General features: G+C 66.5%; 54 protein-coding genes (2 of these 54 running past the window's edge). 28 read left to right on the forward strand and 26 right to left on the reverse strand.

Annotated elements, in window-relative coordinates; translation table 11 throughout:
• Positions 1-134, reverse strand: partial view of an ATP-binding protein gene (locus C477_RS18030; protein WP_008895971.1) — the 5' end (the start) only. The gene continues 346 nt to the left of window position 1, outside the view; 134 of the gene's 480 nt are visible here — the first part of the coding sequence; the start codon lies at positions 132-134; the stop codon falls past the left edge of the window.
• A 90-nt stretch (positions 135-224) separates the two neighbouring features.
• Positions 225-2,333 (reverse strand): hypothetical protein, encoded by a 2,109-nt coding sequence (locus tag C477_RS18035; protein ID WP_008895972.1) that lies wholly within the window; start codon positions 2,331-2,333, stop codon positions 225-227.
• A gap of 233 nt (positions 2,334-2,566) precedes the next feature.
• Here C477_RS18035 and C477_RS18040 point away from each other — a divergent pair, with 233 nt between their 5' ends.
• On the forward strand, positions 2,567-2,911 hold the full coding sequence (locus tag C477_RS18040; RefSeq protein WP_008895973.1) for a cupin domain-containing protein: 345 nt from the start codon (positions 2,567-2,569) through the stop codon (positions 2,909-2,911).
• 49 nt (positions 2,912-2,960) lie between these two features.
• On the opposite strand, the gene C477_RS18045 is transcribed toward C477_RS18040, so the two are convergent.
• The 3 genes from C477_RS18045 to C477_RS18055 all read right to left on the reverse strand — a co-directional run bounded on the left by C477_RS18045 (position 2,961) and on the right by C477_RS18055 (position 5,470).
• Positions 2,961-3,266, reverse strand: coding sequence for a hypothetical protein (locus C477_RS18045; RefSeq protein WP_049914663.1), 306 nt, complete (start codon positions 3,264-3,266; stop codon positions 2,961-2,963).
• 74 nt (positions 3,267-3,340) lie between these two features.
• Positions 3,341-4,378, reverse strand: coding sequence for a hypothetical protein (locus C477_RS18050; RefSeq protein WP_008895975.1), 1,038 nt, complete (start codon positions 4,376-4,378; stop codon positions 3,341-3,343).
• Positions 4,379-4,441: 63 nt separating this feature from the next.
• Entirely contained in the window at positions 4,442-5,470 is a 1,029-nt protein-coding gene (locus C477_RS18055; protein WP_008895976.1) for a hypothetical protein, read from the reverse strand.
• 125 nt (positions 5,471-5,595) lie between these two features.
• Between C477_RS18055 and C477_RS18060 the strand changes: the two genes are divergently transcribed.
• On the forward strand, positions 5,596-6,648 hold the full coding sequence (locus C477_RS18060; protein WP_008895977.1) for a hypothetical protein: 1,053 nt from the start codon (positions 5,596-5,598) through the stop codon (positions 6,646-6,648).
• Here C477_RS18060 and C477_RS18065 read toward each other — a convergent pair whose 3' ends face one another.
• Positions 6,649-7,698, reverse strand: coding sequence for a hypothetical protein (locus C477_RS18065; RefSeq protein ID WP_008895978.1), 1,050 nt, complete (start codon positions 7,696-7,698; stop codon positions 6,649-6,651).
• 251 nt (positions 7,699-7,949) lie between these two features.
• Here C477_RS18065 and C477_RS18070 point away from each other — a divergent pair, with 251 nt between their 5' ends.
• Positions 7,950-8,459: an FxLYD domain-containing protein gene (locus C477_RS18070; protein ID WP_049914664.1), complete on the forward strand. Its 510-nt coding sequence runs from the start codon at positions 7,950-7,952 to the stop codon at positions 8,457-8,459.
• 36 nt (positions 8,460-8,495) lie between these two features.
• On the opposite strand, the gene C477_RS18075 is transcribed toward C477_RS18070, so the two are convergent.
• The 3 genes from C477_RS18075 to C477_RS18085 all read right to left on the reverse strand — a co-directional run bounded on the left by C477_RS18075 (position 8,496) and on the right by C477_RS18085 (position 10,922).
• On the reverse strand, positions 8,496-8,855 hold the full coding sequence (locus tag C477_RS18075; RefSeq protein WP_008895980.1) for a hypothetical protein: 360 nt from the start codon (positions 8,853-8,855) through the stop codon (positions 8,496-8,498).
• A gap of 126 nt (positions 8,856-8,981) precedes the next feature.
• Positions 8,982-9,821: a PspA/IM30 family protein gene (locus C477_RS18080; RefSeq protein ID WP_008895981.1), complete on the reverse strand. Its 840-nt coding sequence runs from the start codon at positions 9,819-9,821 to the stop codon at positions 8,982-8,984.
• Between the two features lie 156 nt (positions 9,822-9,977).
• Positions 9,978-10,922: a winged helix-turn-helix domain-containing protein gene (locus C477_RS18085; RefSeq protein ID WP_008895982.1), complete on the reverse strand. Its 945-nt coding sequence runs from the start codon at positions 10,920-10,922 to the stop codon at positions 9,978-9,980.
• Positions 10,923-11,049: 127 nt separating this feature from the next.
• On the opposite strand from C477_RS18085, the gene C477_RS18090 reads away from it, so the two are divergent.
• The 3 genes from C477_RS18090 (at position 11,050) to C477_RS18100 (ending at position 14,458) form a co-directional block, all read left to right on the forward strand.
• Positions 11,050-12,693 (forward strand): M23 family metallopeptidase, encoded by a 1,644-nt coding sequence (locus C477_RS18090; protein WP_008895983.1) that lies wholly within the window; start codon positions 11,050-11,052, stop codon positions 12,691-12,693.
• A 177-nt stretch (positions 12,694-12,870) separates the two neighbouring features.
• Entirely contained in the window at positions 12,871-13,761 is an 891-nt protein-coding gene (locus tag C477_RS18095) for an alpha/beta fold hydrolase (protein ID WP_008895984.1), read from the forward strand.
• Between the two features lie 91 nt (positions 13,762-13,852).
• Positions 13,853-14,458: an alpha/beta hydrolase gene (locus C477_RS18100; RefSeq protein ID WP_008895985.1), complete on the forward strand. Its 606-nt coding sequence runs from the start codon at positions 13,853-13,855 to the stop codon at positions 14,456-14,458.
• Positions 14,459-14,533: 75 nt separating this feature from the next.
• Here C477_RS18100 and C477_RS18105 read toward each other — a convergent pair whose 3' ends face one another.
• Positions 14,534-14,926 (reverse strand): hypothetical protein, encoded by a 393-nt coding sequence (locus tag C477_RS18105; RefSeq protein ID WP_008895986.1) that lies wholly within the window; start codon positions 14,924-14,926, stop codon positions 14,534-14,536.
• Between the two features lie 163 nt (positions 14,927-15,089).
• On the opposite strand from C477_RS18105, the gene C477_RS18110 reads away from it, so the two are divergent.
• Both C477_RS18110 and C477_RS18115 read left to right on the forward strand, forming a co-directional pair.
• The gene (locus C477_RS18110; RefSeq protein WP_008895987.1) at positions 15,090-15,848 is read left to right on the forward strand and encodes an SDR family NAD(P)-dependent oxidoreductase; all 759 of its coding nucleotides are present in this window, start codon (positions 15,090-15,092) and stop codon (positions 15,846-15,848) included.
• A 148-nt stretch (positions 15,849-15,996) separates the two neighbouring features.
• A complete protein-coding gene (locus tag C477_RS18115; RefSeq protein WP_049914665.1) occupies positions 15,997-16,896 on the forward strand; it encodes an FRG domain-containing protein in 900 nt (299 codons plus the stop codon).
• 35 nt (positions 16,897-16,931) lie between these two features.
• On the opposite strand, the gene C477_RS18120 is transcribed toward C477_RS18115, so the two are convergent.
• Both C477_RS18120 and C477_RS18125 read right to left on the reverse strand, forming a co-directional pair.
• Positions 16,932-18,788 (reverse strand): ATP-binding protein, encoded by a 1,857-nt coding sequence (locus C477_RS18120; protein ID WP_008895989.1) that lies wholly within the window; start codon positions 18,786-18,788, stop codon positions 16,932-16,934.
• Between the two features lie 182 nt (positions 18,789-18,970).
• Positions 18,971-19,600: a DUF7344 domain-containing protein gene (locus C477_RS18125; protein ID WP_008895990.1), complete on the reverse strand. Its 630-nt coding sequence runs from the start codon at positions 19,598-19,600 to the stop codon at positions 18,971-18,973.
• Positions 19,601-19,917: 317 nt separating this feature from the next.
• On the opposite strand from C477_RS18125, the gene C477_RS18130 reads away from it, so the two are divergent.
• Complete coding sequence (locus tag C477_RS18130; RefSeq protein ID WP_008895991.1) at positions 19,918-20,259, forward strand: DUF7113 family protein; 342 nt, start codon at positions 19,918-19,920, stop codon at positions 20,257-20,259.
• Between the two features lie 7 nt (positions 20,260-20,266).
• Here C477_RS18130 and C477_RS18135 read toward each other — a convergent pair whose 3' ends face one another.
• The 3 genes from C477_RS18135 to C477_RS18145 all read right to left on the reverse strand — a co-directional run bounded on the left by C477_RS18135 (position 20,267) and on the right by C477_RS18145 (position 24,758).
• A complete protein-coding gene (locus tag C477_RS18135; RefSeq protein WP_008895992.1) occupies positions 20,267-21,118 on the reverse strand; it encodes a cohesin domain-containing protein in 852 nt (283 codons plus the stop codon).
• Between the two features lie 81 nt (positions 21,119-21,199).
• Positions 21,200-23,386 (reverse strand): bifunctional metallophosphatase/5'-nucleotidase, encoded by a 2,187-nt coding sequence (locus tag C477_RS18140; RefSeq protein ID WP_008895993.1) that lies wholly within the window; start codon positions 23,384-23,386, stop codon positions 21,200-21,202.
• A gap of 94 nt (positions 23,387-23,480) precedes the next feature.
• Positions 23,481-24,758, reverse strand: a complete 1,278-nt coding sequence (locus tag C477_RS18145) for a DNA double-strand break repair nuclease NurA (protein WP_008895994.1) — start codon at positions 24,756-24,758, stop codon at positions 23,481-23,483.
• Positions 24,759-24,894: 136 nt separating this feature from the next.
• Here C477_RS18145 and C477_RS18150 point away from each other — a divergent pair, with 136 nt between their 5' ends.
• The 3 genes from C477_RS18150 (at position 24,895) to C477_RS18160 (ending at position 26,098) form a co-directional block, all read left to right on the forward strand.
• Positions 24,895-25,146 (forward strand): hypothetical protein, encoded by a 252-nt coding sequence (locus tag C477_RS18150; protein WP_008895995.1) that lies wholly within the window; start codon positions 24,895-24,897, stop codon positions 25,144-25,146.
• A 224-nt stretch (positions 25,147-25,370) separates the two neighbouring features.
• Positions 25,371-25,595, forward strand: a complete 225-nt coding sequence (locus tag C477_RS18155; protein WP_008895996.1) for a hypothetical protein — start codon at positions 25,371-25,373, stop codon at positions 25,593-25,595.
• A gap of 149 nt (positions 25,596-25,744) precedes the next feature.
• Entirely contained in the window at positions 25,745-26,098 is a 354-nt protein-coding gene (locus tag C477_RS18160) for a DUF7344 domain-containing protein (protein WP_008895997.1), read from the forward strand.
• A 42-nt stretch (positions 26,099-26,140) separates the two neighbouring features.
• On the opposite strand, the gene C477_RS18165 is transcribed toward C477_RS18160, so the two are convergent.
• A complete protein-coding gene (locus tag C477_RS18165) occupies positions 26,141-26,557 on the reverse strand; it encodes a thiol-disulfide oxidoreductase DCC family protein (protein ID WP_008895998.1) in 417 nt (138 codons plus the stop codon).
• Between the two features lie 76 nt (positions 26,558-26,633).
• Positions 26,634-28,199 carry an HTTM domain-containing protein gene (locus C477_RS18170; RefSeq protein ID WP_008895999.1) on the reverse strand — a complete coding sequence of 522 codons (1,566 nt, stop codon included), beginning with the start codon at positions 28,197-28,199 and terminating at the stop codon, positions 26,634-26,636.
• Positions 28,200-28,414: 215 nt separating this feature from the next.
• Between C477_RS18170 and gpmI the strand changes: the two genes are divergently transcribed.
• Positions 28,415-29,938, forward strand: a complete 1,524-nt coding sequence (gene gpmI / locus C477_RS18175) for a 2,3-bisphosphoglycerate-independent phosphoglycerate mutase (RefSeq protein ID WP_008896000.1) — start codon at positions 28,415-28,417, stop codon at positions 29,936-29,938.
• Between the two features lie 21 nt (positions 29,939-29,959).
• Here gpmI and C477_RS18180 read toward each other — a convergent pair whose 3' ends face one another.
• A complete protein-coding gene (locus tag C477_RS18180; protein WP_008896001.1) occupies positions 29,960-31,483 on the reverse strand; it encodes an NAD(P)H-dependent oxidoreductase in 1,524 nt (507 codons plus the stop codon).
• Between the two features lie 189 nt (positions 31,484-31,672).
• Here C477_RS18180 and C477_RS18185 point away from each other — a divergent pair, with 189 nt between their 5' ends.
• The 6 genes from C477_RS18185 to C477_RS18210 all read left to right on the forward strand — a co-directional run bounded on the left by C477_RS18185 (position 31,673) and on the right by C477_RS18210 (position 40,823).
• Complete coding sequence (locus tag C477_RS18185) at positions 31,673-32,083, forward strand: hypothetical protein (RefSeq protein WP_008896002.1); 411 nt, start codon at positions 31,673-31,675, stop codon at positions 32,081-32,083.
• A 319-nt stretch (positions 32,084-32,402) separates the two neighbouring features.
• Complete coding sequence (locus tag C477_RS18190) at positions 32,403-35,045, forward strand: alkaline phosphatase PhoX (protein ID WP_049914657.1); 2,643 nt, start codon at positions 32,403-32,405, stop codon at positions 35,043-35,045.
• 299 nt (positions 35,046-35,344) lie between these two features.
• Positions 35,345-37,966 carry an alkaline phosphatase PhoX gene (locus C477_RS18195; protein ID WP_049914658.1) on the forward strand — a complete coding sequence of 874 codons (2,622 nt, stop codon included), beginning with the start codon at positions 35,345-35,347 and terminating at the stop codon, positions 37,964-37,966.
• A 120-nt stretch (positions 37,967-38,086) separates the two neighbouring features.
• Positions 38,087-38,866, forward strand: a complete 780-nt coding sequence (locus tag C477_RS18200) for a hypothetical protein (protein WP_239641903.1) — start codon at positions 38,087-38,089, stop codon at positions 38,864-38,866.
• A 102-nt stretch (positions 38,867-38,968) separates the two neighbouring features.
• The gene (locus tag C477_RS18205; protein ID WP_008896006.1) at positions 38,969-40,255 is read left to right on the forward strand and encodes an O-acetylhomoserine aminocarboxypropyltransferase/cysteine synthase family protein; all 1,287 of its coding nucleotides are present in this window, start codon (positions 38,969-38,971) and stop codon (positions 40,253-40,255) included.
• Between the two features lie 178 nt (positions 40,256-40,433).
• Positions 40,434-40,823, forward strand: coding sequence for a DUF7522 family protein (locus tag C477_RS18210; RefSeq protein ID WP_008896007.1), 390 nt, complete (start codon positions 40,434-40,436; stop codon positions 40,821-40,823).
• Here the strand turns inward: C477_RS18210 and C477_RS18215 are convergent.
• The gene (locus C477_RS18215) at positions 40,801-40,995 is read right to left on the reverse strand and encodes a hypothetical protein (protein ID WP_049914659.1); all 195 of its coding nucleotides are present in this window, start codon (positions 40,993-40,995) and stop codon (positions 40,801-40,803) included. The genes C477_RS18210 and C477_RS18215 overlap by 23 nt on opposite strands.
• A 194-nt stretch (positions 40,996-41,189) precedes the next feature.
• Between C477_RS18215 and C477_RS18220 the strand changes: the two genes are divergently transcribed.
• Positions 41,190-41,726 carry a DUF5813 family protein gene (locus tag C477_RS18220; RefSeq protein WP_008896008.1) on the forward strand — a complete coding sequence of 179 codons (537 nt, stop codon included), beginning with the start codon at positions 41,190-41,192 and terminating at the stop codon, positions 41,724-41,726.
• Between the two features lie 248 nt (positions 41,727-41,974).
• On the opposite strand, the gene C477_RS18225 is transcribed toward C477_RS18220, so the two are convergent.
• From C477_RS18225 to C477_RS18235, 3 genes are all read right to left on the reverse strand, one after another.
• Complete coding sequence (locus tag C477_RS18225; RefSeq protein ID WP_008896009.1) at positions 41,975-42,205, reverse strand: Lrp/AsnC family transcriptional regulator; 231 nt, start codon at positions 42,203-42,205, stop codon at positions 41,975-41,977.
• On the reverse strand, positions 42,205-42,951 hold the full coding sequence (locus C477_RS18230) for a potassium channel family protein (protein ID WP_008896010.1): 747 nt from the start codon (positions 42,949-42,951) through the stop codon (positions 42,205-42,207). Before C477_RS18230 ends, C477_RS18225 begins: the two co-directional genes overlap by 1 nt.
• Before the next feature lie 210 nt (positions 42,952-43,161).
• Positions 43,162-43,392, reverse strand: coding sequence for an Lrp/AsnC family transcriptional regulator (locus C477_RS18235; RefSeq protein ID WP_008896011.1), 231 nt, complete (start codon positions 43,390-43,392; stop codon positions 43,162-43,164).
• Positions 43,393-43,619: 227 nt separating this feature from the next.
• Here C477_RS18235 and C477_RS18240 point away from each other — a divergent pair, with 227 nt between their 5' ends.
• Positions 43,620-45,491, forward strand: a complete 1,872-nt coding sequence (locus tag C477_RS18240; RefSeq protein ID WP_049914666.1) for an SLC13 family permease — start codon at positions 43,620-43,622, stop codon at positions 45,489-45,491.
• A 49-nt stretch (positions 45,492-45,540) separates the two neighbouring features.
• On the opposite strand, the gene tmk is transcribed toward C477_RS18240, so the two are convergent.
• Entirely contained in the window at positions 45,541-46,158 is a 618-nt protein-coding gene (gene tmk / locus C477_RS18245; protein ID WP_008896013.1) for a dTMP kinase, read from the reverse strand.
• 99 nt (positions 46,159-46,257) lie between these two features.
• Here tmk and C477_RS18250 point away from each other — a divergent pair, with 99 nt between their 5' ends.
• The 3 genes from C477_RS18250 to cofC all read left to right on the forward strand — a co-directional run bounded on the left by C477_RS18250 (position 46,258) and on the right by cofC (position 49,439).
• On the forward strand, positions 46,258-47,178 hold the full coding sequence (locus C477_RS18250; RefSeq protein ID WP_008896014.1) for a complex I NDUFA9 subunit family protein: 921 nt from the start codon (positions 46,258-46,260) through the stop codon (positions 47,176-47,178).
• Positions 47,179-47,431: 253 nt separating this feature from the next.
• Positions 47,432-48,610, forward strand: coding sequence for a tubulin/FtsZ family protein (locus tag C477_RS18255; protein ID WP_008896015.1), 1,179 nt, complete (start codon positions 47,432-47,434; stop codon positions 48,608-48,610).
• Between the two features lie 154 nt (positions 48,611-48,764).
• Positions 48,765-49,439 carry a 2-phospho-L-lactate guanylyltransferase gene (gene cofC, locus C477_RS18260; RefSeq protein WP_008896016.1) on the forward strand — a complete coding sequence of 225 codons (675 nt, stop codon included), beginning with the start codon at positions 48,765-48,767 and terminating at the stop codon, positions 49,437-49,439.
• Positions 49,440-49,507: 68 nt separating this feature from the next.
• Here the strand turns inward: cofC and C477_RS24220 are convergent, their stop codons facing one another.
• Positions 49,508-49,666, reverse strand: a complete 159-nt coding sequence (locus tag C477_RS24220) for a hypothetical protein (RefSeq protein ID WP_008896017.1) — start codon at positions 49,664-49,666, stop codon at positions 49,508-49,510.
• Positions 49,667-49,823: 157 nt separating this feature from the next.
• Here C477_RS24220 and cofG point away from each other — a divergent pair, with 157 nt between their 5' ends.
• Positions 49,824-51,002, forward strand: coding sequence for a 7,8-didemethyl-8-hydroxy-5-deazariboflavin synthase subunit CofG (gene cofG, locus C477_RS18265; protein ID WP_008896018.1), 1,179 nt, complete (start codon positions 49,824-49,826; stop codon positions 51,000-51,002).
• A 163-nt stretch (positions 51,003-51,165) separates the two neighbouring features.
• The gene (locus C477_RS18270) at positions 51,166-52,245 is read left to right on the forward strand and encodes a hypothetical protein (protein ID WP_008896019.1); all 1,080 of its coding nucleotides are present in this window, start codon (positions 51,166-51,168) and stop codon (positions 52,243-52,245) included.
• A gap of 39 nt (positions 52,246-52,284) precedes the next feature.
• Here C477_RS18270 and C477_RS18275 read toward each other — a convergent pair whose 3' ends face one another.
• Entirely contained in the window at positions 52,285-53,043 is a 759-nt protein-coding gene (locus C477_RS18275) for an SDR family NAD(P)-dependent oxidoreductase (RefSeq protein WP_008896020.1), read from the reverse strand.
• A gap of 63 nt (positions 53,044-53,106) precedes the next feature.
• Positions 53,107-54,486 (reverse strand): 7,8-didemethyl-8-hydroxy-5-deazariboflavin synthase subunit CofH, encoded by a 1,380-nt coding sequence (gene cofH, locus C477_RS18280; RefSeq protein WP_049914667.1) that lies wholly within the window; start codon positions 54,484-54,486, stop codon positions 53,107-53,109.
• Between the two features lie 270 nt (positions 54,487-54,756).
• Here cofH and C477_RS18285 point away from each other — a divergent pair, with 270 nt between their 5' ends.
• Both C477_RS18285 and C477_RS18290 read left to right on the forward strand, forming a co-directional pair.
• A complete protein-coding gene (locus C477_RS18285; RefSeq protein ID WP_008896022.1) occupies positions 54,757-55,047 on the forward strand; it encodes a hypothetical protein in 291 nt (96 codons plus the stop codon).
• A gap of 205 nt (positions 55,048-55,252) precedes the next feature.
• Positions 55,253-56,138, forward strand: partial view of a phosphoribosylaminoimidazolesuccinocarboxamide synthase gene (locus C477_RS18290; RefSeq protein WP_008896023.1) — the 5' portion only. It continues 134 nt past the right edge of the window; only the first 886 of its 1,020 coding nucleotides appear in the window; it begins with the start codon at positions 55,253-55,255; the stop codon falls past the right edge of the window.

The raw sequence follows: 56,138 nt of genomic DNA on the forward strand, positions 1-56,138 counted from the left end.
GTGCGACTCGAGAAGTCGTCGGAGTGGTGGAGTCGAACGGCGACGGGTTCGTCGCGGGCCTCGAGTCGCTGCCGAAGGGCCTCGGCGATAGTGGTCTTGCCCGCTCCCGGCGGCCCGCAAACGACGAGGATCACCTCTCGATCACGGTCGGCGGTACGGGCCGCTCACCTAACAGTCGTCGGATTCGTATCCGCGACCGTCGGCAGCGACGGGGACGTCCGGGGTTAGAGCGTCTCGGCGGTCCGAGCCTGTTCGGTCCGTCGCTCGGCCTGCTCGAGTCTGTTTCGCGCCGCCTTCGAGAGCGGTTCCGGAAGCTCGTCGCTCGCTTCCGAGAGTCGCGTCTCGACCCGCTGGAGGCGCTCGGCGACGGTCTCGAGCCGCCTGTCGGCGGTCTCTCGCTCGCCGGCCCGGGCCTCGTCGGCGGCCCTTCGCGCGGCGTCGACGACTGCCTCGAGGGCGCGCTCGAGGCCGGTAACGGCGTTCTCCGAACCGCGATCGTCGTCGCCGGTAGCGGTGTCGTCATCGTCGTTCGCGTCGGAATCGCCGTCGCGATGCGTCGAGACCCCCTCTCGCGTTTCCTCGGCGATATCCGCCACGAACGTCGAGAGGGACGCCGTGCCGGTCTCGGGGCGTTCGATGCGGATCGCCGACGCCGCGCCGGGGGACGGGTTGATTCGGTAGGCGCCGATAGCGTCGTCGCCGTCTCGAACCTCGGTCGTGTAGGCGCCGCCGGTGTGAACGTAGACCGCGTCGCCGCCGTCCACCGCCGACTCGTACAGCCGCCCGGCGAAGTCGTCCTCGACGGCCACTGCGGAGAGGTCCGCCTCTCCCGTTCCGTCCCCGACCTCGAGTTTCGTCGCCCGATTGCGGGCGACGAGCGGAATCTCACCGTCGACGCCGGCCGCCGTCGTTCCGTCGTCCGAAACGGTGACGCGTTCGCTGTGCGGCGCGCGGCCGGCGCCGTTGACCGTCAGCCGATGGTCGCCGGCCGGGACGTCCCGGAGAACGGCGACGCCGCCGAACGTCGGAACCGCTTCCGGATCGCTCTCGAGGAGCGCGACCGACTCGACGGTCGTCTCCGTCGTCGTCAGTCCCTCGTCCTCCGGTGCGTCGTCGGCCGTGACCGCCTCCGTGACGCGGCTCACGACGGTGTTGATCGGCGCCGGTTCGCCGATGGCCTCGTAGCGGTCGGCCAGCGCCGCCCGATGATTCGGAGCGGTGATGTCCGCCGCCGGGTTCTCGTAACGGGGCTGGTCCCACGGCGTTTCCGTCGCCGTGATGTGACCGGCGACGGCGTCCTCGACCGCATCGGGAACGTCGAACTCGAAGCTCAACTGGGGCCCGGTGAACGCCGCGATGTGTTCGATCTCGCCGGTCGGTACGAGCTCGTACTCGATGTCGGCGTCGCCCTCCCGCTCGCGGTGTCGGAAGACGAGTCCCGTCTCGCGGGTCGGCAGATCCGTCGGCGGCGACGTCAGCGCGTCGTACGACCGGATCGTCAGGTCGCTGTCGATCAGCGACTCGCGAGTGACCGACGGCAAGCGCTCGTGATCGTAGAGCGGACCGCCCTCGTACTCCGGAACGACGTAGGGGAGCCGCGAGCCCTCGTCCCGCGGCAGTCCGTACGCGATCGGGAGTTCGACGTCCGCGAGGTCCGCGACGCCGTCGATCGTCGCGTTCGTGACGTCCGCCAGCAGGTCCTCGAGGGCGACCCGCTGGAACCGATCGGGGACGTCGTTGACCGAGAGCGCGCTCGAGTGCGAACCGAGTTCCGAGAGGATGCGCGGAACCGTCTCCGGCTCGGGGTCGAGGAACTCGTTGTTCGGCGCCTTCCGGGAGTGCGAACTGGCGACGTACAGTTGCGGCTCGTCGGTCTCGGTGTCGACGAAGACGTGCAGCACTTCCCAGTCGTGCCAGTGGAAGTTCGTCGTGAACTGGTCGAACGCCGAGTAGAACCAGAACTGGACCGCGGCCAGCGGCGACGCCTCGTACTCGACCGCGCGGTAGAACACCGTCGGATCCGGTGGATTGCCCGCGCTGTACCGCTCGTGATAGCCGTCGAGGGCGTCGAACCCGTCGACGACGGGTTCCCCGTCGCGCTCGCTGGCGTACCGTCGCGGATCCGTCGGAAACCACGGCTCGTGGACGTCGAAGTACAGCGTCGGGGCGAATTCCCTCGCCAACTCTTTGGCCGTTTCGTCGTCCAACCGGCTGGTCTGCCCGTCGCGCTCTCTCGTGAGCGCCGAACAGCCGGCCACAGCGACTCCGCTCGCACCGGCGAGCGCGCCGAGGACGGTCCGGCGATCGACACCGGTAGCGGTCTCGTCGGTCACGGCCCATCACGTCTCGTTCGAGAGAACGACGCGGACACAGATGCGACTGCTGCCAAGGTCATCATAGCGCTGGATGTCTGCAGTCGGTGCATAAGCCTTCTGCACTCTGCGCCGACCGGGACGATCGATACCGGGATTCCGATGACCGGGTCGAGCGTGAACCCGCCGAACGAGTTGTCCGTGTGGTTTCCGCTTCCCCCATCGATTTACCGGTCACGGACGATCGGTCACGTATGGGCTACGACACTGCCAGCAAGACGGATCCGGAGTCAGTCATCGACGAGGAGTGGGGCGGCATGTGGTTCCTCAAGGACGAACTCGACAGCGACCACGTCGGCATCTCCGTCCTCGAACTCGAGCCCGACGGGAAGGGGATGGAACACGACGAGGCCGACCGCGGCCAGGAGGAAATCTACTACGTGGTCAGCGGCACCGTCGAGGTCGAGCTGACCGATCGCGACGAGACGGTCACCCTCGAGGAGGACGACGCGATCCGGCTCGATCCTGAGGAGACCCGCCAGATCTTCAACCGCAGCGACGAGCGCGTGAAGCTGGTTCTGGTCGGCGCGCCGCTGTAGCCGGTCCGCCGTCTCGCGAGCAGGTACCGTCGATCTGCGTCGATCCGCGTCAGATGACGTCGTCTGGGTCGTGAACCTCGGCCATCCGCTCGGCTTCGGCGGCGTACTGTTCTCGCAGATCGGGATCGTCGACGGTGCCGAGATTGCCGTCATCGACGTCGACGGCCGCCGTCGTGTCTCGAACGTCCGTAAACGAGGTGAGCGCGCGCTCCTTGCGGAAGTAGCGCTCGCCGTCGAGCGTCGCGTAGGTGAGGATGATCAGGTTCTGTTCGTCGTCGGAGTAGGTCCGTTCGACCAGCCAGACGCGAACGGTGTCATCGCTACCGGTGCCGGCGTCAGTGTCCGTCTGAGCCATATCGACGGTTAGGGCCTCGAGCGAGAAGTAGTTCGGGGCGGTCGGCTCGCGCTCGGCTGGTCCCTCTCCGCGACTCACTCCCACTCGATATCTTCGCCGCGACTCGAGTCCCGCAGGATGAAGGGCCCGATCGCCAGCGTTCGTTTCGCCATTGTCGCGATCCGCAGGATGAAGGCGACCAACAGCAGGAACGGGGTAACGGCGACGGTCGCCGCCGCCGCGACGATCCAAACGAGGACGTCGACGCCGAGATAGGTCCCGACTACGGCATCCGCGTCGAAGAACAGCAACATCCCCATCGTGACGACTAGCGCGGGAACGGCGACATACATCATCGCCCGCGAGAGGTTGATCAGCTCCCACTGGAAGTACAGCGTCTTGAAGTGCTCGCGCGCGAGGCCGAACAGCTTCAGCGACTCGAGGAGGTCGTCGTAGGCCTCGTTGGCCTCGTCGGTGAAGGAGTCGGCGTGGGAGTTCTTGATCCGGCGGGCCCGGAATATCTTCCAGGAGTAGTTGTAGTCCAGTGCGGCCTTGACGACCTCGTAGGTGCCGAAATCTGCCTCCTCGAGATCCTCGCGGATCGAGTCGGCGTGGGTCGTGACGTTGTCGACGAAGTCGTCGACGCGCTCTTTGAGCTCCTCGTCTTGGCTCTCCGAGACGGCCTCGCGAAAGTCGGTCGCCCGGTCCTCGGAGGCCGCGATGATCGCCTGGACGAACGACGCCGGCTCCGGCGGGCTGATCGGCGCGTCGATGGACTCCTCGATGTCGGTCCGGAACTCGAGGGCGCCGTCGAGCCGTTCGCGCTGGTCTTCGACGGCGCCGAGTTCCTGTGAGAGCACCAGCGAGTTGATCGTGACCACGAGCGTGACGCCGGTGATCAGTGCGGTCGTCAGGGCCTGAAAGAGCGTCTCGACCGGATCCGCGGATCCCATGAGCGCCCTGAGCGAGACGGGGCTAACGCGGGCGACGGCGAGCAGCCCGATGAAGACGAACAGCATGAGCCCCGCGGTGACCACCCACCGGTTCGCGTTCAGCAGGAGCCAGTGTTTCGCGGTCGGTGACGCGCTGCGCTCGGCCATCGTGTCGCTGGGCTGGGAGCCATCGGAACTCATCGCTCGAACGCGAGAGTACTACGATGGGCCGGAAATAGCTACGGCAGGATTGCAGTCGACGCGTCAGCCCAGGTCTTCGTCTCGCTCGGACTCGCGGAGGATGAACGGCCCCATCGCGAGCGTCCGCTTCGCGACGGTAGCGATCCGCAGGATGTAGACGATGAAGACGATGAACGGCGCGATGCCGATCACGAAGCCCGCGCTAGTCAGCCAGACGAGGTTGTCGATCCCGAGGAACGTCCCCGGGAGGGTACTGCCGTCGACGTACATCATCAGCAGGGCCATCGCCGTGAGCGCCGGGACCGAGACGTACAGCAGCGCCCGCGAGAGGTTGATCAGCTCCCACTGGAAGTACAGCGTCTTGAAATGCTCTCTGGCCGGCCCGAAGAACTTCAGGATCTCGATCATCTCGTCGAGTTCGTCGTCCGCATCCTCCGATAAGTCGTCGCCGTGATCGGCGCGGATCTTTCGCGCGTCGTAGATCTTCCGGGAGTAGTTGAAGTTCAGCGCGTTCCAGATCACGTCGAAGGTCCCGAACTGGGCGTCCTCGAGATCGCTCTTGACGACCTGTGCGTTTTCGGTCACGTCGTCGACGTAATCGGAGACCTTCCCCTGAATCTCGTCGCCGTGGTCGTCCGCCACCGTCTCCTCGAGGTCGTTCGCTTCCTCCTCGACGCCGTCGACGAGCTCGTAGAGGAAGGCGGCGGGTTCGGGCGGCGTCACGTCTTCACCCTCGAGCGAGTCCTCGATATCCTGGCGGAAGTCCATCGCGTCTTGCATCCGATCGCGCTGTTCGCCGACCGCGCCGAGCTCCTGGGAGAGCACCAGCTGGTTGATCGTGACGACGATCGACGTGCCGGTGATGATCGCGCCGATGAAGGCCGAGAAGATCCAGAAGGTCCCGTTGTGCTGCTCGACGATCATCCGATGGGGCGCGAGCCCGAGGAGGCTCGCCCCGACCAGCACGACGAATACGATCGCCAGCACGGCCGCCGTGAAGAGCCAGCGGTTCAGCCGGAGCAACACCCACAATCGCGGGCCGCCGACGCCGGCCCGTTGTCCCAACACGCCGCTCGAGTCCGAATCGCTCATTGACTGTGACGAAGGGACGACGCCGGCGGGTAAAATAGTCATCCGGGCGAAAGCAACCCCGTCGGCTGCGGAGCCGCCGTTGACGGCCAAAGGCTTGTAGGCGGGGCCATGGTACGACCGGTCCCATGAGCGAGTCCGGCGAGAGCGCGAGCGAGGAGACGTCGAACACGATGGTCGACCGCGTTCGCGGCGGCCGACCGATGCTGTGGTTTCTGGTCGAGGGGAATCGCGTTCTCGTCGCCGGCGTGATGCTCGCCGTTTCCTACGCGCTCCTCGTCGTTCTCGGCACGTTCGGTCCCGGCTCCATCGCGAAGCTGTTCGATCCCGCGCCGATCGCCTCGACGTTCACCCCGACTATCATCGGGATCATCATGGGCGTCACGCTCGTGTTGACGTTCAACCAGTTCGTCCTCGCCGAGGAACTCGGGCCCGTCGCCGATCAGCGCGAGCGGATGGCCGGTGCGATGGAGTTTCGCCGCGATACCGAAGACGCCGTCGACCGGAACACCAGCCCGCCGGAGCCCTCCGCCTTCCTCCGCGGGCTCGTCGAAGCGACCGGCGATCGAGCCGCGGAACTCATCGACGCGCTCGAGTCCGATCCCGACCTCGACGAGGCGGTTCGCGAGGACGTCCGCGAGTACGCCGAGGGGATCGCCGACGACGCCGAGCGGGTCGCCGACAAACTCGAGGGCAAACAGTTCGGGCGATTCGAGGTCGTCAAGGCCGCCCTGGAGTACAACTACTCCTGGAAGATCTACACCGGCAACCGGGTTCGGAACCGCCACGAGGAGGCGCTTCCCGATGCCGTCGACGAGCAACTCGAAGAGTTGCTCGAGGTGCTCGGCTTCTTCGGACCCGCCCGTGAACACTTCAAGACGCTGTACTTTCGGTGGGAGATCATCACCCTCTCGCGGTCGCTGGCCTACCTCGCCCTACCAGCGCTGGCGGTTTCGGCGTACATGATCCTCGTCTTCGAGGTGGGTGACGTGGCCGGGGTGATCGTGGGGTTCGATCAGGGACTGTTGTTCGTCGGCCTCGCCTTCGCCGTCGGCGTGATGCCCTTCGCGATCTTTCTGTCGTACATCCTCCGGGTCGTCACCGTCGCGAAGTGGACGCTCGCGATCGGCCCGTTCATCCTCCGGGAGACCGATCGGGGCGAGGACGTCGGGTGGGAGTGATCACCGCTCCTCGCCGTAGGATACGTCGAACGGCCCTTCCTTCGGATCCTTCTGGGGGACCATCGGACCGACAGAGGCGCTACGGCGCGTGACGGTCGCGGTCCGGAGAATGTAGGACACGAGGAGGGCGAGCGGTGTGAGGCCCACGACGATCAGCCCGATGGTGACGGACGGGAGCACGGCGGCGCTGACGCTCGGGCCGGTGAAGTCGGCGTAGAGGAGGCCGATCAGGATCGCGGACAGGATCGACGGCACGCCGCAGTAGATCGTTAGCTGGGAGAACCGGGTGAGTTCCCGCTGCAGGTAGGTCGTCTTGAACTGCTCGCGGGCCACGCCGAACAGCTTCAGGGAGTCGATCAGCTCGTCGAGACGCTCCGACGCCGTCGGCGACAGTTCGTCGCCGTACTCGCCGCGCAGGTGTGTGGCCACGTGTAGGTGCCACGCCTCGTCGTAGTTGATCGCCGCGGAGATGGCCGTGAACGAGCCGAACTCGCCCTCTTCGAGAACCTCGTCGACGCGTCCGGTCCGCTCCTGGACCGCGTTCGTGTACCGCGTGATCGGCTCGCGGATCTCGTCGTCGCTATTTTCGACCGCGTTCGCGAGGTCGGCGGCGTCGTGACGGATCGATTCGGTCAGCAACTCGAGGACCCGCGTCGGCGTGGCCGGACTCGCCGGAACCATCGCGGTCGTCGCGACGTCCCGCCGAAAGTCGATGATGCCCTCGAGTCGATCCCGTGCTTTGCCGGCCGCGCTGAACTCCTGGGAGAGGATGAGCTGGTTGACCGAGACGACCAGCGTTACCAGCGAGAACGTTCCGGCGATCATACCGCTGGCGACGCGCGTGACGGAGTTGGGGTTCGTAAACGCGATGATTCTGAGCCAGCGGAGAACGACCAGTAGCGCGAGGACGACGCCCGACAGGAGCACCGCGACCGCCACGCGGTCCCCCTCGACGACGAACCACTCTCGGAACCCGGACAGTACGCCCGATTTCGATCCGACATCTGCTCCGAACGACTCGAGCGAATCGTCCGTCTCGGAGGGACTCATGGCGCCACGTTCCACGGACCCGACAATAAGGACCTGCGTTGCACACCGCCACGCCGCACTCGGACCGCGGCGGCCGCGACGCGGGTCCGAGCGCAGGTATCCGACCGTGATTAGTGGTGACAATTCGCTCGGACGCGTCCCCCCCTGCCTCGAGAACTGCCCCTTCAGGGCCTACACTGAAATGCGTCGGCGGTGTCGGTCCGATACATGCTCGGTGACGGAACCCACTCGTGGAGGGGGGCGCGAGGACGATGACCCGGCGGGAGTCGACGAGCCGACGCCGGCTTCTCGCCGCGGTCGGCGCCGGCGTCTCGGCCGCGGTCGCCGGCTGTACCGGCAGCGGGGGCCTCGGCGGCGAACCCTCCTACGAGGACGGCAACGGCGTCGAGGTAAACGCCAGCAACGTCTCGAGTCGGAACGCCACGGAGATGTCCGCGGCGGCGGCGCTCGCTAACCAGCAACCGTCGCAGTCCGTGACGCCGCTGGATCCGCTCTCGCTGACCGACCACCAGTTCGTCGTCGAGGACGGGTACGTCGGTTCGACCGTCCAGGGAACCGTCGAGAACACGGGCGACGATCGGATCCAGATCGTCGAAGTGCGAACCCGGATCTACAACGACGCCGGCAACGTGATCGGTCGGTATCTGGCCACGACGGGCGACCTCGAGGGCGGCGAGATCTGGGAGTTTCAGGTGGTCGTCCTCGAGGCGCCGTCGGACGTCGCTGACTACGATATCACGGTGTTGGGAACGCCGTCCTAACGGCTCTTCGGCCGCCGACCGACGCACCGGCTCCCCTCAGTCGGTGGACTCGAGGAGTTCGTCGGCGACGCCCTCCTCGACGATTTCGGGGGCGACGTCGAGCGCGTACGCGGGGCGTCCCTTCCCGGTCGGCGACGTCCCTTCGGTTTCGATCTCCTCGACGAACCCCTCGTCCTCGAGTCGGTAGAGCGATCGCATCACGTCCGCTTCGGTGAGCGTCCCGATGACGCCCACGTTGACGCCCTCGAGTTGCGTCCTGCAGACGCGTCGCAGCACGTGGGTCTGGGCCGGCGTCTCGCCGCGTCGCTGCAGTTCGGCGACGCCGAGTAAGACGACTTGGTTGGTCAGCGAAATCTCGTCGAACGCGTCCGTATCTGTCTCCGTATCCGTGGCCATACTCGGCGTTCAACGTCGACTGTGGTAGTCGTTACCCCACTGCCCACTGCGAGAAAACGATCGCGCGGGATTCGACAGGGACCGGTCGCCGCTCGCTTCGCTATCGGGGCGCTTTCGACGGCGAACTCAGGCGTTCTCCTCGTCCTGAAGCTCCGCGAGCTCGGCCTCGACTTCGCTGTCGTCGACCTCCGCCTCCATGTCCTCGATGTCCTCCTCGACGGCCTCGCTCTCGACGTCGCCGGCCGGTTCGGCCTCGGTCTCGCTGCTTCCATCTCCCATCTCGGATTTCAGCGTCTCGAGTTCGGCCTCGACGCCGCTGTCGGTCTCCAGTTGCTCGAGTTCACGATCGATGTTGTCCTTGTCCGAGAGGACGTCGTCGAACGCGCCGGACTCGTGGAGTTCGTCCATCGCGGCGGCTCGGGCCTCCATGTCTTCGGTCTGTTCCTCGGCGCGCTCGATCGCTCGACCGACGTCCTCGAACTCCTCGCCGGTGGCCGTTATCGCTTCGGACACCGTCGAACTCGCCTTCGCGGCCTCGTGGCGGGCCTTCATCGTCTCCTTCTTGGTACGGAACTCCTCGATGCGGCTCTGGAGCTCGTTCTTCTGGTCGATCAGCTTGTCCTGCTGGCTCTGTAAGTTCGAGATCTGGCGCTCGAGATCCTCGATCTGGTTCATCTTCGTCTTCTTCTTCTCGAGTGCGCGCCGCGCCAGATCCTCCCGGCCCTGCTGGACCGCGGTCCGGGCCTGATCGTTGTGTTTGTCGACGTTCTCCTCGAGGCGCCGCTTCTGCATCTCGAGGCGCTTTTTCTGCGTGGTCAGATCCGCGATGCCCCGTTTGACGTCCTGGAGCTGGTCGCGCATCTGCTCGTAGGAGTAGTCGAGCGTCTCCGTCGGATCCTCGGCGCGGTTGAGCACCGAGTTGAGCTTCGACCGGATGACGTAGGAGGTCCGAGAGAGGATGCCCATAGTCGTACGTATCGCTCGTTGCCCTTAAAAACATCACATCGTCAACAGTCTGCGATGAACGCGGCCGCCACCGGGGCGATCGCTCGACGCCGGTTACCGACCGCCTAATCGCTCGAGCGACCCGAAGTTGGCGCGAGGATCGCGGGCCTCGAGGCGTTACGAATCGACGGTGACCGAGCGGACCGCGAACGCGTCGTCGACGACAGCCGTCACCGTGCCGTTCCCCTCGTCGCCGTCGACCTCGAGCGCGATCCGCGTCGGCGCTTGGGACTCGACTCGCACCGTCGGAGCCGGCAACTCCCAGTCGTAGCGTTCGATATCGAGACCGACGTCGGCGAGCGCGCCCGCGACGCGGGCATCGGTCAGCAACACCATCATCGGCCGGACGCCCACGAGGAACGTGCAGTCATCGCAGGTGATTTCGACCCAGTGATCGCGCCCGCGGTCTGCGATTTCGGCGCCGCCAGCGTCGCCGTTGCCGTCGCCACTGTCGTTGTCGCCTTCGAGGGCCTCGAGACGGAGGGCGACGGTCGTCGCCCCCGCACAGAACGGACACTGACCGGCGCGGGCCAGTCCGACGTCGCGTCTGGCGCGACGGGCGACCGTGCGGGCGATCGCGTCCGCGTCCCGCTCCTCGAGGCCGTTCTTCGGGAACGGATAGGTGAACCCGTCCCACTCCTCGCACGCCGGGCAGTCGACGGTCGCGAACCCGCGCTCGTAGCGCAGGACCGGCGCCGCCTCACAGCGGGGACACGCCGACTCGATTCCGCTCGACTCGAACTCGCGGCGTTCGGTCGGCCGGTGAGCGAGCACGGTCCTGTAAAGCGCGGTCACGCTCGCCGTCGGCACGTAGCCGTCCTCGACCTCGCGGACGTAGACGCCCCGAAGCTTGTCGAGGTGGTAGTTGAACTGCCCGCTGTCGCGCATCCCGACCGCGTCCATCAGCTCGGCGTAGGACTTCGGCTCCGTGTAGACGGCCTCCCAGTTCTCGAGCAGCGCCAGCAGGATCTCGAGGCGAATCTCGTGGTTCAGCAGGGAGAACGCCTCGCGGACCCCGTTCCCGTCCCCGGTCCCGTTCTCGTTTCCCTCGTCCGTCCTCATGAGCGACCGTTTTCCGGACGACGCATTGACGGTTCCGGAAGCGCGATCGGTCGTGCGATGTGTCAGCCGCACTTGTGAAATACACTTCACAAAGCGATTACATCACTGCGAGGTCGATATCGAACTGATGACCGACGTGACCACTCGGGAGTCGACGACGCTCGCCGGACGGCTGCGGCAGCGTCTGCGAGCGTTCGAACCGCTGTATCTCGGGCTATTGGTCCTGCTGGCGATTCCGGGTTACGTCTTCGAATCGCTCGCCGCTCTCCAGGTCTTCGAGGTCTTCTTCCTCGCGTTCCTCTGGCCGTTCGTCGCCCCGCTGGTCGACGCGGTGTTGCAACGCGGGACCGACGCGGACGAGGACGAGGCCGTCGAGCCGACCGACTGGATTCACGTGGGTACTTGGCGCGAGTACGCCGCGTGGCTGCTCATGTTGCCGGTGACGTTTCTCAACCCGCTCGTGCTGGCCCAGGACGCGATGCAGTTCGTCGGCGGCGCCGTCGCCGTCGCGCGCCACCGCGGCTCCGTTCCCGACGCCGAGAGCCACGAGCAACGGGTCTCCTACCGGCTCCCGTTCGACGGCGCGTGGACCGTCGCGAACGGCAGCCACGAGAAGGATTACTCCCACTCGTGGTTCCCGCTCAACCAGCGTTACGCCTACGATTTCGTGATCACCGACGGGGACGGGCGGACCCGCCCCGACGACGCCGCCGCGACCGTCGACGACTACTACTGCTACGACGAACCGGTTCTGGCGCCCGCCGACGGCGTCGTCGTCGACGTCTCCGACAGCGACTTCGAGTCCGCCCGCGCCGGCGGACTCTCACATCCCCTCAAGCGCGATATTCGGGGTAACTACGTCGTCGTCCAGCACGCGCCCGACGAGTACAGCTGCCTCGCTCACCTCGTCCCCGGCAGCGTGACGGTCGAGCCCGGCGACCGCGTGGCTCGTGGACAGGAGATCGGCCGCTGTGGCCACTCCGGCAACTCCTCGGAACCGCACCTCCACTTCCAGGTCCAGGACCACCCCGACTTCGAGATCGCGGCGAGCCTCCCCGTCGCCTTCGACGACGTCGCCCTCGAGTGGCCCGGTGCCGAGGCGCCGATCGCCGATCCGCTGCTCGCCGAGCGCGACGCGAGCGATGTGTGCGATGAAGACGACCCCGACGGACCCGCCACCGACGCCCCGATCGACGTCGCTGACGTGGCCGGTCTCGAGGACGGAACCTACCGCGCTCGCGCTCACGCTCACGTCTCCGCCGGCCAGCGCGTCGCACACGTCGGAGACGACGACGGTCGCGAGCGGGGCGCTGCTCGCGACGTTACGCCCGCGGTCGCCGACGCGGAAATCGGCCGGCCCTCGACCGGCCGCCGCGCCGGAACCGCCGCGCTTCAGGGGGTCGGCTTCGGCGCGTGCGTCGGCGGCGTCGCCGCGTTCGTCTGGCCGATTTTCCTCGCGCCGTCCACCGTCGCCGTCCTGCTCGGCGCCGCAGCGGTCGTCGCCGCGATCTCTCGGATCGGTGCCGCCATCCTGCGTGGAGTCGACGGCGAACGTCACCTCGGTTCGATCGGAACCGTCGTCGGTGTCGGCGTCGCCGCCGCCGTCGTCATCTGGTACGCTCGAGCCCAGCCGACTCTCGGGATCGGCGCACAGACCCTCGGGCTGGTACTCCTCTTGCTCGGGTTCGTCGGTTACGCGGTCGTCGGCGAGTACGACAGGCGCCGGTTGGGCGACGCGTTCCGCGATTCCGCCGGTCTCCGTCCCTCGTGACGCCCTCGATCGACTCTCCCGTGCTCCTCGAGCCGCCGTGCTACCCGAACGCCTCGAGGCGGAGCCGACGCCAGCCCAGTCAGTCCCGCAACGATCTGTCTCGAGGCCGGGCATCGGGATTCGTGTACGCTCAACGTCAAATACTAACGGTAGCAATCGGAACTGACCGCCATATCGATGGCTGACGTTACCACGCCAGACGGCTGGACCGACGGCGACGTCGAGGCCGACGGCGTCCGACTGCACTACTACCGCAGCGGCGGTTCTGGACGGCCGTTCGTGGTCTCGCACGGGATCACCAACGACGGCCGCTCGCGGATTCCGCTGGTCGAGGACCTGACCGACGAGTACGACGTAATCGCGTACGACGCCCGCGGCCACGGCCGTTCGGCGGCCCCCGACGAACAGTACACGTACGCCGACCTGGCGGACGATCTCGTGGGACTCGTCGACGCGCTGGAACTCGAGGCCCCCGTCCTGTACGGTCACTCGATGGGCGGAACCACCGTCGCGACGGCGGCGGCCCGCGAACCCGATCTCCCGCAGGCGGTCGTACTCGAGGACCCCGAACTGCTCGGCCTGGCCGGCGACGCAGACGCCGACGGTGACGGTGACGGCGCCGATGCCGGTGGCGAGGGAGACGAGGCCGAGCCGGATCCGGCGGACGACGACTTCCTGAATCCGATCGTAGAGCGGGTTCGCGGCCGCCCGGCGCCGTCTCGAGAGGCGTTGCTCGAGACCGAACCAGAACTGCAACCGCTGCTCGAGGCGGATCGCGAGCGACTCGCGACGCTGCTGGCGGACGCGTTCATGAACGTCGACGAGACCGTCGAGACCCTGTTCGCGGCCGAGCGGGCCGACCCGGCCGCGGTGTTCGCCGCCATCGAGGCACCGACGCTGGTTCTCAAGGCCGACGCCGCGCCCGACGCCCGCGAACGGCACCGCGAGGCCGCCGCCCACCTCCCGGCGGGACGCCTCGTCCACGTCGATGGCGCCGGCCACTGCGTGCTCCGGGACGAGCCCGATCGGACCCTCGAGCTCGTCCGGGAGTTCTTGGCCTCGCACTGACGGCGCCGACTCCGAACGCGGTGAGAGCGCCGACCGCGGCCGTCAACCGCGGACGCGGACCTTGATTACCGCACGCGGCGAACGATCGTCCATGAGCGACGTTCTGGTCCCCGGGGGTCGCGACGTCCGCGGGACCCTCGAGGAGCCGACCGACGACCCCGACGCGATCGTCGTCGCCGCGCCGCCCCACCCTCAGCACGGGGGCTCGCGTAGCGATCCGCGACTCGCCGCGGTCGCGACGGCCCTCCGCGAGGCGGGGGTCGCCTGTCTCCGGTTCGATTACGGCCCGTGGGACGAGGGTTACGGCGAGCGCGCGGACGTGCGCAACGCCGTCCGCTGGGCGCGAGAGGAGTACGACTGCCCCGTCGGCGTCTTCGGCTACAGCTTCGGCGCCTCGCTGGCGCTGCTCGCGGCGGCCGACGTCGATCCCGCCGCTGTCGCCGTCCTCGCGCCGACCGCGCGGCTGGCCGATGACCTCGACGCGGTCGACGCGCTCGAGTCACTCGAGAGCGGGACGCCCGTTCGCATCCTGTACGGCGAGCGGGACGAAACCGTCGACTGGGAGCCGGTGGTCGACCGCGCCCGCGAGCGCGGCAGTGCAGTCACCGCGCTGACCGGCGACCACTTCTTCCTCGGAAAACACGACGCTATCGCGGACGAGGTCGCGACGTTCTTCGCGGACGTTCTTCGGCCGTAACCGCGGCTGCGAGCGGCGCGTGTGCGTCGCTCGAGCGACTCGTTTCGGTTCTCGATAGCGGATTGACACTTCTCCCTACTGTTGCTCGCGGAGCCAGTCCTCAGCGTCGGGCCTGTTATCGAACATGTGCGACGTGACGTTCGAGCCGACCTCCTGGACGAGGTCGTCGACGGAGAGGTTCGTAATGACGCTCGTCGGCTGAACGATGGCCATGTACGAGAGTTCGGTCTCGAACGCTCGCGGGTGCCAGTTCTCCTGCGTCCACTGCTGGTCCTCCTGCGAGACGGTCCCGAGATCCCTGAGATCGGCGAGCCAGTAGCTGGCGTTTTTCTCTTTCACGAGCGCCAATCCCTTGTCCAGCCCTTCGCGATACTGCTCGCTCCGGGCGAAGTCGTGCCAGTTCATCGTGACCGCTTGCAGTTCTTCGTCCCACTCGATCGTGAGGACGGGAGATTCGTAGTACTCCATTGTCCCTTCGTGGTAAGTCGCACTATGTAACACTTTCCGCTTCCAGTAAATATAATTATATTCTAACAACTCGCTGGGTAGAATAATTTCATTTCTATACGAATTTCAGAATATCTGAGGTGAATCAGTGCACATATCTGTAGACGGGACGAGAGCTTTGATAATGAAATTAGTCGAGAACCGAGTTGCGGTCGTTACGGGAGCGGCATCCGGAATCGGGCGGACGACGGCGAAGACGTTCGCGGACCACGGCGCGTCGGTCGTCGTCGCCGACGTGGACGCCGACGCCGGTGAGGAGACGGTCGCGGAGATCGCCGACGACGGCGGTGAGGCGACGTTCGTTCAGACGGACGTGTCCGACCCCGACGACGCCAAAGCGATGATCGAGACCGCGGTCGACGAATTCGGCGGCATCGACGTCCTCTACAACAACGCCGCCATCGAAGGCCCCGTCGCGCGACTCGACGAGTACGAGAACGACGCCTTCGAACAGGTCATCGAGGTGAACCTGAAAGGCGTCTGGTACGGGATGAAGTACGGTATCGAGGCGATGCTGGCCGACGGCGGCGGATCGATCATCAGCGCTTCCTCGATCGGCGGCGAGGTCGCAGTTCCGCAGTACAGCGGCTACGGGGCGGCGAAAGCAGCCGTCAGTCACCTCACGAAGTACGCGGCAATCGAGTACGCCGAGGACGGCATCCGCGCTAACGCCGTCGCGCCGGGAATCGTCCGCACGAACATGATCGAGCGGACGATCGAGGAACACCCCGAGATGGAAGCACAGTTCCTCGAGACCGAGCCGATGCCCGGCCTCGCGGACCCCCAGGAAATCGCGAACGCCGTCCTCTTCCTCGGTTCGGACCTCTCGTCTCGAGTCACCGGGACCACGCTGCCCGTCGAGGGCGGCTACCTCGCCCAGTGACGCGACGACGGGTCGGATCGGGGCCGAAGACGGTCTCGAGCGAGCGATCGTCGACCCCGGCGATGCGGATAATCGTTTTCCCCGCTCGCGGGTAAGCCATCGACGTGGCACTGATCCACGACCGAGGATGGCGCGGCCGCACGCACCGATGACCACCGACAACTCGCTGTCGACCGTCCGCGCCGAATCGTGGGCGGACCTGCAGGAACTGGTCACCGCGGAGATGTGGATGCCCCACATCGGCCGCCATCGCTCACCGTTCGTGTTTCGGGGGGTCCCCTCCCAGGACCACACCCTCGAGACCTCGATCAAGCGGTTCGTCGGGGAGTCGGGGAAGTGGAAACTCGAGTCGTTGCTGTTGCGGAACTTCCACCAGTACGCCGTCAGCGAGATCGAGGAACCCGACTCGGTCTGGCACCTGCTCTCGATCGCCGAACACTACGGCCTGCCGACCCGGCTACTGGACTGGTCGTTCTCGCCGCTGGTCGCGACCTACTTCGCGGTCCGGGACGGCGACACCGCCCACGACGGCGCCGTCTGGGCGGTCGACTATCGGCAACTCCACGACACGCTACCGGAACACTACCACCGCGTCCTCGAGCGGACCGAGACGGACATGCTCGACGTGCATCTGCTCTCGAACGCGACCCTCGAGTCCGACGCGGAAGCGGCCGACGCCGCCGACGAGGCGCCGATGCGCGACCTGAACGACGTCTCCCGGCTGGACGACCTCTGGAGCGAGCGCTGGGGCGTCGACGCCGACGAGGCGGCCGACGACCAGTACGTCGTCTTCTTCCGGCCGCCGGCGATCGACGACCGCATCGCCAACCAGTCGGCCGTCTTTTCGTTCCAGTCCGATCCTCGACTCGCCCTCGACCGGTGGCTCGAGGATCGTCCGGACTGCTACCGAAAGATCGTGATTCCGGGCGAGCGCAAACTCGAGTTCCGCGACAAGCTCGATCAGATGAACGTCAACCACCGGACGCTGTTTCCCGACCTCGAGGGGCTGACGACGTGGCTCAAGCAATACTATCAGCCGCAGGGGTGAGTGGTTCGGCGAACTGACTCGACAACGCGCCGGGTTCAGTCCCGGCCGTGCCGGGTCAGACACTTCGGGAGCCCGATCAACTCGACGGGTTCGGAGTTGTCCGGCGAGTAAACGACCATCTGCCCCTTCTCCATGTAGGGAACTTTCGACTCGAGGTTGCTCGGAATATTCACGCTCTTGATGGCGTCCTCGTCGCCGAGATTGAGGACGACGGTGGTGTTGATCTGCTTGAAGACGGCGTCGTGGATGTCCTGGGGGTCCTGGGTGATCAGGAAGAGCCCGAGCCGTTCCTTGCGGCCCTGTTTGGCGGCCTCGGTGAACTTGTTGATGACCTTCCCGGCCTGGACGCTGTCGGCGTCGGTCAGGAAGTTGTGGGCCTCGTCCATCCCGAGGACGATCGGCGTCTCCTTGATCCGGTCGTAGAACGGGTCGTTCGAGAGCTTCTGGTCGATGATCAGCGACGAAACGGCGAGCACGATCGCCTCCGTCGCGCGGCTGTCGTTGATGTGGTAGGTCGGGACGACGGTCAGCCCGCCCGGGCGGACGAACTCGTGGACGAGGTCAGTGATCGGTCGGGCGTCCTGATCGAAGACGTGGCCGAAGCCGAGTACGCGCCGGCGGACGGCGTCGAACGTCGCCTCGTGAACCCGGCCGGACTCGTCGAGTTCCTCGCGCAAGGCGGGGTCGTCGAGGAACGTCGTGAACTCCTCGTAGGTGCCGTCGTCGCCGTACTGCTTGCGAAAGCGCGGCAGGAGGACGCTGACCAGCGCGCCGTACTGGTTGTCGTTCAACCCGCTTCCCGCGACCAGCCACGGGTTGTCGTAGACCATCGAGAACGGGATCGTGAACTCGACTTGGCGCGCGCGGTGGTGGCCCGCGGCGTAGGAGGCCGACCCGACCTTGGGGACGAAGGCCGTCGTGTCCTCGTGGCCGCCGTAGGCGATCCCCTCGCGCTCGAGGCGCCGACCGAACTCGGCGTCCAGATCGGGGTTGTCGTCGTGCATCTGGGCGTACTCGTCCTGCGGGTCGAACTGGACCACGGCGGGGCGGACCTCGCGGCCGTCGTCCATGGGGTACGCGCGGTCCTCGGCGAGGTACTGGCGAAGGATGTTCTTCGCGCCGTGAGTCTTCCCCGACCCCGTCCCGCCGGCGATCAGCGTGTGGCGGAAGACGAGCGGATCGCCCGAGTCGTAGTCGTCCTTGAGTCGGTAGTCGATCGTCGGCGGGGTGGCCGCGGTCCGAACCTTCTCGCCGCCGACCGAGAGGTGGCCGAGGAAGACGCCGCCCTCGGGCATCTTCAGCCCGGTCTTGATCTCCTCGGTGTCGTCGGCCTGCCGGATCACCGTCTGGGGTTTCGGTACCCGGTCGGTCATCCGCCGTTTCAGTTCTCCGTCATCTTCGTAGAGGACCGCAACGGGCTCGAGCTCCGCGACGAACTTGTAGTCGGCCTCGTCGACGCTGTCGGTCCGCATCGCGCGCCGGGCGTGGATCTCCGTCGCGTCGTCGGCGTGGTACTGCTGGGCGTACTCGAGGCCGACGATACGGCAGAAGAGGGTCTCACCGTCGGGGTAGGGGGCCAGCAGATAGCTCCCGATGCGGATCGAGGAGCGGTTGTCACGGGTGATATAGGCGCGCAGCGTCGTTTCGTCGCCGTCCTCGGCGACGCGCAGTCCCTGGGAGACGCAGATCGCGCCGATGCCGACGTCTTCGCCCCGCGGTTCGACGGGCGTCGGTTCGAAATCGTCGGTCGTTCCGCCGTCCGTACCTGTCGACCCGCCGGCACTCGACGGGGAGGTCCTCGTCCCGTCGGAACCGGCCGCAGCGTCGTCTCCCCCGCCGGAATCGGCGTCTGACTCGGCGTTGAAATCGCCGAAGTCACCCAGATCGGTCATATCAGGTCCATCAGGCTGGCCCCACAACTACTTTTCGAGGCGACACACTCGAGCGTCGACGCGGGAACGCGCAACCGAGGACAGAACGGAACGGCCGAGAACTGCACAATCGATTCGATTCGGGTGGAGGGCCGAGCGTGCCAGCGGTAGACGGCGGCGAGTTCGGCGGTGACGGTGAGCGATCAGTGGAGGACCGACGTCGTCCGTTCGCCTCGCGTGACCAGGTTGGCGCCGGCGTCGAACTCCAGGGCGCCCGCGTCGGCCAGCACGGGGAGGTGAGCGTGGTAGAGGGAAATCTTCGCCCGCTCGCGGTCGTCCGCACCGACGTCGCTGGCGACGAGTGCCGACGCGAGCTGCTCGACGGAGACGGTGTGTTCGACGCCCGACAGCATCCCGAGGACTCGCATCCGGACGGGGTGGACGATCGCCTCGAGCATCCGTTCTCCCTCCGGACCCTCACAGAGCTCGAGCAGGCCCGCGAGATCCGCGGGGTGGACCGGCGGTTCGTCGACCAGTTCGGCGCCGGTCTCGGCGTCGAACTCGACGAGGTCGTACTCGGCCAGTCGGGGCAGGTGGTTGTGGACGAGACTGATGCGGACGTCGTGACGGGCCTTTCCGGTCGGAACGTCCAGGTCTTCGTTCTCGACGATCGCCGTCGTTAGCTCCATCAGCGACAGCCGTGTGCGGCGGGCGCCGAGCGTCGCGAGGATGCGAATCCGGCGCGGGTGTCGGAGGACGTCGTAACACTCCTCCGGGACGTCTGTCAGTGGGTCCCGCTCGCTGTCACCGCCGATGGACGCTTTCGAACTCATTACTAAGAGGCACTGGTGGAACGGGGTTAAGCCCATTTCCAAAAGGATTTGGCTCGGGAACGAATGCTTACTCTCGTAATATCCGGATTACTGGCTAATCCTCCTCGAAACCCCCTCGAGCGGCAAGAATACCTGCTACTTGACGATAGGATAATCGTGAGATTCGTCGGTACTAACCGGTGCGTTCGACGCCAATCGCCGGGTCGATCGACTCGGGTGACCGCGCGGCGAATTCGATCCGATCTCGAGTCCGAATCCCGGGGAAATCCCACCGCTCGCCCCGCTGTCTTTTTGCGCATACGCGCCGAAGGAACGGTATGATACTGATCCGCGGTCGTGCCGGCGGCACCGAACTCACCGGCACGCTGTACGAACGGGGCGAACGAGCGCCCTCGTTTCGCGGCGCGCCGGACGAAGACGCCGCCTACGTCTGGGTCTGCGACGAGTTCTACGAGGTCGACAGCGGCGGCTCGACCCAGTTGGTCGACGGCCGCGAGGTACATCTCGCGTTCGAATCGCCCATGCCCCGCGGTTTCGACACCCGCGAACAGGCCCTCGAGGGCGCCAAAGAACACGTCCGAACGCAGTTCGCCCGGATCGGGATCGACCCGAGCGACGTCGAACTCGAAGTCGAGAAAGACGGCGAAACTGACGAGTAACTGACGACTAATCCCGGTTCGAGCCGGCTACGAGGCCGGTGCCGTCGCGCAATCGGCGGGCGACGAGTACCGTTCCGACGACGATCCCCGCCGCGACGGGAGTCGGGAGTCCCGGAACGGCGTCCCCGTCATCTCGCTCCGTTCCATCACCTCCGTTCTCACCGTCGGTCTCCGCCGCTGCGTCGTCTTCTCCCGGCGATTCGGGTTCCGACCCCGGTTCGGCGTCCTCGACGGGCGTCGTCTCGAGACCGTCCGGATCCGGGTGGTCGAACGCCGGCGCCTCGTCGCCGCCGCCGTCGATCGCGACGGTGGCGTCCATATCGAAGATCGGAATCGGCGTCTCGCGGAGGAGTTCGGCGCGGCTCTCCGCGAAGGAAATCGTCGCCTCCGACGGCGGGGCGTCTTCGGCGACTGCAACCGTGAGCGTCGCGAGTCTCGCGTTCCCCGTCGCGCCGTCGGCAGGCGGATCGCGACGCTGCTCGAGGACGGCGGTGCCGTTGTCGTGTGCGATCGTCCGCTCGGCGCGGACGTCCGTTTCCGCGCCCTGCTCGAGCCACGGACCTCGCTCGACGTCGGTAATCTCGAGATACTCGGGATTGTACTGAGCGACGAGGGTAACCGACTCGATGCCTTCGCCGCCGTAGCCGCCGTCGCTTTGCATGACGACGTCGACGGTGACCTCCTCGCCAGGCTCCGCGTCGATCGTCTGCGTCGACGGGAGGACGGCCGCGGTTCGATCGCCGGCAACGGCCGTCTCGGCGGCGAGGCCGAGCAGCGAGACCGATAACAGCGCGAGGACGGCCGCTCCCAGCAACAGGCTGCGTCCGGCGGCCGCCCGTCGTTCCGTTGCGGGGCTCATTGTGCGGTCACACTCGTAGCGCTTATCGACACTCGATCGTCGCGTCGGTGTGAACGGCAGGTCATGGGTTACGTCGTCCGATCAGTCGTCGCCATCGGTCGAGGACTCGGACGTCTCGGCCGGTTCGTCGCCGGCGGAGCGACGGCGCGAGTAGAGGTAGCCACCGGCGCTCCCGCCGGCGAGCGCGCCGAGCGGACCGAAGCCGGGCATTCCGTCGTCCGAGCCGCCATCATCTGACTCGTTGCCGTCGTCGTCCGACTCGTTGCCGTCGGAACCGTTCGAACCGTCGTCGGTGGTAAGGGCAGCTGCGCTCACGTTGGCGCGGAGTTGGAAGTACTCGTAGCCGCTCGAGGTCGGCACGTCGAAGCCGTAGTCCCAGTACTCCTGATCGGGATCGTAGCCGCCGAACAGCCGCAGCGCCGGCTCGTCGACGTCCGCGACGAGAGCGCGCAGGTCGTCGGTAGCGAACGTCACGTCGACGCTGTCGCCGTCGACGGTCGCCGAGGTCGCCTCGAGGTCGGCGCCGGTTCGGATCACGGCCCGGAAGGTGTCCGGCCGAACCGCCGCGGCGCCGTCCGGAACGTCGACGGTGAGCGTGGTCTCGCTGTCGCCGACGGCGACCGACGCCTCGCCGACCGTCTCGTCGACCCGGAGCATCCGGTTCTCGCGCTCGGGCGCGACGGTGTCTCGCTCCTCGAGGCGGTCGAGGACGTAGGGGCCCTGGAACTGGCCGGAGGCGAGGACGACTTCGGCCGTAGAGAGGACGTCGGAGTTCTCGATCGAGTAGTCGTTGTGCGCGAGAGTGTAGGTCTCGTCGGGGTCGACGGGCTCGCCGCAGACGAAGACGTTCTCCACCCGGCTCTCGCCGTCGTGGCCCCACCACTCGTAGGAGAGCCCCGAGACCTGGATCGCCGGCTGCGCGCCGTAGTTCTCGGAGGGATGGGGGCGGATCGCCTCCTCGAGGTACGCGACGACGTCCTCGCCGGTCAGTTCGACGACCTCGATCTCGTTGGGAAACGGCAGGATGTTCATCACGTCGGCGCCCGTGACCGGGCCGGGGCCGTAGGTCGACCCGCTGCGGATGCCGCCGGCGTTCTGGGCCGCGATGTCGACCTCGATGTCGCCGATCTCGCCGACGGTCCGCATCGCGTCGGTCATGAGGTTCCCCCAGTTGGTCTCGATCGCGTAGTTGTCGAACGTCGCGTTCAGTTCGACCTCGGTCTCGAAGGCCGTCTGCTCGAGCTCCGCCTCGAGTTCGTCGGTCCACTCCTCGGCGATGGCAGCGAGGGTCTCGTCTTCCGGGATCTCGTCGGCGTAGCGGACCTCGATCTCCTCGTACTCGTCGGCGGCCGGCGCGGGATCGGCGTCGGGAGCCAGGAGGTCGGTCCGTCGCCAGTCGACGAGGGTTCCGTCGGCGTCGAGCGTGAGCGAGCCGACGTGGTCGAACTCGTCGCCGAACTCGCTGATGATCGTCCCGTCGACGACCTCGGGTTCCTCGAAGACGACGTTGGAGTGGGAGCCGACGATCGCGTCGAGGCCGTCGACGTCCTCGGCGAGCGTGTAGTGGACGCCCGTCGAGACGTGGGACGCGCAGACGACGACATCGGCCCCCTCCTCGCGGAGGGCGTCGACGGCTTCCTGTGCGCCCTCGACGTACTCCAGCACCTGCCACTCCGCGGGATAGTCGGTCAGCGAGTGGAAGTTCGTCGAGACGAGGCCGAAGACGCCGACCGTCAGCCCGCCCGCCTCGAACGTCGTCCACCGCTCGGTTCCGGGAACCGGATCGCCTGCGTCGTCGAGCAGGTTCGCGACGACCCAGGGGAACTCGCTCTCTTCGAAGCGCTCCGTCGCCACGTCGGCGCCGAAGTCGTACTCGTGGTTGCCGACGCCGTCGACGTCGATGGCCGTCGCGTTTAACGCCTCGATCACGTGTTCACCCTCGTACTCGAGGCCGAGCATCGACGGGGCGAGGTCGTCGCCGTTGCCGACGAACAGCGAGTTCGCGGCCGACTCGAGGTGCTCCTCGACGACCGCGTGGTAGCGGGCGAGACTCAGTTCGGCCGCCTCGGCGTCCTCGAACCGCCCGTGGAAGTGCGTGTCGTGGACGCTCGTAACGGTCTCGTCGTCGGAGTTCGCGCCGACGCTTCCGGTCGTCGGGAGCACGGCGGCGGCCGACGCTCCCGCGGCCATACCGAGCACCCGACGGCGGCGCGAGTCGACGCTCGAGTCGGTCCCGTCACTGTCGTCACGTTCGAACGTTCGTGTCATAGTGGCAGTCGGCGAAAGGAACCACCACTATCGTTGCTATGTGCTGCCCGATCCAGTACGTTTGTCACAGTACTCGATCAAACCGTCGGCGGCGCTAGTACTCCTCGTCCCACCGGTGGTCGTCGTAGGTCCGATCCTGCGACGTGTCGAACTGGGTCTCGAGGGTCTCGCGCAGCGACGCCTTCTCCGAGCGGCTGATCTTGGCGAGTTCGTCGGCCTTCTCGACGACCGTCGGCGGACCGTGGGCGACGGCGATATCCTGCAGGACCTGCATCGTCACCGCCCGCCGTCGCTCCGGCTCTCGAGTGAACGCGTAGGGGGCCTCGATCCGGTAGATCAGATCGTCGCGCGGGTCGTAGACGACGAAGAACGTCACCTCGTAGGCCTCGAGCGACAGGTCGCGCTCGACGCCGAGGGCGTCGCCCTCGACCGAGAGCGGGCGATCGACGCCACCGCGAGAGCGAAACCAGTTCGTGTAGGTCAGCGCCTCGGTGTCGCGATCCCAGCGCTGGCCGTCGATATCGTCGACGTACTCGCCGCGTTCTAAGAGCCGCGTGAACAGTGCCGAATCGTCGTTCCACGGGGTGGCCACGTCGACATTTCGCTTGTTCTTCAGCGTCCGCGTGATGACCCGCGTCGCCGGGTTCTTGACGAAGCCGACGAGCGGGACGTCCCGCTCGACGAAGCGCTCGACCAGTCGCACGTAGTTCTCGAGCACCGTCGTCGGCCGGGGGTCCTCGAGCAGGAAATCCGCGAGGTCCGGGTGCTGATCGGCCCAGCGGAGGAGCCCGCGGGGGTAGATCGGCCCGTCGAGGACGAGCAAGTCGTCGACGGTGTCGGCGTTCTCGAGGGCGTGCTTGCTCTCGGCGAGGTAGAGCGCCAGTGCGTGGACGACCCCCTCGGCGAAGCGAGGCAGCGGCGGGATCTTGACGGCGCGGCTCCGGCTGTACCCCTCGTCGAACTTCCCCCACGATTCATTGACGGTCATCGTCTCGTCGTTGGAGTGGACCGTCATCACCGTAGTTCGCGACCGGTGGAGGTCGAGGTCGCTCGGCGTGGCGGCCATCGCCGCCTGCGCGATGTCGATGACGAGGCCGTTTTTGAACGTCGTCGGGTTGATGGTTCCCGCGTCGAGCCCGTGCTCGCTCGCGAACGGTCGATCGTGGAGCGCGACATCCTCGCAGTCGACGTGACGACGATGCTGCTCGCCGACCGGCTCGAGGACGGTTTGGCTGTCGTCGTCGACGAGCGGATCGAGGAACTCCGCCCAGACCGTCTCGGCGAAGGCGCGGCGATCGCGCTCGTCGGCCCCGTGATCGATCCGCCTCGCGAGTTGCGCGATGCCGTCGAAGTGGACCGGATCGAGAGTCACACTCGGTGGCTCCCGTCCCATTCGCAAAAAGACGACGGTCGGCCCGATCGCGCAGGTAGCAATGCATTAACTCGAGGCCGGGTAAAATATTATCAGAAAAATTATATGTGGGTAGAGGGTGAATCCGGATATCCCGATGTCCAAGCGAGGTCTGGAAGCGGTCGACACCGACGAGGACCCGATCAACTGGCGCCAGGACGGCGCCGACGTGACGCTGTACGACGAGACGAACCGCGACGCCTGGATTCAGGTCACGTTCGAGGCCGGCGTCCCGCCGGAACGCCGCCTCTTTATGATCTGCGACGACTGCGGCGCCGTTTTCGCACAGCGAACCAAACCCGGCCGCGGCACGGTCTGTGGCGACTGCGGCGCGACCTTCGACCACTGACGCGCCCCGTCGCGACGCCGTCGTTCGAGGCTGCCGACTCGAGTCGAATTCGGTGACGCGGGCCACCGGACTAGCGTCGATCATCGATCGCTACAGAAGTATCAAAACCAATTCATAACGGCGACGTGGTTATATTTACCGCTGTCTTCGGGACCCTGTGGAGGAACAGCGTTGCGCCGGCGCTCACCACTCGCCGCACGTGTCAGCCCTCCCGCCGAGATACCATGGCATCCGACAGCGGACCCCCCGACTCCGACGTAATTGCGGCCTTCGAACGCGATCTCGAGGCGCTCGTGACGACCGCCTTCGGCCGCGGCGCCGTCATCGACGGCGTCTGGGACGTTTCGTCGCCGGTCTCCGCCGCCCCCGAATGGACGATCACGATCGAGCGACGGGATCCCGATCCGGACTCCGATTCGGCCTTCGAACCGGAGTTCCTCGAAGACTGACCGGTAAAAGATCCTTCCAGTTTCATTTCTAGTATATGTCGGTTACAACAAAGGTTATGTGGACCCCCTACACACTGACACGTGTACTCTGCTGAAGTCGGCTTGCGAGACCCGGTCGGGGAGAGAGCGTAGGTACAGTACGCCCCATTATGACGCCGAAAACACGAAATTCCCAGGGAGCCGAGATCGACGACGCGGACGTTTCCCCGACGCGACTGTTCAGGGCCTTCGCGGAGACGCGACGACAGTACGCGCTCACCTATCTCGCCCAGAAGCCGGCAGCGATCCATCTCGGTGATCTCGCCGAGTACATCGCGCTCAAAGAGGCCGCCCCGACGTACGACCGGTACCAGCGGATCCTCGTCGACCTGCACCACCGGCATCTCCCCCATCTCCAGGATGCGGGTCTCGTCCGGTACGACGAGGCGGCCGAACGCCTCGAGTTGGTGGTCGATCGCGACGTGATCGCGCCGTACCTGGGCCTCGTCGAAGCCAAGCAGTAAGGTCGCCGATCCGATCGACACCTCGACGGGGAGCCGCGTCCCCTACTCGAGGAACCGGTCCCGGACGTTTCCGGTCGGCAGCATACACTGCTCTTTCTGTCCGAACAGCCGGTAGCGGTGGCGCGCGACGAGGTCGTACGCCCAGTCCCGAAGCCGGCGGGGGAGGAACCGACACGGCCCGAGCAGTCGGTAAATGCCGCCCAGGAGCTGGCCGATCCGGATCACCGCGTCGGATTTGACGTACGCCTCGTCGCCCTCGAGTAACACGACCGAGTCGAGGTCGTGGTCGGCGAGACCGTACTCGGCCAGCAACTGCTTGCCGACGTCGGACTGCAACGACGCGAAGCGGATCTGGCCCTCGGTGTCCCGCGGAACGAGAAACTGCACGAACCCGTGACAGAGGTTGCAGACGCCGTCGAAGAGCACGATCGGATCCTCTCGCGGTACGTCCGTGGCCATCGTGATAGCTTCAGTTGGGTGCCAGACGTGTTCAGCATTCCGGTCGCACGCGGCCGTGGGTTCACAGCGCCACGCCTCAGGTCGCCGAACACACCGTTTCGACTCGAGTGACGGTCCCCGTCGTCGGATCGTCTCCGGCGGGTTCGATCGACCGGTAATGGTAGGTGACCTCGACCCGCTCGACGGGCGCGTCGAACTGGTCGGCGGCGCGGTCGCACATGTACGTCCCGAACCGGTCGGCACGGGCCTCGTCGTCGTCCAGCGAGTTCATGTACTTCCGCCAGCGGAAGCTCGGGAGCGTGTCCGATGCCTCCGCCGGCGGTCCATCCCGGACCGCCTCGTTTCGCAGGACGTCCATCTCCTCGCCGGACTCGAGGTCTGCCTCGACCACGTACCAGCCGTAGCTCGTCGACGGGTTCGGGGCGTACATCGTCCACTGGTTGTCGTCGGGATCGACGGCGTCGACCGGTTCGAACGCGTCCGCGTAGCCCAGCAGCCCGACGGTCCAGAGGACGACGACGATCAATACGCCGCCGAGGAGGATCGTCCGGAGCCGGTGCCGGCGGTTCCTGACCTGCGACGGGAGCACCGAACGGAGGCTGCGGGGCGGACCGACCCGCGACGCGAGCGCGCCGATTCGCGTCCGCAGGCGCTCGAGCCGCCCGATTCGTTCACAGCACGCCGCGCCGAGTGCCTCGAGGCGGTCCCAGACGAACGAGGGCAGGAACAGCACCAGCACCGCCGTCAACACGGCGGGGAACAGCCCCACGGCCATGCTCAGCCCCAGTCCGGCGACGGCGCCGAGGAACGCCCCGACGTAGGCGGTCCGGAGCCGCCCGGTCAGCACCAGCAACAGCGGGGCGCCGACAACCACGGCCAGCCAGCCGTAGGTCCCGATCTCGAGGAGCAGCGGGTAGTCGACGACGTGATCGCCGACGAGAATCGTCATGTGGTCCTGTCGGAGGGCGTACCCCAGCGCTTCGCCGGTGGTCCAGGTGTCGCCGAGTCGCTTGTGCTGGCCGTTGTTCGCGAAGAAGCCGACGACGTAGACGAGCACGGCCGCCGTCGCGGGCGTCACCACCCGATTCTCGGTTCCTGTTCCCGTTCTCGTTCCGTTCCCGGGTTCACGGTCCTGCTCGCCGCCACTCTCTCGGTCGTCGCCGAGCGCGTCGACGGCCCACCGCCGCCCGAGCGGCAGGAACAGCCCCAGCAACAGCACCTCGCGCAACAGTCTGTCGGCGCCGTTGAGGACCAGCGGGTTGCGGAAGTGGACGGAGACGAGCAAGACCAGCGAGAGGAAGGTGACGAGCCGCGTTCGGTAGCCGACGATCAGCGCGAGCGCGAGCAGCGCCGCGAGGCCGAAGAGCACAGCCTGCACCCACGGCTCGCCCGAGAGCATGTGCAGCGAGTACTCGCCCCTCGAGTTGCCGACCGCGAGTCGCAACGCCCGCGGGTACGCGCCGGCGTCGGTGTAGAACGCGACCAAATCCCGCGACCGGTGGAAGACGTCGAACAAGAGCGTACAGCCGAGAATAATTCGAAACGCCGCCAGCGCGCGAGCGTCGATGCCGAAACGGCGATCGAGCGCGTCGCGGAGCCGAGCGCGGTCGGGCAGCGTCGTGAGGGAGAGACGGCCGGTCATGGTCGAGGGGCGGGACCGCCGTCGCGGCGACCCGATAGCTGCGCCACATTCTCTAGTTGCGTTGTATATACTTTCCGTCTGCCACCGGCGTCGGGCCGCCGGTCCTCGACCGGCGGCGAGCGAAGGCGGGCGGGGACGATCCGCGTTCGAGACGCCCGCCGGCGCGCCCGCGAGACAACGACAGCTAGTTACGAGCGGCTGGCGACCCGTCGCACATGGACGCTGCGCTGATCATCCTCGACGGGTGGGGACTCGGCGACGGAACGAGCAGAGACGCCGTAGAAGCCGCCGACACGCCGAACTTCGACCGGCTCGCCGACGCCGGCGCGTACGGGACGCTCGAGGTCGCGGGCCGGCGCGTCGGCCTCCCCGACGGGCAGATGGGCAACAGCGAGGTCGGCCACCTCAATATCGGCGCCGGCCGCGTGGTCTACCAGGAGTACACCCGGATCTCGGACTCCATCGCGGACGGCTCCTTCCGGGAGAACGACGCGATCAACACCGCGTTCGACAACGCCCGCGAAAACGACGGGAAGGTGCACTTCGTCGGCCTCGTCAGCGACGGCGGGGTCCACTCCGACCACGAGCACCTCCACGCGTTGATCGAACTGGCGGGCGACCGCGACGTCGAGGCCGTCACTCACGCGATCACGGACGGCCGGGACACCTCGCCGACCGGCGGTCGTGACTACCTCTCGACGCTCGAGGACGTCGTCGACGAACACGGCACCGGCGACGTGGCGACGGTCACGGGCCGGTACTACGCGATGGACCGCGACCAGAACTGGGAGCGGACCAAACGGGCCTACGACGCGATGGTCCACCGCGAGGCCGACCACGAGGCCGACTCCGCGGTCGAGGCGGTCGAGCAATCCTACGACCGCGACGTGACCGACGAGTTCGTCGAGCCGACAATCATTGCGGGCGGACCGGCCCTCGAGGACGGGGATTCGGTGGTCTGGTTCAACTTCCGCTCGGACCGCGCGCGCCAGCTCACGCGAATGCTGGCCGACATCCGGTCCGAGGACTGGGCCGACCAGTCCGAGACCAGCCCGCCGGACGCGGAGGTCGTCATGCTGACCCAGTACGACAAGACGTTCGACCTCCCGATCGCCTACCCGCCGAACCAGCCCGAGCAGGTGCTCGGCGAGGTGCTGGCCGATGCGGACCGGACGCAACTGCGGATCGCCGAATCCGAGAAGTACGCCCACGTCACCTACTTCCTCAATGGCGGCCGCGAGATCGAGTTCGACGGCGAGATCCGGGAGATCGTCGAGAGCCCCGACGTGCCGACCTACGACCTGCAGCCGGAGATGAGCGCGCCCGAGGTGACCGACACCGCCGTCGACGTGATCGAATCCGACGACCCCGACGTGCTCGTGTTGAACTACGCCAATCCCGACATGGTCGGCCACACGGGCGACTACGAGGCCGCCATCGAGGCCGTCGAAGCCGTCGACGCGCAACTCGGCCGGCTCGCGGAAACGCTCCGGGACGCCGGCGCGCACGTCCTCGTCACCGCCGACCACGGCAACGCCGACGACATGGGCACCGAGGAGGACCCCCACACCGCGCACACGTACAACCTCGTCCCGCTCGTCTACGTCGCCGACGACGGCTCCGACGGCGGGCGGACCGTTCGGGAGGGCGGTACCCTCGCCGACATCGCGCCGACGATCCTCGAGTTGATCGACCTCGCACAGCCCCCGGAGATGACCGGCGAGTCGCTGCTCGAGTAAGCGGGTTTCCGTTCTCTCCGCTCACAGCAGGTTCAACAGCGGGACGACCCCGAACCAGACCAGAAACGAAAGCGCCGCGGCCATCAGCCCGTCGATGCGAGCGGGCGTCGTTCGATCCCACAGCCGATCCCGCAGGAGCCAGCAGAGCCCGAACGCGTGCGGGACACTGAGGGCGATCAGCGGGTCGTAGGCGCCGCCGCCGACGTCGAACGCCACCCAGACGAGCGCCGCCAGACAGGCCAGGCCCGCGGTCGCCGTCGCCACCCTCGCGGCGCCGTCGACGCCGAAGCGAACCGCGATTGTCTCCTTGTCGGCGGCCCGGTCGGCCTCGCGGTCCGGCACGCCGGCCAGCGTGATCGACGGGAGCACCGACAGCAGGAACGGCACCGACAGCAGCCACGGGAGCGGGTCGGTCGCACTCCCGCCGAGCAGGACGTACCCGACCAGCAGGACCCCGGTGCTGTGGGTGACGGCTACGTCGAGTTCGCCCAGCGTCCGGTAGGAGAGTTCGAGCGGCGGCAGCGTGTAGCCGAGCGCCAGCACGCCCAGCGCGGCCATGACGACCGCCCCGGCCATGGGCGAGCCGGGACCGATCGCGAGCGCGGCCGCGCCGGTCCCGACGGCCAGCGCGAGCGCGACGGCGATCCCCCGTCTGAGGTCGCCGAACTCGAGGACGCCGTCGACCAGTACCTGCGAGCCGCCGGTGAACGGGCCGGCGAACGCGTTCTCACGATCGGTGGGATAATCGACGTACTCGTTCGACAGCACCGTCGCCGCCTCGAGGGAGAAGAGGAAGGCGAAGCCCAGCCAGTAGGCGGACGAGGAGAGCACGTCGCTCGAGCCGACGGCCGCCAGCGCGCCGATGGTGTAGGCCACCCACGCCATCGGGTAGAATTGCAGCCGCAGCGCCTTCAGCCACGCCGTCGCCCGCCGGCAGACGCGCGTGGATCGCGAATCGGGCCCGCTGGCGAGACTCTCGCCGAGTCGAGTCGCCTTCTCGAGCCACCCTTCGCGTTCCTCGGCGGTCGACTCCTCGACGGGGCCGAGGTTGGTGATCCGCGTCGTTCGGATCCCCGCGTAGCCGAGCGTCGCGCGTTTGACGGCGTTGTTGCCCGGCTGGCGGTAGATCCAGCGGTAGACCCACGGCGGCATGTCCATCGTGACGATCAGCTCGGCGGTCTTGTCGTCCAGTAATCCCTCGTGTCCCGCGCCCTCCTCCTCGTCGTACTCGACGAACGCGAAGCCGGGCGTGAAGACCCGATCGAAGAAGCCCTTGAGCCGCGCCGGCATCGTCCCCCACCAGTTCGGGTAGACGAAGACGAGGTGGTCGGCCCACTCGATCGACTCCCGGGCCGCCCGCAGGTCGGGCTCCAGCGACTGGTCGGTCGGCGAGACCTCGCGGACGTCGGGATCGAACTCGCAGTCGGCGACGGCGAGTTGCCGCACCTCGAGACCGGCCTCGAGCGCCCCGTCGCGGTAGGCGTCGGCCAGCGCGCCACAGAGGCTATCGGTTCGGGGGTGGCCGAGGACGATTAGGACGTTCATCCGTAGTCGTGGACGGTCGTAACGACGACGGCGGCCTAAAAAGCGCGGCCTGAGACCGGCGGATCGATCGCGGGGACACCCGAGACCGACCGCGCCGGTGTCCCAGTAGCCCTACCGACCACTCACGAGCGGACAATAGCCATCATATCAACGTTCAATACTGTTTCACCCTCGAATGGATCCACGGAAATGTCCACGTCCGACCCCGCCCCCGAAACAGCCGATCGGGTCGTCGAGGAGTACGTTCTCGACGTCCGTATCGTCGACGACGACACCGACGAGCGCTACCGGTTCGAAGCGCCCGAACACACCGATATCGCCTTCGACAGTCTCACGGACGCCCGCCTGTACGCCGACGTCTACTTCGACGTGAACGGCTTCGTCGAGGAGGGTACCGGCGAGCGCGGCGTCCCGCCGGAGGTCGTCCAGGCGGGCAAGGACACCCTCGCCGCCTACCTCATGACGCTGCCGTGGGCCGACCGCGACTGGGTCGCCTCCTTCTTCGGATCGACGCCGACGGAGATCGAGCGCTACCTCACGTGGGTCCGCGACCGCGCCGACGAGGTCCGGACCGAAGTGAAGACACAAGGTCTCGACTGACGACCGCTCGGATCGCTGCCGCCGTTCGACACCCTCGTTCCCCTTTCTTCGACAGTTCCGCCGTCCGCCGCCGGAGCCGCGCTGACGCCGTGATCGGCGCGTTCCTGTCTCGAATTACTCGACCCGCGCCCCGTCGGGTCTTCGACTCGCCCCGCGACGCCGGGTCGGCTATGTAATCCCTCTCACGTCTGCATATCGATCAATAGACGTCAGAGTGCTATGTTCGGTATATTCCCGTTAATTTTACTTCGTTATCTACAATATCTCACTTCTATCTATTATAAATTCTCATTACTTCTTCGAATATTGATTCGGCTGCATGGTCGAATTTACCAGGCGGAATCTGATGGCATCGTCGGCTGCAGCGGCAGTCGGCGCGGGGACAGTTGGTCTCGTGGGGGCGGACGAGGATCCCGAGGAACACGACACGCTCGAGGCGCCGTACGTCAAGGGGAACATCGATCGATTCTCGACGACGGCCTTCGGCGCCGAAGTAACGGGGCCGTTCGTCTTCGACACGGGGGAACTCCTCTACAGTCTCCAGGGTCCACACGACGATAATCTCGAGCCCTTCAACACGGGCGGGGTCGGCGTCTTCGACGACTTCCGGTTCACGTTCAACGGCAAGAACGACGAGTTCGACGAGCTCGAGCCGCCGCGAACGGACCGCGAGGAACAGCAGGTCCTCGGGGCGGCCGGCGACTACCGGCTGCTCGTCCAGACGGGCGACGAGATCAACGGCGGGACCGAGCGGTTCGGCCACCCGCAGACGCCGGACGGGCAGGAACTCGTCGACGTTTCCGAAGACGGGTACGACGGCATCGGCGACCAGGCCGACATGAACTTCTTCGTCTCGACGGACGAGGAGGGGCTTGAGGGCTACCTCTTCACTAACAACGAGATCCGACCGGGAGGAATCACGCGAACGCCCCTCTACCGGGACGAGGACGGCTACCTGCAGGCCGATCTCGAGAACGCGATGGAACTCGAGAACACCGAACCGTTCCGCGAGATCGGCGGGACGAAGGTCAACTGTTACGGCGACCTGAGTCCGTGGGAGACGCCATTGTCGGCCGAAGAGGAGTACGGCCATCCGCGCGTCAACGGGCTCGCGACGGTCAGCGATATCGTCGAGCAGGGGAGCGGCGTCGGTCTCCGCGGCGGCAGCGAGTTCTGGAATCGACCCAACATTCTCGAGGTCGACGGCTCGCTCCAGGAGCTATTCGGCGACGAGCACGAGTACCCGATGGGGCTGCACAACAACCGGAACACCGAGAAACACGCCTATCACCTCGGCGTCGAGCCGATCGATCAGAACGAGGTCGAGGGCGAGGACGGGCTCGAGACCGCGAACACGCCCCGACCCATTGGCGACGAGGCGTTCCCGAACCGCTACCGCTACGGCAAGATCGTCGAGGTCACCGAGCCGACCGCCGACGTGCCGACCCCGGTCAAGCACCACGTCTTCGGTCGCGCCGCGTGGGAGTGCCCCGAGGTGCTGCCCGACGAACGGACGGTCTATCTCGCCTCCGACGGCGGCGCGAAGGGCATCTACAAGTTCGTCGCCGAGAAGCCGATTCCGGAGTGCGACGACCGGATGGACGTCCGCGGCACGCTGTACGCCATGAAGGCAACCGAGATCGGCGAGGGACCGGTCGCCGAGACCGATCTCGACATCGAGTGGCTCCCGCTCGGAACGGCGAGCAATGCCGAAGTCGAGGCCTGGATTAGCGACTACGACGACGTTACGCAGGTCGACTACCTCGAGACCCACGCCGAGACCGACTGGGCCGACGACCTCGAGCAGGCGCTGACGGAAGCGGACGAGGAGGTCGCCATCAACGGCAACCAGGATTACATCACCGACGAGGAGATCGTCGAGTGGGCCGAACAGTACGCGGAACGTGGCCCCGACGGCGTCGACGAGGACCTGCGTCGCGTTCCCTTCCTCGAGACCCGCGCGGCCGCCAAGGAGATCGGCGCCAGCATCGAGTTCAACAAGGCCGAAGGGATTGACGCCCACGACGAGGCCGAACCCGGCGACTTCATCTACTTCGGCATCTCCTCGCTCGGCGGCTCCATGGCCGACGAGCACGGCGAGCTTCGGTTCGACGAGGTTCAGACCGGCGTCCTCTACCGAGCCGAACTCGAGGAGGATTACGACGTCTCCCGACTCGAACCGGTCGTCGTCGGCCCGAACGAGAGCGATCCCACGTCGATCCTCGACGAGTCGCTGATCAACGTCGACAACGTGATGGTCATGGACGACGGCCGAGTCATCCTCTGTGAGGACAAAGGTACCTTCGGCCGCACGTACGAGAACGACGCGATGTGGGTCTACGAGCCGCCGGCGGTCCTGCGCGCCGACTCGATCGCGATTAGCCACGGTGCGACCGGCGAGGTCGACCTGACGCTCTCGTCGATCCCCGACGGCCTCGCGGGTGGTCGCGTCACTGTCTCCGTCGAGCACGCCGACGTCGCCGAGATCACCGACGCCAGCTACCACGATGCGCTCGAGTTGACCTCGGAGCCGTCGATCGGCGACGGCTCGAGCGTCGAGTTCCGCTTTGCCGACCTCGAAGATGAGATCGGCGCGACCCTCGAGGAGGTCACGCTCGCGACGCTCGACCTCGAGGGCGTCGGCACCGGCACGACCGATATTACGATCGAGGTCCACTCGCTTGACGACGACGACGGGATGGCGATCGACACCCAGCCTCGCCCGGGCGTCGTGGTCGTCGGTCCGTCGCCGATCGGCGAGGGCCGCGCTCCGACGGACCTCGACGGGGACGGACGCTTCGAGGACGTCAACGGCAACGGCCGACTCGACTACCAGGACGTCACCCTGCTGTTCGAGAACCTCGAGGGTGACGCCGTCCAACTCAACGAGGCGGCGTTCGACTTCAACGACAACGGCCGCATCGACTACGACGACGTCGTCGCCCTCTACGACGAACTGTAATCGAGGCGCCGTCCGCGTTCGGATTCGCGTCCGGCTCGTGATTCGGCGCCGAGCCGTACGGTCGATTCGCCCGCCTCGTCGCTGGCGCTCGATTCGACCGTTCATCGCCGAGACGACCGCCGAGCCGGTCTCACCTGCGGTTTTTCGTCCGGACTATTTTTCGGCCCTCCGCTCGACTATATAGACTCCCGCTCGTTCAATTCGACTATCGAGACGTATGAACTTCACCGTTTGATAACAGTATGGATTATAATAATATTATAAAACCTGACCCTATCCCAAGGGGTCAACCCGTTTGCATGGTCGAATTTACCAGGCGAAAGCTGATGGCATCGTCGGCGGCCGCGGCAGTCGGTGCGGGGACGGTCGGTCTCGTGGGGGCGGACGGGGATCCCGAGGAACACGACACGCTCGAGGCGCCGTACGTCAAGGGGAACATCGACCGGTTCTCGACGACGGCACTCGGCGCCGAGGTAACGGGGCCGTTCGTCTTCGACACGGGGGAACTACTCTACAGCCTGCAGGCGCCCAGCGACGACAATATGGAGCCGTTCAACCGGGGCGGGGTCGGCGTTTTCGACGACTTCCAGTTCACGTTCAACGGCAAGAACGACGAGTTCGACGAACTCGAGCCGCCGCGAACGAAGGCCGAGGAGCAGCAGGTCCTCGGGGCGGCCGGCGACTACCGGCTGCTCATGCAGGCGGGCGACCCGATCAACGGCGAGACCGAGCGGTTCGGTCACCCGCAGACGCCCGACGGCGAGAACGTCGCGGAGCTCGTCGGCGAGGACCTCGCGAGCGCCGGCGGCGTCACCGACATGAACTTCTTCGTCTCGACCAACGACGAGGGGACCGAGGGCTACCTCTTCACCAACAACGAGACTCGTCCGGGCGCGATCACGCGGACGCCGCTCAGCCGCGAGTCGGGTCGCTGGGAGGCCGACCTCGAGAACGCGATGGAACTCGAGAACACCGAGGCCTTCCGCGAGGTCGGCGGCACGCGGATCAACTGTTACGGCGACCTCAGTCCGTGGGAGACGCCGCTGTCGTCCGAGGAGGACTACAGCCATCCGCGGGTCCAAGGCACCGCGACGGTCAGCGACATCGTCGAGAACGGAAGCGGCGTCGGTCTCCGGGGCGCCAGCGAGTTCTGGAACCGACCGAATCCCGGTGAACTCTCGAACGGGCTCAACGAGGCCCTCGGCGAGGACGGCTGGGGGCCGATGGGTGCCTGGGCGCTGACCGGCCTCGAGAAACACGCCTACCACCTCGGCGCCGAGCCGGTCGACCGGATCGAGGGCGAGGATACGCCTACCCCGATCGACGACGAGGCGTTCCCGAACCGCTACCGCTACGGGAAGTTCGTTGAAATCACCGATCCCGCAAGCGACGACCCTGTCCCGGTCAAACACCACGTCTTCGGCCGCGCCGCGTGGGAGTGTCCCGAAGTGCTGCCCGACGAACGGACGGTCTATCTCGCTTCCGACGGCGGCGCGAAGGGCATCTACAAGTTCGTCGCCGAAGAGCCGATTCCGGAGTACGACGACCGGATGGACGTCTGCGGCACGCTGTACGCGATGAAAGCCACCGAGATCGGCGAGGGACCGGTCGCCGAGACCGACCTCGATATCGAGTGGCTTCCGCTAGGCACCGCGAGCAACGCCGAAGTCGAAGCCTGGATCAGCGAGTACGACGACGTCACGCAGGTCGATTACCTCGAGACCCACGCCGAGACCGACTGGGCCGACGACCTCGAGCAGGCCCTGCGCGAAGCAGACGAGGAAGTCGCGATCAACGGCAACCAGGACTACATCGCCGATGAAGAGATCGTCGAGTGGGCCGAACAGTACGCGGAACGCGGCCCAGACGGTGTCGACGAAGAACTCCGTCGCGTTCCCTTCCTCGAGACCCGCGCGGCCGCCAAGGAGATCGGCGCCAGCGTCGAGTTCAACAAGGCCGAGGGGATCGACTCCCACGACGAGGCCGAACCCGGCGACTTCATCTACTTCGGTATCTCCGCGCTCGGCGGCTCGATGACCGACGATCAGGGCGAACTCCGCTTCGACGAGGTCGAGACCGGCGTCCTCTACCGAGCCGAACTCGAGGAGGGGTACGACGTCTCCAGACTCGAGCCGGTCGTCGTCGGCCCGAACGGGAGCGATTCCGTCTCCCTGCTCGACGAGTCGCTGATCAACGTCGACAACGTGATGGTCATGGACGACGGCCGAGTCATCCTCTGTGAGGACAAGGGCTCCTTCGGCCGCACGTACGAGAATGACGCGATGTGGGTCTACGAGCCGCCGGCGGTTCTCCGGACCGACTCGATCGCGGTCAGCCACGGCGCGACCGGCGAGGTCGACCTGACGCTCTCGTCGATCCCGGACGGCCTCGCGGGCGGCCGCGTCACCGTCTCCGTCGAGCACGCCGACGTCGCCGAGATCACCGACGTCAGCTACCACGACGCGCTCGAGTTGACCTCGGAGCCGTCGATCGGCGACGGCTCGAGCGTCGAGTTCCGCTTTGCCGACCTCGAGGACGAGATCGGTGCGACCCTCGAGGAGGTCACGCTCGCGACGCTCGACCTCGAGGGCGTCGGCACGGGTACGACCGATATTACGATCGAGGTCCACTCGCTGGACGACGACGACGGGATGGCGATCGACACCCAGCCGCGTCCGGGTATCGTGGTCGTCGGTCCGCCGCCGATCGGCGAGGGATCGGGTCAGGCCCCGACGGACCTCGACGGGGACGGACGCTTCGAGGATGTCAACGGCAACGGCCGACTCGACTACCAGGACGTCACCCTGCTGTTCGAGAATCTCGAGGGCGATGCCGTCCAACTCAACGAGGCGGCGTTCGACTTCAACGACAACGGCCGTATCGACTATGATGACGTCGTCGCCCTCTATGACGAGCTGTAACCGATGAGGCACGACAACACCGATACGCCGACGACCGGGTCCGAGTCTGAATCGCACCGCCGAGGCCGGGACCGCTCGCCTCTCCGCGGGCGCGCGTTCCGAACTCTCGTCGTCGCACTCGTGATCGCGACGGTCGTCGGAACGGTCACGCTCGGTTCGGTCGGCGCCGCGACCACGGCCGGCGAGCCGACGACGACTGAACCGAGTCCGGCGATGACTGATGGGGCCGCATCGGCCGACAGCGCTGCACCGGCCAACGGCGCCTCGAGCGGCGCCGAGCCCGCGCTGGTCGTCTCCGACGCGACGGTCGAGCCCGATTCGACCGGGAGTCTCCGCGTCTCGCTGACCGACGTTCCCGACGGACTCGCCGGGTTCAAGATCGCGCTCGCCGTCGACGACGGCGACGTCGCAACCGTCGCGAACGCCAGCTACCCAGATCACTTCGGGTTGACGACCGACCCCGCCGTGGGCGCCGACGGCGAAACGATCACCGTCGAAGCCGCCGACCTCGACGACGCGGTCACGGCCGGCGACGCGAACGTCACGCTGGCGACGATCGACGTGGCCGGCGCCGACGCCGGTCAAACGGACCTGCGCGTTACGTCGATGCAGGTCGACGACGACGACGGTGGCGCCGTCGACCCGTCGCTCGAGGCGGGAACGCTGACCGTCGGCGACGATGGCTCCGGTACCGAGGACTCGGATCCCAACGGATCGGAATCCGACGATAACGGCTCCGAATCCGACGGTGACGACTCCGAATCCGACGACGACGGCTCCCCGTCAGACGACGAGACGGACGACGACGGCTCGGACGACGGGATGCCCGGCTTCGCCGCTGGCTCCGCGCTCGCCACGCTCGCCGTCCTCGTGGCTACCGTGCTCGCGAAACTCCGCTAACCGCTCCAACCCGGTTCGTTTTTTCGCTGCGCGGCTCGTGCGTCGGAATTCCGAACATGATCGTCTCCCAGTTTTACCTTCACGGCTGCCAACGGGTCGGGTATGGGAGACACTCCTGACGAGAACAAGTTCGCCACGAACAGCGTCCACGCCGGCCAGGTAGCCGATCCAACGACGGGTGCCCGAGCGCCGCCGCTGTACCAGACAACCTCCTACGAGTTCGAGGACACAGAGCACGCCGCCGCCCTGTTCGGCCTGGAAGAGACCGGAAACATCTACTCGCGGATCATGAACCCGACGAACGCGATGCTCGAGGAGCGCATCGCGACGCTCGAGGGCGGCGTCGGCGCGCTCGCCACGTCGTCGGGGATGGCCGCCTTCGACCTCGCGACGTTCATCCTTGCGGACGTCGGCGACAACATCGTCTCCTCGTCGTCGCTGTACGGCGGCACGTACACCTACCTCACCCACACCGTCGCGAAGCGGGGCATCGAGACGAACTTCGTCGATACGCTCGATTACGAGGCCTACGCGGAGGCGATCGACGACGATACCGCGTTCGTCCACCTCGAGACGATCGGTAATCCAGCGCTCGTGACGCCCGATATCGAGCGCATCGCTGACATCGCCCACGACCACGACGTGCCCCTGTTCGTCGACAACACGTTCGCGACGCCGTACCTGTGCCGCCCGCTCGAGCACGGCGCCGACCTCGTCTGGAACTCCACGACCAAGTGGCTCCACGGCGCGGGATCGACGGTCGGCGGCGTGCTGGTCGACGGCGGCTCCTTCCCGTGGCCGGAGGGCGACTATCCCGAGATTACGGAACCCAATCCCGCGTACCACGGCGTCAACTTCTACGAGACGTTCGGCGAGGCGGCCTTTTCGGTCGTCGCGCGGACTCGCGGGCTGCGCGATCTGGGGAACCAGCAGTCGCCGTTCGACGCCTGGGTCACCCTCCAGAAACTCGAGTCCTTGCCGCTGCGGATGGAGAAACACTGCGAGAACGCGATGGCCGTCGCGGAGTACCTCGAGGACCATCCGAAGGTCTCCTGGGTCAACTACCCCGGCCTCGAGAGCCACGAGACCCACGAGAACGCCCGGGAGTACCTCGAGGGCGGCTACGGCGGGATGATCACGTTCGGCCTCGAGGACGGGTACGACGCCGCAGAAACGGTCTGTAACGAGGTCGACCTGACGAGTCTGCTGGCGAACGTCGGCGACGCGAAGACCCTGATCATCCACCCCGCGAGTACGACCCACCAGCAGCTCACCGAGGAGGAGAAACTGGCCAGCGGCGTCACCGACGACCTCGTGCGGCTCTCGATCGGCATCGAGGACGTCGACGACGTAATCGCGGATCTGGACCGGGCGATCGACGCGGTCTGATCGCTCGCCGTCGTCGCGTCAGTGACGACACTCGAAGACAGAACGACGTTCGGTGGTAGAACAGCGCTTGGTGGTAGAACAGCGTTCGACGATGAAACAGCGCTCGGCGGTGAACGCCGTTTTCAGCGAGTCAAACCAGCCCCTTGTCGTTAAGGTCACGCGGTTCGATGTATTCGGCATGCCTACCGGGTTGCTCACGGACGAGGCTGCGGAACGGATCGTCACCACCTGTCGGACGGCGATCGGCGACAGCCTCCGTTCTGTCACCTACTTTACGCGCGACGACTTCGAGCAGGTGTACCTGCGCGAGGACTTAGAGCGCGACGCCGATCTGTCGACCTTTATCGGCCACGAGTGGCGCGGTTTCAAGACGGCCCAGACGGCCTACGACAACTCCGAACTCGGCGACTACAACTACACCATTCGCGTCTTCGACAACGGCTTTCTCGTCAGAGTAACCAGCGATAGCGACGGGATCTTCGTCACGACCGACGGACTCACCGTCAAAGATTTCGAAGAGGTCGCGACGGCGATCAACGTGTTCCTCAACGATCGCGAGATCGAGTAGCGAACTCCTCGTCGGTCGATCGGTCGGCGTCCCGTTCGCGATGATCGCTGTCGTTCTCCTCCTCGGTCCGACTCGAGGGCGTTCCGATCGGCAGCCCGGAGCCGAGTTCCCCGTCGATGCCGAGGAGGCGTGCGAATCGGCGGCGTTCGGCGGCGTGTCTATCGAGACTCATGCCGTCGAAAAACGGCAATATCCGTTGTAGTAATGCATGCCATTTATCGCGGAAACGGCCGATTACGTTCGTGAAACGATCCCGCCGCCGTCGGGCGATTACCCGCCTGTAACGGCCCCATTCAATAGTCAACGACCGTGACAGACTGCGCGACAGCGTAACACCCTTTTCGCTCACCGCCGTTCGAACGGACGATGACCGATCTTCCCGATCCCGTCGCACGCGAACTCGAGTCCCACGACGCGTTCGTCCCGCGCGAGGACGGCGCCGGATACGACCTCGAGACGACCGTCTTCGACGCGACCGTCACCGCCGACGACGCCGAGGGCAAGCGAGACGGCGAGTTCCGCGTCACCGTCACCCTCCCGACGCTCGACGCCGCCGTCGCCGGCGAGACCGTCGCCTCCGTCGTTGAGGACGGCTGGTTCGAAACCCTAGAGCGCCGTCTCGAGGACACCTTCACGGTGGCCCAGACGAGCACCCACGAGGACCCCGCCGTCGACCGCGGCGACGACGCGGTCACCGTCAGACTCGAGTACGTCGCCTGGGACGCCGCGGAGGGCGTCGACGACGCCAAGGCCCTCATCGAGTTCGTCGAGGGGACGTTCGCCCAGGGGATCATCCCCGGCTACGAGTATCAGGGCGCGGCCGCGACGCTGCTCGAGAACGCCCAGAACCGCGGCCAGCAGGCCGCAGAAGGTGACGGCGGTGGTAACGGAATGCCAATGTAGCGTTCTCAGTACGACCGTCGCTTCGTATTTCTCTGGCCGGGAGCGCGACTCGAGCGACGGCGAGAGTCGTGCGACTCGGGGAAGGGCAGGCTAATGCCCAGTCGATCACCGCGAGTGAGCGAAGCGAAGGAGCGGGCCGACGACCGATGTGGAGGCCTCGAAGAGGCCGAAACGGAGGGAGGAGCGCTTTTAATCGAATTTTTGCCGAGGGCGTGGCGAAGCCGCGCCCGCAGCGCAAAACTTCGCTGCTAGTCCATCGCGATGTACGTCTGGGTGTTCTCGACGCCGTCGATGCCCTGGATCTGGGTGGCCGCGATCTCCTTTACCGCGGCGGGAGTTTCGACCTGCGCTTTCGCGATGATGTCGACGTCGCCGGCGACGATGTAGGCCGACTGAACGCCGTCGATCGTCTCGATGCTGTCTCGGAGTCGATCCGCCTCGCCCGTGTTCGCCTTGATCATGATGAATGCCGTGACCATCAGTTGACACCTCCGGTATCGGTCTCCGACGACAGGTCCGTCGTCGCGGAACTCGAGCCCGTCCCTGCGTTCGTAGCCGCTTGGGCCGCCGATTCGCCGACCAGGAGCTGGCGGACCTCGCTCAGGACGTCGAAGTCCGCGAGGACGATGAGCCGGTCGCCGTCCTCGAGCGAGAGGTCCGCGTCGGGGAGCCCGAGGTCCCGGCCGCGCTTGCCGAACGCGAGGACGGTCGCGTCGGCGGGGAGTTGCAGTTCGCTGATCGTGTAGCCGTTGACGGGGGCCGCGTCGGTGATCGTGAGTTCGACGACCTGCAGATGGGGGGCGATGTCCGCGATCGCGCGGATCGTGCCGCCCAACAGGGCGTTTTTCGCGCCGATCGCGCCGAGGCGCTCCGGGTAGATCACCTCGTCGACCTGGTCGGCGTACTTGCGGTAGATCCCCTCGCGGTAGGCCTCGTCGATGCGCATGATCGTCCGGCAGTCGTAGTGGTTGGCGATCATGCAGGCGGTGAAGTTGACGTTCAGATCGCCCGTCAGCGCGCCCAGCGCGTCGGCGTCGCGGATGCCGGCGTCCTCGAGGATGTCCTCGCGAGAGCCGTCGCCCTCGACGACGGGGAACTCCTGGTCGCGAGCGCGGCGAACCCTCGCCTCGTCGCGTTCGATCATCGTTACCTCGTGGCCCTCGTCGCGCAAGACGCGCGCCGTGCGCAGGCCGACCCGTCCTGCCCCGATAATCACGAACCGCATGAACAGGGGTACGCTCGCCCCCGTGAATAAGTTTGTCCCCGAGTACCATGGTGGTTGTTCGAACGTCGCAACCGCGGGACTACGCGTTCGTCGCTCTCACACGGACAATCGACCGCGGCGAGCGATGGTCGGAGACGGCACGCCTCCGGACGGAAACGGGCTGTCGTCCTGCTGGGTTCAGGTCACCGTCGCGCGGCTCGGCCGCTCGTCTCACCCCATCGCGATGTACGTTTTCGTGTCGCTGACGCCGCCGAGTCCCTGAACGCTCGAGGAGACGGTCTCGAGAACGTCGTAGACCTCCTGGCCGTCGATCTCCGCGATGATGTCGTAGTTGCCGGCGACGATGTGAGCGTCGACCACCGACTCGAGGCCCCTGATCTCCGCGAGTAGCCCCTCGGACTCTCCGGCGGCCGTCTTCACCATGATGAACGCGTGGACCATCGGTAGTGTGGTATTCTATGGCACGACTAAAGCCTTTGCCCGACGCCGGAGATGAAGACGGAATGACGGGAGGCAGCCGCCGTCGCTCGATTCGCACCGCCGAATCGGGAGCTTCAAGCGGGGTCGGTCGAGAGTGGGGGACGTCAACCGTGTTCGGTCAGGTTCTCCACAGCGACGGCGTCGTTGGACTGCCCGCTCAGACCGGCGGGCTCGGAGTGACGCCCGATATGGTGGTCGTGTTCGGGATCATTCTGCTCGCGCTCGTCTTATTCGTCACCGAGTGGCTGCCGATCGACGTGACCGCGATCCTCGTCATGGTGCTGTTGATGGTGCTCGGCGCCGACGGCGTGGTGAACTTCACGCAGATCTCGACCGCAGAGGGAACCTCCGGGTTCTCGAACTCGGCGACGATCACCGTGCTGGCGATGTTGATCCTCAGCTCGGGGATCAGCCGCACCGGCGTCGTCCAGATCGTCGGTCGGAAGATGTCGGCGTTCGCGGGCGAGGACCTCGACAAACAACTGCTCGCGACGATCGGCGTCAGCGGCCCCATCTCCGGGTTCATCAATAACACGCCGGTCGTCGCCATCCTCGTCCCCGTCGTCTCGGACATCGCCCACAAGGGGAAGACGTCGCCCTCGAAACTCCTGATTCCGCTCTCTTACGCGTCGATGTTCGGCGGGATGCTCACCCTCATCGGCACCTCGACGAACATCCTCGCGAGCGACGTCTCCGCGCGGCTGCTCGACCACCCGTTCTCGATGTTCGAGTTCACCCAGCTCGGGATCATCGTGCTGATCGTCGGCAGCATCTATCTCATGACGGTCGGCCACCGACTGTTGCCCGAGCGCGTCCCCGTCGAGGAGGACTACGTCCAGGAGTACGCCATTGAGGAGTACCTGACCGAGGTCGTCGTCAACGACGACTCGCCGATCGTCGGGACGACCGTCGAGGAGGCCATCGACCACGTCGAGTTCGACGCCGACATCATCCAGGTCGTCCGCGACGACGAGGAGTTCATCGAACCGATCGGCCAGAAGACGATCCGGGCCGGCGATCTGCTCCGGCTGCGCGCCGACCGCGACACCGTCCAGCAGTTCGTCGACCGGGAGACGCTCACGCTCTCGGGCAGCCCCGAGACCGCCGCCGAGTTAGAGCCCGACGAAGTACCGGATCGGACCCTCGTCGAAGTGGTCGTCCCGCGCGGTTCGTTTCTCGTCGGCGAGTCCCTCGAGAGTTCGACGTTCCGACAGCGCTACGACGCGACGGTGCTGGCCTTCCGCAGTCGGGGTGAAACGGTTCGCGAGGACATGGACGAGCGGCGGATCCGCGTCGGCGACACGCTGCTGGTCCAGGCGGCGCCGGACAGCATCGATCGCCTCTCGGGGAACGACGACTTCATCGTCGCACACGAACCCGAGGAACCGGACTACCGGAGCGAGAAGATTCCGCACGCGGTGGCGATCATGGCTGGCGTCGTCGGCTTCGTCGCCGTTCCGTGGGGCGCGGTCGGCGCCGCCCTCGCCGGTGCGACCGGCGTCGCGGCGTTCGAGGCGATGTCGGCCCTTTCGCTCCCGATCCTCGTGACCGCGCTCGCGGGCGTCGTGGCGATGGTCGCGACGGGCGTCCTCAAGCCGACCGAGATCTACGACGCCGTCGAGTGGGACGTGATCTTCCTGCTCGCCGGCATCATCCCCCTCGGGATGGCCCTAGAGCAGACCGGGGGCGCAGACTTACTTGGGAGTCTCGTCGCCGCGACGGGGTCCTATCTGCCGATTCTCGGCGTCCTCTGGGTCTTCTACCTCGCGACCGGGCTCATCACGGGCGTCATCTCCAACAACGCGAGCGTCGTGTTGATGCTTCCCGTCGCCGTCGAGACCGCGAACCAGATCGGTGCGAACCCCTTCGCGTTCGTCCTCGCGGTGACCTTCGCGGCCTCGACGGCGTTTCTCACGCCCGTCGGCTACCAGACGAATCTCTTCGTCTACGGTCCGGGCGGCTACAAGTTCACCGACTTCGTCCGCGTCGGCGCGCCGCTGCAGTTGCTGCTCTCCGTGGTGACGGTGCTCGGCATCGAATTCTTCTGGGGCGTCGCCTGAGGAAGGCTCGTCCGGTTCCGGACCGACTGATGCGGCCGGAACCGCCGACTTAGGGCGACTCGAGGTCCGAATCCTCGAGCGCCGATTCGAGCGTGGACAATACCGCTTCGAGCACCGCGTCCGGCTCCTGGGTCGCGTCGACGCGGACGAACCGATCGGGCTCGCGCTCGAGGAGTCGCTCGTAGTTGTCCCGGACCGACTCGAGGTAGTCGACGCGTTCGAACTTGTTCGTCGCGCCCGCGCGCTCGGCGGCCGTCTCGGGATCGACGTCGAGATAGATCGTCAGGTCCGGCGGGATCGAGAACGGTTCGTGGACGTCGACCACGTACTCGAGGGGGTCGTCGACGGCGAGGCGGTCGGACGCCTCGAGGGTCGCCCCCTGGTAGGCGAATCGGGAGTCGGAGTACCGATCGGAGAGCACGAGGTCGCCGGCCTCGAGGGCGGGTTCGATCACCCGCGAGAGGTGGTCGGCGTGGTCGGCCGTATAGAGGAACAGTTCCGCCAGGGAGTCGGCGTCGTCGTCGCCGATCGAGCGGTAGACCGCGTCGCCGTACCAGGAGTCGTTCGTGGGCTCCCGCGTGAAGACCGCGTCCGGATAGCGCTCCCGTAGCGCCTCCCAGACCGTCGTCTTGCCGCTCCCGTCCAGTCCCTCGAGCGTGACCAGCATACGTCCACGTCGTCGGGTGGGCTATTACAATCCATCGAGACCGACCGCCAAACCACGGAGGCGATCAGTTATTTATCGCTGCGGCGTCATCTTTCGGGCATGAAGATCCTCGTCGCCGGCGGTACCGGTTTCATCGGCACGCCCCTCTGTACGGAGCTCCACGAGCGGGGTCACGAGGTGACGGCGCTGTCCCGCGATCCCAGCGACACCGATCTTCCCGCAGGCGTCGATCGGGTGGCAGGCGACGTCAGTGCTTACGACTCGATCGCCGAGACGGTCGCGGGTCACGACGCCGTCGTCAACCTCGTCTCGCTCTCGCCGCTGTACCAGCCCCCCGACGAGGACGCCCACGAGCGGGTTCACCTCGGGGGCACGGCGAATCTCGTCCAGGCGGCCGAAGACGGCGGCGTCAATCGATTCCTCCAGATGAGCGGGCTCGGCGCTGATCCGGACGCCGACACCGAGTTCCTCCGCACTAAGGGTGCTGCCGAGGACGTCGTCACCGAGTCGCGGCTCGCGTGGACCATCGTCCGTCCCTCCGTAGTGTTCGGCGACGGCGCCGAATTCCTCGAGTTCACGAAACAGTTGACGACGCCGTACGTGACGGGGCTTCCCGGCGGCGGAAAGACGCGGTTCCAGCCGATCTGGGTCGGCGATCTGGTTCCGATGCTCGCCGATGTCCTTGACGACGATACCCACGTCGGCGAGACCTACGAGATCGCCGGCCCCCAGATCGTCACGCTCGCGGACGCGACCGAACTGTCCTACGCAGCTGAGGGGAAATCCGTCTCCATCGTCTCGATTCCCATGTCGCTGGCGAAATTCGGACTCTCCGCGATCGATCCCGTCCCGTTCCTCCCGTTCGGCGCGGATCAGGCCCGATCGCTCGAGATGAGCAACACCGTCGTCACCAACGACGTCTCCGCGTTCGGCGTCTCGGAGGACGAACTGACGACGCTCGGGTCGTATCTCGGCGTCGACGCGGCCGGCCGACGGCAGACGTCCCGACCGTCGCCGTGATCCGCGCCCGAGCCGAGATCGCCGTCCGGCGATTGCCCCCCTGATTTACGGCTGGACCAGTCGGCCCAAACATTTAATATAAAACACAGTCGCTTCATCGTTCACGATACGTTTCTCTCGTGAAAACTTGCAGTCGAGACCGACGCCCGCTTGCGATTTTCGCGAACCCCAAAGAAGAAGAGAAATTCAGCCCAACAAAAGACTTATGTCCTTAATCACTCTGTACCAATTCAACGGAGCCCCCTGACAAACTATGAAGCTGGCGATGATCGGATTCGGACAGGCTGGTGGCAAGATCGTCGATCGATTCCTCGATTACGACGATCGGACGGGTAGCGGAATCGTCCGTGCGGCGATTGCCGTTAACTCCGCGAAAGCGGACCTCATGGGCCTGAAGAATATACCACAGGAGAATCGAGTACTCATCGGCCAAGCCCGGGTAAAGGGCCACGGCGTGGGTGCAGACAACGAGCTCGGCGCGGAAGTCGCCGAGGAAGACATCGACGAGGTGCAAAACGCCATCGACGCGATTCCGACCCACGAGGTCGACGCGTTTCTGGTCGTCGCCGGGATGGGCGGCGGGACCGGATCCGGCGGTGCCCCGGTGCTCGCGAAGCATCTCAAGCGGATCTACACGATCCCCGTCTACGGACTCGGCGTCCTGCCGGGGACGGACGAAGGCGGCATCTACACGCTCAACGCGGCCCGTTCATTCCAGACGTTCGTCCGCGAGGTGGACAACCTCATGGTCTTCGACAACGACTCGTGGCGACAGACGGGCGAGTCCGTCGAAGGCGGCTACGAGCAGATCAACGAGGAGATCGTCCGTCGGTTCGGCATCCTCTTTGGCGCCGGCGAGGTCGGCGACGGCCAGGAGGTGGCCGAATCCGTAGTCGACTCCTCCGAGATCATTAACACGCTCTCGGGCGGGGGCGTCTCCACGGTCGGCTTCGCCAGCGAGGAGGTCGACATGAACACCGGCGGAGGCCTGCTCTCCCGGTTTACCGGCGACGGCGGCGGCGACGACAACTTAGACGCCGCGAACACGACCAACCGCATCACGAGCCTCGTCCGCAAGGCCGCGCTCGGACGGCTGACGCTGCCCTGCGAGATCGAAGGCACCGAGCGAGCGCTGCTCGTACTCGCCGGCCCCTCGGAGTACTTAAACCGGAAAGGCATCGAACGCGGGCGGAAGTGGCTCGAAGAGGAAACCGGCAGCATGGAAGTCCGCGGCGGCGACTACCCCCGCGAGGAGCCGGAGGTCGCCGCGGCAATCTTGCTCTCGGGCGTGACGAACGTCCCGCGGATCAAGCGCCTCCAGCAGGTCGCCATCGAGGCCCAGGACAACATCGACGACATCCAGCAGGAAAGCGAGGAGAACTTAGAGGAACTCGTCGAGGACGACGAGGACGAACTCGAGCCGCTGTTCTAGGCTCGCTTTTCTTTCGACACCCGACGGCGCCAGCGATCGCACTCGTGTCGGGGGGCACGACGGGGGACACTGGCCCCGTCGGCGCGCTCGACCCGAGTCGGACTCGAGCCCGAGTTCGACGTGCTTTTGCCTCCGTCCGGCCTAGCGACCGTCGATGCAGGTCGTCGTCCCGTTCGCCGCGACGGAGCCGAAGACCCGGCTCGCCGACGTCCTCACGCCCGCGGAGCGGACGGTGTTCGCACGCGCCATGCTCGCGGACGTCCTGACCGCGGTCGTCGAGGCGGGCCACGAGCCGACGGTCCTCGCGACGGCGCCGCTCGACCCCGCGACGCTCGATCTCGAGGCCGACGTCCGAGACGCGGTTTCGGTCGCAGTCGACGAACGGCCGCTCACCGAGGCGGTCAACGCGCGGCTGCCCGAGCGCGGCGACGACGACCCCGTGGCCGTCGTCATGGCCGATCTCGCGCTGACGACCGCCGGCGCGCTCGAGGCGCTGTTTTCCGCCGCGGCCGACGTCGCGGTCGTCCCGGGTCGGGGCGCCGGGACGAACGCGCTCGTCGTCGACCACCCCGAGTTTCGGGTCGACTACCACGGCGCGTCCTACCTCGATCACCGCGAGATCGCCCGCGACGTCGGTGCGACCCTCGAAACGGTCGATTCGTTCCGGCTGGGGACCGACGTCGACGAGCCCGCGGACCTCGTCGAGGTGCTCGTCCACGGGACCGAGACCGACCGCGCGCCAGCCCGGCTCCGCGAGTTCGGATTCGAACTCGAGCGAACCGACGGCCGCGTGACCGTCGCGCGACTCGAGGAATCCCGTCCGGAGTAGCGCCGTCGACGGACGGCGTTGCTACTCGGCGACGGGTAACACTCGAAAATAGACGGCCGAGACGGTCGTCACTCGGTCGCCGGGTCGGCTTCGGGACGGGACCGCGTTCGGATCCGATCCGAGTACGCGCCGAGGCCGAGCCCCGAGATAAAGGTGAGGAGGCTGGGAACGAGGATCCACAGGAGGTCGGGATGTTCTGTACCGGTGTGAAGTGCGATATCGAGCATACGGATCTCCCTTTGCCGGACCACTGACGTAATACAATCGGTTGCCGCCCTTCTCGCCGCCTGCGACTGCGATCGGCCGACGCCTCCACCCTCGCCGCGCTCGGCGAGTCGTCCGGAAGTGAAGGGCTTATGTATCGAGCGCCGGGATTCGGAGGTAATGTTCCCCGGGGCGAGCGAGTACGGCGTCGACATCGCGGTCGACGACGCGGCGGTCGAGGACCTCCTCGAGGTCACGCCCGCCGACGTCGACGCGCCGCCCGCGCTGACCTTCTCGCGAAACGTCTTCGTGCCGCTGACGACGGCCTGCCGCTACACCTGTACCTACTGCACGTACTTCGATCCGCCCGGACAGGCCTCGCTGCTCTCTCTCGAGGAAGTCCGCGAGATCTGCCAGCGGGGGGCCGACGCGGGCTGTACCGAGGCACTGTTTACCTTCGGCGACGATCCCGACGACCGCTACACTGAGATCCACGCGCAACTCGAGGAATGGGGCCACGACTCGATTCACGGCTACCTGCGCGAGGCCTGCGAGGTCGCCTTAGAGGAGGGGCTGCTTCCCCACGCCAATCCGGGCGACCAGACCCGCGAGCAGATGGCCGAAGTGGCGGACGTCAACGCCAGCATGGGCGTGATGCTCGAGACGACCGCCGAGGTTCAGGCCCACGGCGGCCCGCGCAGCAAGGAACCGGGCCAGCGCCTGCGGACGATCGAGAACGCCGGGAAACTCGACGTCGCCTTCACGACCGGCATCCTCGTCGGGATCGGCGAATCGTGGCGCGACCGAGCCGAGAGCCTGCTCGCGATCCGCGAACTGCACGAGCGCTACGACCACATCCAGGAAGTGATCGTCCAGCCCGTCGTCGACAACGAGCGCTGGTCGGAGGGGTCGCCCGACCTCGCGACGATGCGCCACGTGACGGCGATGGCCCGCGTCGCCCTCCCCGAGGAGATCTCGGTTCAGGTGCCGCCGAACCTCGCGCCCGCAAAGGAACTGATCGACTGCGGCGTCGACGATCTGGGCGGCGTCTCGCCCGTGACGGACGACCACATCAACCCCGAGTACGAGTGGCCCGCCCTGCGCGAACTCGAGGAGATTGCTGACTCGGCGGAGCTGCCGCTGGGGGAGCGACTACCGGTCTACGAGCGGTTCCTCCCTGAGGACCTGCGAACCGACGGGTTCGACGGCGTCGCCGCCGACGGCACCGTCGGTGCGACCGGACGCCGAGATCCGAACGCGGACCGCGAGTGGATCTCGCCGACGATCCGTAAGGCGCTCGAAGGAGACGGCGAGGCCGGACGGCGGTATCGAACGGTGCTCGAGTCGACCGGCTACTGATCGACCGTCGCTCGGAACCGCGAAACTGCGATCCGTTTTCGATCGATTCGTCAGTTGATTCGGATCGTTTTCGAGGCGGCGTTCTCGTGGTCGGTCACACTTTTGTACTGGAATCTTATTCAGTATAGAAACAAATATCACTCTATGATGTTATTCGAGAAATATGAATATCGAACGCCGCCCGTATCTGACCGCCACCGGTGGCGCGGCGTTGGCCCTCCTCGCCGGCTGTCTCGACGAGTCCGATGCCGACGACGACGATCCCGAGAACGAATCCGACGAGAACGGCGACGAGACGGAATCGCAATCCGGCCCGGAAGCCGCCGTCGAATCGTTCCTCGAGGCCGCCGCGAACCAGGACACGGACGCGATCACCGAGGTCGCCCACAGCGCCAGTTTCCTCAATCCGGAGGCCCACGAGGAGTCGGAGTTCGAATACCGGTTCGGCTCCGGGGACGAGGTCGATAGCGTCGACGACCTCGAGTCGTTCGAGACGGCGGTCCAAACCGCGGACGCGTCGATCGACGACGTCCTCGATCTCGAGGACGCCGCGTTCGTGTCCGACCGGGAGACGCTGGAAGACGATCTCGGGGGCGAGGAGATCGCGCTGGTCCGAAGCGAGTCGACGTACCGCGATCCCGAACGGAACGGGGCGCTCGTCACTACGACTACTGTCTGGATCGTCGCGACCGATACCGACGTCGAACCGGCTTCCGACGACGGCGACGACAGCGAATCGAACGGCGATGACGACGAAGCGAACGACGACGGCACCGAGTGGCACGTCTACTGGAGCGTCCTTCGAGAGGAGACGATCGACGACCTCGAGGCGGCGTTCGAGGCGCCGATCGTCGACGAGGACGACGACGTGGTCGCGGAGATCGACTGGGAGCACGACCAAGCGCGGAGCGGAAACGCCGCCGACGGCGAGGACCTCGAGTGGGACGTCGAGTGGGCGAAGGTCGTCCTCACCGACTCGCCGGGGCGCGACGCCGAGGACCTCGAGTGGGACGTCGAGTGGGCGAAGGTCGTCCTCACCGACTCGCCGGGGCGCGACGCCGAGACCGTTCGCATCGAGTCGACAATCGAGGGTTCGGAGTTCGAACTCTTCGGCGAGGGCTCGAACGCGTGGGCGAGGTCCTGGGTAGCCGTCTCGCTCAACCCCGACGGCGACCAGATCGTCGTGACCGCGATCGACGACGGCGAGGAAACGGTGGTTCACCGGGAGCGGTACGAACCGTAGCTCGAGACCGCCGATTTCGACCGCTTCGCTCGCGACGGATCAGGTACAGGAGAAGCCGCCGTCGACGACCAGCGCCTGGCCGGTGATCCAGTCGGCCTCGTCGCTCGCCAGGAACAGCATCGCGTTGGCGATGTCCTCGGGGTTCCCGAGACGCTTGAGCGGATAGTAGCGGGCCATCTCCTCCTTGGCGGTCTCCCACTCTGCCTCAGTGCGGTTCTTCCGGGGCATGGCCGTGTCCGTTACGCCCGGACAGACCGCGTTCGCTCGGACGCCCGCGGGGCCGACCTCCGCCGCGACCGTCCGCGTGAAGTTGACGACTGCGCCCTTCGACAGCGAGTAGGCACCGAGTTCCGGCGCGCCGATGACCCCCGCCAGCGACGCGGTGTTGACGATCGCGCCCGACCCCTGTTCCTTGAAGTGCGGAATCGCGGCGTGACAGCCGTTCCAGACGCCCTTGACGTTGACGTCGATGACCCGATCGCGCTCTCCCTCGTTGATCTCCTCGATCTTCGTGCGCTGGTGGCTCACGCCCGCGTTGTTGACCACGACGTCGAGGCCGAACTCCTCGACCGCCTCGTCGACGGCCGCGTGGACCGCGTCGGCGTCGCGGACGTCCAGTTCGACGGCGGCTCCGTCCTGGCCTGCTTCCTCCACTTGGTCGACTGTCTCCTCGGCGCTCTCGAGGTCGATATCGGCGGCGACGATCGTCGCTCCCTCCTCGGCGAACCGCGTCGTCGCTTCGCGGCCGAGGCCGGAGCCCGCGCCCGTGATAAACGCAGTCTTGTTATCGAGTCGCATACGAGCGCCACACCGAGGCGGAAAATAAGTGCTGTGCCGCGCGGTCGGGGTCGGGTCGTCGACTCAGTCGTCGGCCGGCAGCGCCCGCTCGGCGCGTTCGTCCTCGGTGAGTAGCGGCGTGCCGTCGGCGTTCGGGCCCAGCTGCGGGCCGAAGGGCGGACTCTCGGGGTCGATGACGCGCCGTTTCTCGTAGTCGGTCGAGCGCTCGACCGGGACGCGGCCGATCGAGGAAATCATCTCGACGTAGTCCTCGAAGGAGCGGAACTCGCCGTAGCCGCCGCCGGCGCGCTTGGTGATCTCCTCGGAGAGGATCGTCCCCATGTAGTCGTCGGCGCCGCAGGAGAGCATCTTCAGGCCTTGCTCGTCGCCGTACTTGACCCACGAGGACTGGACGTGGTCGACGTTGTCGAGGAAGAGCCGCGAGACGGCGATCATGAGTTCGTCCTCGTCGATGCTCGGGCCGCTCGAGACGACGTCGTGTTCGAACAGCGGCGTGTTCTGGTGGACGAACGAAAGCGGCACGAACTCCGTGATGTTACCCGTTCGGTCCTGCAGGTCGCGGATCCGTTTCAGGTGCAGGGCGCGGTGGGCTTCGTTCTCGACGTGGCCGTACATGATCGTCGCGGTCATCCCGAGGCCGACGTTCGCGGCGGCCTCCATCGCCTCGAGCCACTCCTCGGTGTCGATCTTACCCGGGCAGATGACGTCGCGAACCTCCTCGACGAGGATCTCGGCGGCCGTCCCGGGGACGGTGTCGAGGCCGGCGTCTTTCAGCCGTCGGAAGACCTCCTCGTATGACCAGTCGGTCCCGCGGCGGGCGTGGTAGGCCTCCTCGGGGGTCATCGAGTGGACGTGGACGCCGTCGACGCTCATCGCCGCGATCTGGTCGGTGTAGGTGCCGGGGCTCGTGTCGTAGCGTTCGGGCGGCTTGTAGTTGATCTCCTTGGGCTCGGGGTGGGCCTCGAGGATCTCGCGCTGCTCCGCGTCGAGCGCGAAAGCGGGGTGCAGACCGGAGACCGAGGTGACCTCGTAGATGCCCCGATCGACGGCGTCGGCGACGATCTCGCGGGACTCGTCGGGCGTCTTCGTGAAGCCGGCGGTCTCGACCTCGGCGTCGCTCTCGAAGGTGTGGGCGGCGTCCTTGAAGTTACAGAACAGACAGCCCACGTTACAGGCGGTCGTGACGTTGTTGTTCAGGTTGGCGACGAAGGTAACCTCCTCGCCGACGACCTCGGCGCGCCGGCGGTCGGCGGCCTCGAGGACCCGCTCCTTGCGTCGTTGGTCGATACCCTCGCCGTCGGTGCCCGTCGTGAACAGCTCGATGGCGTCGTCGACGGTGAGCCGGTCGCCGTCGCGGGCCTTCTCGAGTGCGTTCTCGAAGGACTGGTCGGTCTGAGGGACGTGGTCGAACGTGAGGTCGGCCTCGGTCACCGGTCGCTCCATCGGCGTATGAATGCCGGTACAGTGAGAAAAACATAGTGGATTCGCGAGTCGGTGGGAATTCGAACCGGCGCTCGCGTCGTCCCGCCACCGCCGGGAGTCGAGTCGGTCGTCGTCGGCTGCCGCGAGCCGGTCACTCGCGCCGTTTCGTTCGGCATCGAGCCGGAAGCCACTCCGTTCTGACTCTGTGTCCGTCGAGATCGTCGCTTCGTCGCCCCCCAATCCGTCGAACGCAGGTCGCGTTCTTATCGGCGGCGACCGCGAAGGGAGCCCATGAGCTCACGGACATCGACGGAGTGCGTCGAACTCGCCCTCGACGACGGCGCCGACGAGGAGCGCCGCGCCGGCGCGATTCGCGAACTGAAAACGGCGAACGAGTGCGACGAACTCGCGGCGCTCGCCCGCACGGAGCGCATCGCCGATCGGTACCGGCGACAGGCACTCGAGGCGCTGGCGACGTCCCAGTGCGATTCGGCCCTTCGCGGCCTCGTCGAGGAGGAGGATCTCGAGGAATCACTCCAACAGACCGCAACGGAGTTGCTCGCGACCGTCGACGGTGACTGAGCGGACTCCCGCTCCGGACGCCGGTTTGAAACCGCAGCGTCATCGACCGCGGATCTCCTGCCCGATACTGAAACCTTCTTAGGGGCCGACCACGGCAACTGGGATATGAACTGCGGCGGCGGACACGTCCTGAGGTGTCGCGTATGACTGCTCTCACAGCGAAACCGTTCGAACGTCACGGTCGACAGCGCCAGAGGTGTCGCACGTGACGAGCGTCAAGGAGTTCCGAATCGAGGAGGAAGCGACCGCCGAGGAACTCGGCGAAGGATCGTTCGTCTTCACCGACGCCTACTCCGTCTTCGACTGGGGCCAGATGCCCGACCGCATCCCCGACAAGGGCGCCAGCCTCTGTACGATGGGCGCCTTCAACTTCGAACTGCTCGAGTCCGAGGGCGTCCCGACCCACTACCGCGGAGTCGTCGAATCGGGCGAGGTCGTCCCGCTCGAGGAGACCTCGAGCCCGCCCTGGGAGATGGCCATCGACCTCACGCAGGTCCCCGACCTCCCCCACGAGGGCCGGAGCTACGACTACGACAGCTACCACGACGCCGCGGGATCGAACTACCTCGTCCCGCTGGAGATCGTCTTCCGGAACCGCGTCCCCGTCGGCTCGAGCCTGCGCCGCCGGACCGAGCCCGCGGACCACGGCCTCGCGTTCGACGAGTGGCCAGACGAGGCCGTCGACCTCGAGGAACCGATCGTCGAGTTCACGACGAAGTACGAGGAGAGCGACCGCCAGCTCGACCGCGCCGAGGCCGACGAGATCGCCGGCCAGGCCGACATCGAGGAGCTCGAGTCCCTCGCCCGCGAGGTCAACCGGATCGTCACCGAGCAGGCCGAATCGGCCGGACTGACCCACGAGGACGGCAAGATCGAGTGTCTCTACTACGACGGCGAGATCCGCGTGGGCGACGTCGTCGGCACGTTCGACGAGAACCGCTTCAGCTACGAGGGCACCCAGCTCTCGAAGGAGGTCCTCCGGCAGTACCACAAGCGCACCCAGCCCGACTGGGTCGAGGCCGTCGACGCCGCCAAGGCCGAGGCCAAACGGACCGACGTCGCCGACTGGAAGTCCCTGTGCGACGAGGAGC

It is taken from the genome of Haloterrigena salina JCM 13891 (genome assembly GCF_000337495.1).
GTDB lineage: Archaea > Halobacteriota > Halobacteria > Halobacteriales > Natrialbaceae > Haloterrigena > Haloterrigena salina.

What these genes read in the sequence shown, in the direction of transcription:
- C477_RS18040 (WP_008895973.1), top strand. Translation starts at nt 2,567, where the DNA reads ATGGGCTACGACACTGCCAGCAAGACGGATCCGGAGTCAGTCATCGAC.
- C477_RS18045 (WP_049914663.1), bottom strand. Translation starts at nt 3,266, where the DNA reads ATGGCTCAGACGGACACTGACGCCGGCACCGGTAGCGATGACACCGTT.
- C477_RS18050 (WP_008895975.1), bottom strand. Translation starts at nt 4,378, where the DNA reads ATGAGTTCCGATGGCTCCCAGCCCAGCGACACGATGGCCGAGCGCAGC.
- C477_RS18055 (WP_008895976.1), bottom strand. Translation starts at nt 5,470, where the DNA reads ATGAGCGATTCGGACTCGAGCGGCGTGTTGGGACAACGGGCCGGCGTC.
- C477_RS18060 (WP_008895977.1), top strand. Translation starts at nt 5,596, where the DNA reads ATGAGCGAGTCCGGCGAGAGCGCGAGCGAGGAGACGTCGAACACGATG.
- C477_RS18065 (WP_008895978.1), bottom strand. Translation starts at nt 7,698, where the DNA reads ATGAGTCCCTCCGAGACGGACGATTCGCTCGAGTCGTTCGGAGCAGAT.
- C477_RS18070 (WP_049914664.1), top strand. Translation starts at nt 7,950, where the DNA reads ATGACCCGGCGGGAGTCGACGAGCCGACGCCGGCTTCTCGCCGCGGTC.
- C477_RS18075 (WP_008895980.1), bottom strand. Translation starts at nt 8,855, where the DNA reads ATGGCCACGGATACGGAGACAGATACGGACGCGTTCGACGAGATTTCG.
- C477_RS18080 (WP_008895981.1), bottom strand. Translation starts at nt 9,821, where the DNA reads ATGGGCATCCTCTCTCGGACCTCCTACGTCATCCGGTCGAAGCTCAAC.
- C477_RS18085 (WP_008895982.1), bottom strand. Translation starts at nt 10,922, where the DNA reads ATGAGGACGGACGAGGGAAACGAGAACGGGACCGGGGACGGGAACGGG.
- C477_RS18090 (WP_008895983.1), top strand. Translation starts at nt 11,050, where the DNA reads ATGACCGACGTGACCACTCGGGAGTCGACGACGCTCGCCGGACGGCTG.
- C477_RS18095 (WP_008895984.1), top strand. Translation starts at nt 12,871, where the DNA reads ATGGCTGACGTTACCACGCCAGACGGCTGGACCGACGGCGACGTCGAG.
- C477_RS18100 (WP_008895985.1), top strand. Translation starts at nt 13,853, where the DNA reads ATGAGCGACGTTCTGGTCCCCGGGGGTCGCGACGTCCGCGGGACCCTC.
- C477_RS18105 (WP_008895986.1), bottom strand. Translation starts at nt 14,926, where the DNA reads ATGGAGTACTACGAATCTCCCGTCCTCACGATCGAGTGGGACGAAGAA.
- C477_RS18110 (WP_008895987.1), top strand. Translation starts at nt 15,090, where the DNA reads ATGAAATTAGTCGAGAACCGAGTTGCGGTCGTTACGGGAGCGGCATCC.
- C477_RS18115 (WP_049914665.1), top strand. Translation starts at nt 15,997, where the DNA reads ATGACCACCGACAACTCGCTGTCGACCGTCCGCGCCGAATCGTGGGCG.
- C477_RS18120 (WP_008895989.1), bottom strand. Translation starts at nt 18,788, where the DNA reads ATGACCGATCTGGGTGACTTCGGCGATTTCAACGCCGAGTCAGACGCC.
- C477_RS18125 (WP_008895990.1), bottom strand. Translation starts at nt 19,600, where the DNA reads ATGAGTTCGAAAGCGTCCATCGGCGGTGACAGCGAGCGGGACCCACTG.
- C477_RS18130 (WP_008895991.1), top strand. Translation starts at nt 19,918, where the DNA reads ATGATACTGATCCGCGGTCGTGCCGGCGGCACCGAACTCACCGGCACG.
- C477_RS18135 (WP_008895992.1), bottom strand. Translation starts at nt 21,118, where the DNA reads ATGAGCCCCGCAACGGAACGACGGGCGGCCGCCGGACGCAGCCTGTTG.
- C477_RS18140 (WP_008895993.1), bottom strand. Translation starts at nt 23,386, where the DNA reads ATGACACGAACGTTCGAACGTGACGACAGTGACGGGACCGACTCGAGC.
- C477_RS18150 (WP_008895995.1), top strand. Translation starts at nt 24,895, where the DNA reads ATGTCCAAGCGAGGTCTGGAAGCGGTCGACACCGACGAGGACCCGATC.
- C477_RS18155 (WP_008895996.1), top strand. Translation starts at nt 25,371, where the DNA reads ATGGCATCCGACAGCGGACCCCCCGACTCCGACGTAATTGCGGCCTTC.
- C477_RS18160 (WP_008895997.1), top strand. Translation starts at nt 25,745, where the DNA reads ATGACGCCGAAAACACGAAATTCCCAGGGAGCCGAGATCGACGACGCG.
- C477_RS18165 (WP_008895998.1), bottom strand. Translation starts at nt 26,557, where the DNA reads ATGGCCACGGACGTACCGCGAGAGGATCCGATCGTGCTCTTCGACGGC.
- C477_RS18170 (WP_008895999.1), bottom strand. Translation starts at nt 28,199, where the DNA reads ATGACCGGCCGTCTCTCCCTCACGACGCTGCCCGACCGCGCTCGGCTC.
- gpmI (WP_008896000.1), top strand. Translation starts at nt 28,415, where the DNA reads ATGGACGCTGCGCTGATCATCCTCGACGGGTGGGGACTCGGCGACGGA.
- C477_RS18180 (WP_008896001.1), bottom strand. Translation starts at nt 31,483, where the DNA reads ATGAACGTCCTAATCGTCCTCGGCCACCCCCGAACCGATAGCCTCTGT.
- C477_RS18185 (WP_008896002.1), top strand. Translation starts at nt 31,673, where the DNA reads ATGTCCACGTCCGACCCCGCCCCCGAAACAGCCGATCGGGTCGTCGAG.
- C477_RS18190 (WP_049914657.1), top strand. Translation starts at nt 32,403, where the DNA reads ATGGTCGAATTTACCAGGCGGAATCTGATGGCATCGTCGGCTGCAGCG.
- C477_RS18195 (WP_049914658.1), top strand. Translation starts at nt 35,345, where the DNA reads ATGGTCGAATTTACCAGGCGAAAGCTGATGGCATCGTCGGCGGCCGCG.
- C477_RS18205 (WP_008896006.1), top strand. Translation starts at nt 38,969, where the DNA reads ATGGGAGACACTCCTGACGAGAACAAGTTCGCCACGAACAGCGTCCAC.
- C477_RS18210 (WP_008896007.1), top strand. Translation starts at nt 40,434, where the DNA reads ATGCCTACCGGGTTGCTCACGGACGAGGCTGCGGAACGGATCGTCACC.
- C477_RS18215 (WP_049914659.1), bottom strand. Translation starts at nt 40,995, where the DNA reads ATGAGTCTCGATAGACACGCCGCCGAACGCCGCCGATTCGCACGCCTC.
- C477_RS18220 (WP_008896008.1), top strand. Translation starts at nt 41,190, where the DNA reads ATGACCGATCTTCCCGATCCCGTCGCACGCGAACTCGAGTCCCACGAC.
- C477_RS18225 (WP_008896009.1), bottom strand. Translation starts at nt 42,205, where the DNA reads ATGGTCACGGCATTCATCATGATCAAGGCGAACACGGGCGAGGCGGAT.
- C477_RS18230 (WP_008896010.1), bottom strand. Translation starts at nt 42,951, where the DNA reads ATGCGGTTCGTGATTATCGGGGCAGGACGGGTCGGCCTGCGCACGGCG.
- C477_RS18235 (WP_008896011.1), bottom strand. Translation starts at nt 43,392, where the DNA reads ATGGTCCACGCGTTCATCATGGTGAAGACGGCCGCCGGAGAGTCCGAG.
- C477_RS18240 (WP_049914666.1), top strand. Translation starts at nt 43,620, where the DNA reads ATGGTGGTCGTGTTCGGGATCATTCTGCTCGCGCTCGTCTTATTCGTC.
- tmk (WP_008896013.1), bottom strand. Translation starts at nt 46,158, where the DNA reads ATGCTGGTCACGCTCGAGGGACTGGACGGGAGCGGCAAGACGACGGTC.
- C477_RS18250 (WP_008896014.1), top strand. Translation starts at nt 46,258, where the DNA reads ATGAAGATCCTCGTCGCCGGCGGTACCGGTTTCATCGGCACGCCCCTC.
- C477_RS18255 (WP_008896015.1), top strand. Translation starts at nt 47,432, where the DNA reads ATGAAGCTGGCGATGATCGGATTCGGACAGGCTGGTGGCAAGATCGTC.
- cofC (WP_008896016.1), top strand. Translation starts at nt 48,765, where the DNA reads ATGCAGGTCGTCGTCCCGTTCGCCGCGACGGAGCCGAAGACCCGGCTC.
- C477_RS24220 (WP_008896017.1), bottom strand. Translation starts at nt 49,666, where the DNA reads ATGCTCGATATCGCACTTCACACCGGTACAGAACATCCCGACCTCCTG.
- cofG (WP_008896018.1), top strand. Translation starts at nt 49,824, where the DNA reads ATGTTCCCCGGGGCGAGCGAGTACGGCGTCGACATCGCGGTCGACGAC.
- C477_RS18270 (WP_008896019.1), top strand. Translation starts at nt 51,166, where the DNA reads ATGAATATCGAACGCCGCCCGTATCTGACCGCCACCGGTGGCGCGGCG.
- C477_RS18275 (WP_008896020.1), bottom strand. Translation starts at nt 53,043, where the DNA reads ATGCGACTCGATAACAAGACTGCGTTTATCACGGGCGCGGGCTCCGGC.
- cofH (WP_049914667.1), bottom strand. Translation starts at nt 54,486, where the DNA reads ATGGAGCGACCGGTGACCGAGGCCGACCTCACGTTCGACCACGTCCCT.
- C477_RS18285 (WP_008896022.1), top strand. Translation starts at nt 54,757, where the DNA reads ATGAGCTCACGGACATCGACGGAGTGCGTCGAACTCGCCCTCGACGAC.